The 56,056-nt window shown below is 69.1% G+C and carries 52 protein-coding genes and 3 pseudogenes (2 of these 55 running past the window's edge); 28 read left to right on the plus strand and 27 right to left on the minus strand.

Going from position 1 to position 56,056, the window contains the following annotated elements:
- Positions 1 to 462, plus strand: partial view of a hypothetical protein gene (locus tag M8C17_RS01865; protein WP_252414394.1) — the 3' portion only. 336 nt of this gene lie to the left of the window's left edge; 462 of the gene's 798 nt are visible here — the last part of the coding sequence; the start codon falls outside the window, past its left edge; it ends in the stop codon at positions 460 to 462.
- A 175-nt stretch (positions 463 to 637) separates the two neighbouring features.
- On the opposite strand, the gene M8C17_RS01870 is transcribed toward M8C17_RS01865, so the two are convergent.
- Positions 638 to 1,081: a PPC domain-containing DNA-binding protein gene (locus tag M8C17_RS01870; protein ID WP_252414396.1), complete on the minus strand. Its 444-nt coding sequence runs from the start codon at positions 1,079 to 1,081 to the stop codon at positions 638 to 640.
- A 15-nt stretch (positions 1,082 to 1,096) separates the two neighbouring features.
- A complete protein-coding gene (locus M8C17_RS32100; protein ID WP_308209338.1) occupies positions 1,097 to 1,741 on the minus strand; it encodes an antibiotic biosynthesis monooxygenase in 645 nt (214 codons plus the stop codon).
- A 465-nt stretch (positions 1,742 to 2,206) separates the two neighbouring features.
- Between M8C17_RS32100 and M8C17_RS01885 the strand changes: the two genes are divergently transcribed.
- On the plus strand, positions 2,207 to 4,006 hold the full coding sequence (locus M8C17_RS01885) for a glycoside hydrolase family 15 protein (protein ID WP_256482022.1): 1,800 nt from the start codon (positions 2,207 to 2,209) through the stop codon (positions 4,004 to 4,006).
- Between the two features lie 139 nt (positions 4,007 to 4,145).
- On the opposite strand, the gene M8C17_RS01890 is transcribed toward M8C17_RS01885, so the two are convergent.
- Positions 4,146 to 5,069 carry a LysR family transcriptional regulator gene (locus tag M8C17_RS01890; RefSeq protein ID WP_252414397.1) on the minus strand — a complete coding sequence of 308 codons (924 nt, stop codon included), beginning with the start codon at positions 5,067 to 5,069 and terminating at the stop codon, positions 4,146 to 4,148.
- A 124-nt stretch (positions 5,070 to 5,193) separates the two neighbouring features.
- On the opposite strand from M8C17_RS01890, the gene M8C17_RS01895 reads away from it, so the two are divergent.
- The 5 genes and pseudogenes from M8C17_RS01895 to M8C17_RS01915 all read left to right on the plus strand — a co-directional run bounded on the left by M8C17_RS01895 (position 5,194) and on the right by M8C17_RS01915 (position 9,284).
- Positions 5,194 to 6,066 carry an aldo/keto reductase gene (locus tag M8C17_RS01895; RefSeq protein WP_252414399.1) on the plus strand — a complete coding sequence of 291 codons (873 nt, stop codon included), beginning with the start codon at positions 5,194 to 5,196 and terminating at the stop codon, positions 6,064 to 6,066.
- A gap of 32 nt (positions 6,067 to 6,098) precedes the next feature.
- Positions 6,099 to 7,124 carry an L-glyceraldehyde 3-phosphate reductase gene (gene mgrA, locus M8C17_RS01900; RefSeq protein ID WP_252414400.1) on the plus strand — a complete coding sequence of 342 codons (1,026 nt, stop codon included), beginning with the start codon at positions 6,099 to 6,101 and terminating at the stop codon, positions 7,122 to 7,124.
- A gap of 192 nt (positions 7,125 to 7,316) precedes the next feature.
- Positions 7,317 to 8,348 carry an aldo/keto reductase gene (locus M8C17_RS01905; protein WP_252414401.1) on the plus strand — a complete coding sequence of 344 codons (1,032 nt, stop codon included), beginning with the start codon at positions 7,317 to 7,319 and terminating at the stop codon, positions 8,346 to 8,348.
- A gap of 128 nt (positions 8,349 to 8,476) precedes the next feature.
- Positions 8,477 to 9,007: pseudogene (locus tag M8C17_RS01910) on the plus strand (tripartite tricarboxylate transporter permease); the annotation flags it as partial.
- A 91-nt stretch (positions 9,008 to 9,098) separates the two neighbouring features.
- Positions 9,099 to 9,284 carry a tripartite tricarboxylate transporter permease gene (locus M8C17_RS01915; protein ID WP_252415056.1) on the plus strand — a complete coding sequence of 62 codons (186 nt, stop codon included), beginning with the start codon at positions 9,099 to 9,101 and terminating at the stop codon, positions 9,282 to 9,284.
- Here M8C17_RS01915 and M8C17_RS01920 read toward each other — a convergent pair.
- From M8C17_RS01920 to M8C17_RS01945, 6 genes and pseudogenes are all read right to left on the minus strand, one after another.
- Positions 9,253 to 9,453, minus strand: a pseudogene (locus M8C17_RS01920) (flavoprotein); the annotation flags it as partial. The gene M8C17_RS01915 and the pseudogene M8C17_RS01920 sit on opposite strands and share 32 nt — an antisense overlap.
- A gap of 140 nt (positions 9,454 to 9,593) precedes the next feature.
- Positions 9,594 to 10,682, minus strand: a complete 1,089-nt coding sequence (locus M8C17_RS01925; protein ID WP_252414402.1) for a LacI family DNA-binding transcriptional regulator — start codon at positions 10,680 to 10,682, stop codon at positions 9,594 to 9,596.
- A 109-nt stretch (positions 10,683 to 10,791) separates the two neighbouring features.
- Positions 10,792 to 12,150 carry a GH1 family beta-glucosidase gene (locus M8C17_RS01930; RefSeq protein WP_252414403.1) on the minus strand — a complete coding sequence of 453 codons (1,359 nt, stop codon included), beginning with the start codon at positions 12,148 to 12,150 and terminating at the stop codon, positions 10,792 to 10,794.
- Between the two features lie 44 nt (positions 12,151 to 12,194).
- The gene (locus M8C17_RS01935) at positions 12,195 to 13,106 is read right to left on the minus strand and encodes a carbohydrate ABC transporter permease (protein ID WP_252414404.1); all 912 of its coding nucleotides are present in this window, start codon (positions 13,104 to 13,106) and stop codon (positions 12,195 to 12,197) included.
- Positions 13,103 to 14,035 (minus strand): carbohydrate ABC transporter permease, encoded by a 933-nt coding sequence (locus M8C17_RS01940; RefSeq protein WP_252414406.1) that lies wholly within the window; start codon positions 14,033 to 14,035, stop codon positions 13,103 to 13,105. Before M8C17_RS01940 ends, M8C17_RS01935 begins: the two co-directional genes overlap by 4 nt.
- A gap of 27 nt (positions 14,036 to 14,062) precedes the next feature.
- Positions 14,063 to 15,442 carry an ABC transporter substrate-binding protein gene (locus M8C17_RS01945; RefSeq protein ID WP_252414407.1) on the minus strand — a complete coding sequence of 460 codons (1,380 nt, stop codon included), beginning with the start codon at positions 15,440 to 15,442 and terminating at the stop codon, positions 14,063 to 14,065.
- A 312-nt stretch (positions 15,443 to 15,754) separates the two neighbouring features.
- Between M8C17_RS01945 and M8C17_RS01950 the strand changes: the two genes are divergently transcribed.
- The 3 genes from M8C17_RS01950 to M8C17_RS01960 all read left to right on the plus strand — a co-directional run bounded on the left by M8C17_RS01950 (position 15,755) and on the right by M8C17_RS01960 (position 18,785).
- A complete protein-coding gene (locus tag M8C17_RS01950) occupies positions 15,755 to 16,609 on the plus strand; it encodes a VOC family protein (RefSeq protein ID WP_252415057.1) in 855 nt (284 codons plus the stop codon).
- On the plus strand, positions 16,606 to 17,379 hold the full coding sequence (locus M8C17_RS01955; protein WP_252414409.1) for an SDR family NAD(P)-dependent oxidoreductase: 774 nt from the start codon (positions 16,606 to 16,608) through the stop codon (positions 17,377 to 17,379). The genes M8C17_RS01950 and M8C17_RS01955 overlap by 4 nt, the downstream gene beginning before the upstream one ends.
- 173 nt (positions 17,380 to 17,552) lie before the next feature.
- Entirely contained in the window at positions 17,553 to 18,785 is a 1,233-nt protein-coding gene (locus tag M8C17_RS01960; RefSeq protein WP_252414410.1) for a glycosyl hydrolase 53 family protein, read from the plus strand.
- 58 nt (positions 18,786 to 18,843) lie between these two features.
- On the opposite strand, the gene M8C17_RS01965 is transcribed toward M8C17_RS01960, so the two are convergent.
- Complete coding sequence (locus M8C17_RS01965) at positions 18,844 to 21,741, minus strand: glycoside hydrolase family 2 TIM barrel-domain containing protein (protein WP_252414412.1); 2,898 nt, start codon at positions 21,739 to 21,741, stop codon at positions 18,844 to 18,846.
- A 340-nt stretch (positions 21,742 to 22,081) separates the two neighbouring features.
- On the opposite strand from M8C17_RS01965, the gene M8C17_RS01970 reads away from it, so the two are divergent.
- Positions 22,082 to 22,645, plus strand: a complete 564-nt coding sequence (locus M8C17_RS01970) for a DinB family protein (protein ID WP_252414413.1) — start codon at positions 22,082 to 22,084, stop codon at positions 22,643 to 22,645.
- On the opposite strand, the gene M8C17_RS01975 is transcribed toward M8C17_RS01970, so the two are convergent.
- From M8C17_RS01975 to M8C17_RS02005, 7 genes and pseudogenes are all read right to left on the minus strand, one after another.
- The gene (locus M8C17_RS01975) at positions 22,606 to 22,899 is read right to left on the minus strand and encodes a hypothetical protein (protein WP_252414415.1); all 294 of its coding nucleotides are present in this window, start codon (positions 22,897 to 22,899) and stop codon (positions 22,606 to 22,608) included. The genes M8C17_RS01970 and M8C17_RS01975 overlap by 40 nt on opposite strands.
- A gap of 124 nt (positions 22,900 to 23,023) precedes the next feature.
- Positions 23,024 to 23,238, minus strand: a pseudogene (locus M8C17_RS01980) (transposase); the annotation flags it as partial.
- Positions 23,239 to 23,429: 191 nt separating this feature from the next.
- Entirely contained in the window at positions 23,430 to 25,397 is a 1,968-nt protein-coding gene (locus M8C17_RS01985) for an amino acid transporter (protein ID WP_374556755.1), read from the minus strand.
- A 710-nt stretch (positions 25,398 to 26,107) separates the two neighbouring features.
- On the minus strand, positions 26,108 to 28,288 hold the full coding sequence (locus M8C17_RS01990) for an MMPL family transporter (protein ID WP_252414418.1): 2,181 nt from the start codon (positions 28,286 to 28,288) through the stop codon (positions 26,108 to 26,110).
- 477 nt (positions 28,289 to 28,765) lie between these two features.
- Entirely contained in the window at positions 28,766 to 29,545 is a 780-nt protein-coding gene (locus M8C17_RS01995; protein ID WP_252414420.1) for a MerR family transcriptional regulator, read from the minus strand.
- A 45-nt stretch (positions 29,546 to 29,590) separates the two neighbouring features.
- The gene (locus M8C17_RS02000; RefSeq protein ID WP_252414421.1) at positions 29,591 to 30,352 is read right to left on the minus strand and encodes an ABC transporter permease; all 762 of its coding nucleotides are present in this window, start codon (positions 30,350 to 30,352) and stop codon (positions 29,591 to 29,593) included.
- Complete coding sequence (locus M8C17_RS02005; RefSeq protein WP_252414423.1) at positions 30,349 to 31,146, minus strand: ABC transporter ATP-binding protein; 798 nt, start codon at positions 31,144 to 31,146, stop codon at positions 30,349 to 30,351. The genes M8C17_RS02000 and M8C17_RS02005 overlap by 4 nt, the downstream gene beginning before the upstream one ends.
- A 373-nt stretch (positions 31,147 to 31,519) precedes the next feature.
- Here M8C17_RS02005 and M8C17_RS02010 point away from each other — a divergent pair, with 373 nt between their 5' ends.
- Positions 31,520 to 31,717, plus strand: a complete 198-nt coding sequence (locus M8C17_RS02010; protein WP_252414424.1) for a hypothetical protein — start codon at positions 31,520 to 31,522, stop codon at positions 31,715 to 31,717.
- Positions 31,718 to 31,784: 67 nt separating this feature from the next.
- Here M8C17_RS02010 and M8C17_RS02015 read toward each other — a convergent pair whose 3' ends face one another.
- From M8C17_RS02015 to M8C17_RS02030, 4 genes are all read right to left on the minus strand, one after another.
- Positions 31,785 to 33,050, minus strand: a complete 1,266-nt coding sequence (locus M8C17_RS02015; protein WP_252414426.1) for an MFS transporter — start codon at positions 33,048 to 33,050, stop codon at positions 31,785 to 31,787.
- Positions 33,050 to 34,468, minus strand: coding sequence for an FAD-dependent oxidoreductase (locus tag M8C17_RS02020; protein WP_252414428.1), 1,419 nt, complete (start codon positions 34,466 to 34,468; stop codon positions 33,050 to 33,052). The genes M8C17_RS02015 and M8C17_RS02020 overlap by 1 nt, the downstream gene beginning before the upstream one ends.
- Before the next feature lie 76 nt (positions 34,469 to 34,544).
- Positions 34,545 to 35,042 carry a GNAT family N-acetyltransferase gene (locus M8C17_RS02025; RefSeq protein WP_252414429.1) on the minus strand — a complete coding sequence of 166 codons (498 nt, stop codon included), beginning with the start codon at positions 35,040 to 35,042 and terminating at the stop codon, positions 34,545 to 34,547.
- Positions 35,042 to 35,368 carry a metalloregulator ArsR/SmtB family transcription factor gene (locus tag M8C17_RS02030; protein WP_252414431.1) on the minus strand — a complete coding sequence of 109 codons (327 nt, stop codon included), beginning with the start codon at positions 35,366 to 35,368 and terminating at the stop codon, positions 35,042 to 35,044. The genes M8C17_RS02025 and M8C17_RS02030 overlap by 1 nt, the downstream gene beginning before the upstream one ends.
- A 262-nt stretch (positions 35,369 to 35,630) precedes the next feature.
- Here M8C17_RS02030 and M8C17_RS02035 point away from each other — a divergent pair, with 262 nt between their 5' ends.
- The 5 genes from M8C17_RS02035 (at position 35,631) to M8C17_RS02055 (ending at position 38,927) form a co-directional block, all read left to right on the plus strand.
- Entirely contained in the window at positions 35,631 to 36,008 is a 378-nt protein-coding gene (locus tag M8C17_RS02035; RefSeq protein WP_252414433.1) for a metalloregulator ArsR/SmtB family transcription factor, read from the plus strand.
- 181 nt (positions 36,009 to 36,189) lie between these two features.
- A complete protein-coding gene (locus M8C17_RS02040) occupies positions 36,190 to 36,891 on the plus strand; it encodes a helix-turn-helix domain-containing protein (RefSeq protein WP_252414435.1) in 702 nt (233 codons plus the stop codon).
- Positions 36,884 to 37,546 carry an arsenate reductase ArsC gene (locus M8C17_RS32105; protein WP_308209339.1) on the plus strand — a complete coding sequence of 221 codons (663 nt, stop codon included), beginning with the start codon at positions 36,884 to 36,886 and terminating at the stop codon, positions 37,544 to 37,546. Before M8C17_RS02040 ends, M8C17_RS32105 begins: the two co-directional genes overlap by 8 nt.
- Before the next feature lie 59 nt (positions 37,547 to 37,605).
- Positions 37,606 to 38,352, plus strand: coding sequence for an MIP/aquaporin family protein (locus tag M8C17_RS02050; protein WP_252414436.1), 747 nt, complete (start codon positions 37,606 to 37,608; stop codon positions 38,350 to 38,352).
- Positions 38,353 to 38,519: 167 nt separating this feature from the next.
- Positions 38,520 to 38,927 carry an arsenate reductase ArsC gene (locus M8C17_RS02055; RefSeq protein ID WP_252415059.1) on the plus strand — a complete coding sequence of 136 codons (408 nt, stop codon included), beginning with the start codon at positions 38,520 to 38,522 and terminating at the stop codon, positions 38,925 to 38,927.
- A 241-nt stretch (positions 38,928 to 39,168) separates the two neighbouring features.
- Here the strand turns inward: M8C17_RS02055 and M8C17_RS02060 are convergent, their stop codons facing one another.
- Positions 39,169 to 40,761, minus strand: coding sequence for an FAD-dependent monooxygenase (locus M8C17_RS02060; protein WP_308209340.1), 1,593 nt, complete (start codon positions 40,759 to 40,761; stop codon positions 39,169 to 39,171).
- Between the two features lie 446 nt (positions 40,762 to 41,207).
- Here M8C17_RS02060 and M8C17_RS02065 point away from each other — a divergent pair, with 446 nt between their 5' ends.
- Positions 41,208 to 42,389: an MFS transporter gene (locus tag M8C17_RS02065; protein ID WP_374557095.1), complete on the plus strand. Its 1,182-nt coding sequence runs from the start codon at positions 41,208 to 41,210 to the stop codon at positions 42,387 to 42,389.
- Positions 42,390 to 42,575: 186 nt separating this feature from the next.
- Here M8C17_RS02065 and M8C17_RS02070 read toward each other — a convergent pair whose 3' ends face one another.
- Entirely contained in the window at positions 42,576 to 43,682 is a 1,107-nt protein-coding gene (locus M8C17_RS02070) for a hypothetical protein (protein ID WP_252414439.1), read from the minus strand.
- A gap of 950 nt (positions 43,683 to 44,632) precedes the next feature.
- Positions 44,633 to 45,490, minus strand: coding sequence for an AraC family transcriptional regulator (locus tag M8C17_RS02075; protein WP_252414441.1), 858 nt, complete (start codon positions 45,488 to 45,490; stop codon positions 44,633 to 44,635).
- Positions 45,491 to 45,619: 129 nt separating this feature from the next.
- Between M8C17_RS02075 and M8C17_RS02080 the strand changes: the two genes are divergently transcribed.
- The 4 genes from M8C17_RS02080 (at position 45,620) to M8C17_RS02095 (ending at position 48,485) form a co-directional block, all read left to right on the plus strand.
- Positions 45,620 to 46,444, plus strand: a complete 825-nt coding sequence (locus M8C17_RS02080) for a phytanoyl-CoA dioxygenase family protein (protein ID WP_252414442.1) — start codon at positions 45,620 to 45,622, stop codon at positions 46,442 to 46,444.
- A gap of 239 nt (positions 46,445 to 46,683) precedes the next feature.
- On the plus strand, positions 46,684 to 47,367 hold the full coding sequence (locus tag M8C17_RS02085) for a hypothetical protein (protein ID WP_252414443.1): 684 nt from the start codon (positions 46,684 to 46,686) through the stop codon (positions 47,365 to 47,367).
- A gap of 9 nt (positions 47,368 to 47,376) precedes the next feature.
- Positions 47,377 to 47,694: a hypothetical protein gene (locus tag M8C17_RS02090; RefSeq protein WP_252414444.1), complete on the plus strand. Its 318-nt coding sequence runs from the start codon at positions 47,377 to 47,379 to the stop codon at positions 47,692 to 47,694.
- Between the two features lie 41 nt (positions 47,695 to 47,735).
- The gene (locus M8C17_RS02095; protein WP_252414446.1) at positions 47,736 to 48,485 is read left to right on the plus strand and encodes a hypothetical protein; all 750 of its coding nucleotides are present in this window, start codon (positions 47,736 to 47,738) and stop codon (positions 48,483 to 48,485) included.
- Positions 48,486 to 48,497: 12 nt separating this feature from the next.
- Here M8C17_RS02095 and M8C17_RS02100 read toward each other — a convergent pair whose 3' ends face one another.
- Positions 48,498 to 48,917, minus strand: a complete 420-nt coding sequence (locus tag M8C17_RS02100) for a hypothetical protein (RefSeq protein WP_252414448.1) — start codon at positions 48,915 to 48,917, stop codon at positions 48,498 to 48,500.
- 275 nt (positions 48,918 to 49,192) lie between these two features.
- Between M8C17_RS02100 and M8C17_RS02105 the strand changes: the two genes are divergently transcribed.
- From M8C17_RS02105 to M8C17_RS02125, 5 genes are all read left to right on the plus strand, one after another.
- Complete coding sequence (locus tag M8C17_RS02105) at positions 49,193 to 49,450, plus strand: transcriptional regulator (RefSeq protein WP_252414450.1); 258 nt, start codon at positions 49,193 to 49,195, stop codon at positions 49,448 to 49,450.
- Between the two features lie 458 nt (positions 49,451 to 49,908).
- On the plus strand, positions 49,909 to 51,174 hold the full coding sequence (locus tag M8C17_RS02110) for a prolyl oligopeptidase family serine peptidase (protein ID WP_252414451.1): 1,266 nt from the start codon (positions 49,909 to 49,911) through the stop codon (positions 51,172 to 51,174).
- Between the two features lie 38 nt (positions 51,175 to 51,212).
- A complete protein-coding gene (locus M8C17_RS02115) occupies positions 51,213 to 52,214 on the plus strand; it encodes a GlxA family transcriptional regulator (protein ID WP_252414453.1) in 1,002 nt (333 codons plus the stop codon).
- Positions 52,215 to 52,321: 107 nt separating this feature from the next.
- Positions 52,322 to 52,861, plus strand: a complete 540-nt coding sequence (locus tag M8C17_RS02120; RefSeq protein WP_252414455.1) for a hypothetical protein — start codon at positions 52,322 to 52,324, stop codon at positions 52,859 to 52,861.
- A 38-nt stretch (positions 52,862 to 52,899) separates the two neighbouring features.
- The gene (locus tag M8C17_RS02125) at positions 52,900 to 53,505 is read left to right on the plus strand and encodes a dihydrofolate reductase family protein (RefSeq protein ID WP_252414457.1); all 606 of its coding nucleotides are present in this window, start codon (positions 52,900 to 52,902) and stop codon (positions 53,503 to 53,505) included.
- 243 nt (positions 53,506 to 53,748) lie between these two features.
- On the opposite strand, the gene M8C17_RS02130 is transcribed toward M8C17_RS02125, so the two are convergent.
- A complete protein-coding gene (locus M8C17_RS02130) occupies positions 53,749 to 54,396 on the minus strand; it encodes a TetR/AcrR family transcriptional regulator (protein WP_252414459.1) in 648 nt (215 codons plus the stop codon).
- Positions 54,397 to 54,446: 50 nt separating this feature from the next.
- On the opposite strand from M8C17_RS02130, the gene M8C17_RS02135 reads away from it, so the two are divergent.
- Entirely contained in the window at positions 54,447 to 55,376 is a 930-nt protein-coding gene (locus M8C17_RS02135) for an NADP-dependent oxidoreductase (protein WP_252414460.1), read from the plus strand.
- 196 nt (positions 55,377 to 55,572) lie between these two features.
- Here the strand turns inward: M8C17_RS02135 and M8C17_RS02140 are convergent, their stop codons facing one another.
- Positions 55,573 to 56,056 carry the 3' portion of a DUF642 domain-containing protein gene (locus M8C17_RS02140; protein WP_252414462.1) on the minus strand. It continues 284 nt past the right edge of the window, so the window shows 484 of its 768 coding nt (coding positions 285-768); the start codon falls outside the window, past its right edge — the gene reads right to left on this strand; it ends in the stop codon at positions 55,573 to 55,575.

Below are 56,056 nucleotides of genomic sequence, written 5' to 3' on the forward strand. Positions count from 1 at the left end.
TCCGGACACAGCCAGGGCGCAGTGCTGGTCGCGGCGACGGTCCTGCACCTGCGTCGCCCCTACCTCGACCGCGTAGCGCTGCTGACCCACGCCAACCCTCTGCGTCGCCTCTACAGCAAGGTCTTTCCCGCATACCTGGGGCCTTCAGCGCTGCGTGATGTCGGTGAGCGGGTGGGTTGGCGATGGCTGAATCTGTGGCGGGACACCGACCCAATCGGCGCATGGATCTTCTCCTGCGGTCCGGACTCCCCGGCGGGCGGCAACGCCCGGCCAGAATCCCGGGATCCGGCGAACGGCGTCGACCGACGGCTTCGTGACCCCCACAGCCTGCTGCCCGAGCCAGGGGACGCCCCGCCGCCGCCGATCGAGGGGCACCGGTTCGACCCCGACAACGACTATCAGGCGGCCATCCGCGACCTCGTGGCCCGGCTACCGACTGCGGCTTCGAGGAGCCGCTGGTAGAGGTAGGTGCAGGTGAGCGCCGTCCGATGCCGTTGGAAGCAGTTCAAGGCGTCAAAGCGGGTCACGCCCACCGATGACGGCGTCACTGTCGTGCTCCGCGGTTTCGCGGCTGAGTGTCCTGGATGCACGCTACAAACAACGCCCCGAGCGACCTCCAACCGGGATCCCAACGCCACTAGCGCTGGATCTCGCCCGTCAACAGCGGTAGTCCGGTTTCCTGGTCGACCCGCTTGATGAGGCTCGCTCCGACCTCCGTGATGATGACCTCAAGAGTTGGCCACACCTTCCCGTACAGAAGGTGGCCCCCGACGGTCGTGCCGTCGCGGCGGCCGAGCACCGCGTGCACATGCAGCAACGCCTTGCCCTCATGGTCCGCGATATCTCCGACCAGGGACAGCACCTCGGCCTGTTCCCTAACCGGTATGCGCAGGTAGTCGCGCTTCTCGCGGTCGAAATAGCCCAGTTCGGCCGACTCAAAGACACCGACGGCGGTGACCCGGGCACCGCGAATGTCGTACCGCTCTGCCACCTCGTTGATGGCCGCCACGGCGTCCTCGCCCTTGTCGACCGCAACCACCACGACCCGCCGGTCGCCATCAGTCAGCGCGACATCCTTCATGATCTCCCTCGAGGTCTAGGCGGTGATGCGCTCGCGGTGGGGTTCACTGATCATCGCCATGAGGTGAGCGGTCCAGGGCGCGTTCAGACGTCTGTCGATCTCGCCGCGGACGATGCGGTAGAAGTGAGACGTGTTCATGTGCTTGTCCAAGGCGGCCTGGTCGGTCCAGTTTTCATATAGGAACATCAGTGCGGGGTCGTCGACCGACTGGTACAGGTCATAGCCGAGACATCCAGGCTCGGCGCGGGTCAGTCCGACCATCTCCAGATGACTGCGACCCACGGTGGTCTCCTCCCCCGGCCTGATGGCGAAGAACGGAACGAGGGTCACCTGTGCCGGTGAATCACCGACCGGCCGGGGGCGGTCTGGGTTTGTGTCGGGCTCGGAGAGCATCCGGGCGCGCCACAGCGTGTACGGCGCGACGATCTCATGCGCGACGTGCTCCGTCAGGCATGTCCTGACATGGGCACTCGCGAGGTGCGCATCGAGAGCAGGCTGATCCGTCCAGTTGCCGAGGACGTAGAAGGCCGCCGGATTGTTCTTCAGCTGGTGCACGTCGTAGCTAACGTTCCCGGGTTCCGCACGGGTCGGGGGCACCAACTGCAGGAGCGCGTCCCGGACGACGCCGGCCCGGTCCGGAGCGGCGATGAACTGCCCCAAAACGGTCACCTGTTCCGGTGACGTCCCCTGTAGCTCCGACCCTGACCGTCGTCGTCCGCTCTCTGCCATCGCCAGGCCTTCCGTTCTCAGCTATGCCATGCCGCTGAGGAGAAACCTTACGGACGGGGTTGCCGCATTGTTCCCAATTCAGCGATCGGCTGCGTCCGCGCGGTCAGCTGGTGGTGAGTAGGCGCCCGTACCTGCCGGGGTGTCATGCGCCCAGACGCGTTCGCGAGAAGGCCGTAGCGGCTGACGAAGACGCCGGGCCGGGCCCGGCGGAAACCACCAGATCGGGTAGCAGCCGAGTCGAACGGCGGTCGTGGGCGCGCCGGTCGATCCGGACCGCCCAATCTCGCCGGGCTTCTCAGCCGGGCATCCACGCCGTCGCCGACAGGCAAACGTGTGCCATCTGAGGAGCAGGCTGAGCGGCCACAGACAAGCGGCTTGACCAGCGAAGACCCGGGTATGCAGGACGGCGTGGGGGTGCCGTCGATCGCCGACTACGGCTTTCTGTCTGATTGTCGCTCGGCGGCGCTGGTCAGCCGGGACGGTTCGGTGGACTGGTGGTGCCCGGCGCGGTTCGACAGCCCTTCGGTCTTCGGCCGGATCCTCGACTTGGACGCTGGCCACTGGGTCCTGCGCCCGAGCAGCGAGCGGGACGGCTGCCGCACCGAGCGGGCGTACATCGGCGATAGCCTCGTGCTGCGCACCGTGCACAAGACCGACGGCGGCAGCGTTGCGGTCACCGAGGCGCTCGCCGCCGAGCCGGGTGCCCGCGGCCATGACCTGGGCTCCGCGTCACCCGCGGTGCTGGTGCGCACGGTCGAAGGGCTCAGCGGCCGGGTGCGCATGTCGACCGACTTCGTACCCCGCCCCGAATACGGCCTGCTCACGCCGTATCTGCACAGCCAGCCGGACCGGGTTGTGGCAGCCGCCGGACCGGTCAGCCTGACGTTACGGGCAGGCGTACCCCTGACCTGCGAGCGCGGGCGCGCCTACGCGGACTTCGACGTCTCTGCCGGCCAAGTAGTCGGGTTCGACTTGGCGTATGCCCCGTCGTTCGGTGGCCCGCCGACTGCAGAGTTGGATCCAGTCGCGGCGATCGCCGACACCATCGAAGCGTGGCAGGTCTTGCAGGACAGCCATCACTACGATGGCCGCTATCCCGATCTCGTCCGCCGCAGCTCCGTGATCCTGCAGGGCCTGACCTATCGGCCCAGCGGTGCGGTCGTGGCCGCCGCGACCACCTCGCTGCCCGAGCAGCTCGGCGGCGACCGCAATTACGACTACCGGTTCGCCTGGCTGCGAGACGTCTCGTACACCCTGCACGCGCTGTGGGTCGCCGCCTGCACCGAGGACACCTCGCGGCACTTCGGCTGGGCGGTCCGCTCGGCCGGCCGACTGGGCATAGAGCCCGCGCCGATCATGTACGGCGTGGGGAGTGAACGGGACCTGTCCGAACACGCCCTCGATCATCTACGCGGTTACGCGGGCAGCCGGCCGGTGCGCACCGGAAACGACGCCTGGCGGCAGCGACAATTGGATGTGCCCGGCGAGGTTCTCGAGGCCGCCTACCTGCTCCGGGACCGGTTGGGGCAGTTCGACGAGGAGCTGCGCCAGATGCTGGTGGACCTCGCTCATCAGACGGTGGACATCTGGCACAAGCCCGACGCCGGCATGTGGGAGATCCGAGGGGAGCAGCGGCACTACACGTCGTCGAAGGTGGGGTGTTGGGTGGCGCTGGACCGGGCGGTGCGGCTCGCGCCGCAACTCGGGGAGGGGGCGGACCCTCGGCGGTGGGCCGCAGCCCGTGACGAAATCCACCGGGCGGTGCTGGAGCAGGCCTGGAACGAGCGGGTTGGGGCCTTCACGGGTGCCTTCGGGTCGGACGAGTTGGACGCCTCGGTGCTGTTGATGCCACTGGTGAACTTCCTCCCGGCCACCGATGGGCGTATGCGGGCAACGATCGAGGCCATCGAGCGGGAACTCGCCGCGGACGGCGTCGTGCGACGCTCGACGAACGAATCCGCCGGCTTCGTATGGTGCTCGTTTTGGCTGGTGGGGTGCCTGGTGCTCGCCGGTGACAACCAACGAGCGACGGAGCTCTTCGAGCGCACCTGCACCAAAGCCAACGACCTCGGCATCTTCGCGGAGCAGATCGACCTGGTGACGGGTGAACACCTGGGCAATACGCCCCAGGCGTTGTCCCACATAGGCCAGATAATCGCCGCCGCCCGGCTTACTGACCCGACCATGCACTTTTAGTGGGTGGCCCGCGCAGAGCGCTCCTCAAGCTTCAAGATCGCCGTCTTGGGGGGCGGGTCAGGCCCGTCCGCCGGCCGGATGGTGGCGGCGAAGGGTGTGACCAGCCTCGATGACGGGACGGCACCGGACCAGGAGCGATTTAGGGTCCCGGAGTCGCGGTAACAGATGGTCGCGCCGGCTTGGGCGTCGGCAGCACCATTCTGAGGAGTGCGTCCCTGGCTGGGCTCGACGGAGCGGCCGTGGGGACGGCGACGGACACCTGCCACCTGGGGGCGGCCGGATCGCTGAGGGTGACGACATGGAGCCGCCTCGCGGATGGCTTGCGGGCGACGGGGGCTGGGACCACTGCGACGCCAAGTCCCTGGTCGACGCATTCGAGCAGGGTGTGTACGTCGTTCACCTCCAGGGGTACCCGCCGTTCGAGGCCGACGGCGGTGAAGGCCCGGTCGTTGAGCTGGCGGGCCCCCCAGTCGGAGGAGAAGTCGACGAACAACTCGTTACGCAGCGATTCCCAGTCGACGGTGTCACGGGCCGACAGCGGGTGCTCCGGGTGGCAGAGCAGCAGCATCGGCTCGGTCGCCAGCGGCATGAGCGTCACACCGTCTGGTGGTTGCCCGGGCAAGGCGACGAAGGCGACATCGAGGCGTCCGAGGCGAACCTGATCGGCCAGGTGTGTCGATCCGCCGTGCCGCAGCCGGATCTCTACTCCTGGATAGGTGCGCCGGAAGCGGGCTAACAACGGGGGGAGGTTGATCACACCGAGGCACTGCTCGGTGCCGACGGACACCGTGCCCCGCAGGAGCCCCTGCACAGCAGCGACGGCATCGCGCGCGGCGTCGACGCTGGCCAGGGTGCGGTGCGCCTCGATCAGTAGCGCCCGTCCCGCCTCGGTGAGCTCAACGCGGCGGGTGCTGCGGATGAACAGGTCGGCGCCGAGCTCCCGCTCCAGCGTGCGGATCGACGCGGACAGGCCCGACTGGGCGACGCGCATGCGTTCCGCGGCCCGCGTGAAGTGCCTCTCCTCGGCGACCGCGATGAAGTACTCAAGGTGTCGCAGCTCCATGATTGAGCATCATATCTGCTCAATCTCAGCGGTTTTTGCTGTTGGACGGCAGGATGTGGGTGGGTGACTCTGGTGACTGCCGCTCTGCCGAGGAGGCCAGCGGACTGTGAAATCGGAGGTTGTCATGCAGACCCGCCACATCGGCGAGGCGCAGGTAGGGCAGATCGGGTTGGGTGCCATGCCCATGTCGATCGAGGGCCGTCCCGACGAACGCCGCTCCATCACCACGATCCACGCCGCGTTGGACGCGGGTGTCACGCTCATCGACACCGCCGACGCCTACCACATCGGCGCCGACGAGGTCGGCCATAACGAGCTCCTCATCGCCAAGGCGCTCGCCACCTACCCCGGTGACACCAGCCCAACCCTGGTGGCGACCAAGGGCGGCCATCTGCGCCCCGGCGACGGATCATGGACGGTGGACGGATCTCCTACCCACATCAAGCGGGCCTGCGAGGCGTCACTGAAACGGCTCGGCGTGGAGGCGATCGGCCTCTACCAGTTCCACCGCTCAGATCCGACGGTGCCCTACGCCGAGTCCATCGGTGCGCTCAGTGATCTGCTGACGGAGGGGAAGATCCGCATGGCCGGCATCTCGAACGCGAACCCGCAGCAGATTCGCCAGGCACACGAACTGCTGGACGGACGGCTGGCGTCAGTGCAGAACCAGTTCTCGCCAGCGTTCCGGAGCAGCCAGCCCGAGTTGCGGCTGTGCACCGAGTTGGGTATCGCATTCCTGCCATGGAGCCCACTGGGCGGCATCGCCCGAGCCAACGAGCTTGGCACAACTCACACGGCGTTCCAGCGGGTCGCGCGGCAGCACGACGTGAGCGCGCAGCAGGTCTGCCTCGCCTGGATGCTCGCCAAGTCGCCGGTGGTCATCCCGATCCCTGGTGCCAGCCGACCCGAGACCATCCGCGACTCGACCGCTGCGGCGGACCTGGTCCTTACCCACGGCGAAATCGCTGATCTCGACGCCGCCGGCGAAGCGGCCTGACCCTTACCACACCTACCGGGGGGAATTTCCTGATGAGCTACACCGCCGAACCCACCCGCTTCGGCAGCATGAGCTACCGCCGCTGCGGACGCAGCGGGCTGCGCCTACCGGCCATGTCGCTCGGCTTGTGGCACAACTTTGGGGGCGATCGGCCGCTCGAGACCCAGCGCGCCATTCTGCGTCGCGCCTTCGACCTCGGGATCACGCATTTCGACCTTGCGAACAACTACGGCCCCCCGTACGGCTCCGCTGAGCAGAACCTCGGACGCCTGCTCGCCGAAGATTTCCGGCCGTACCGCGACGAGTTGGTCATCTCCACGAAGGCCGGCTATGACATGTGGCCCGGCCCGTACGGCGAAGGCGGCTCGCGAAAGTACCTGCTCGCCAGCCTCGATCAGAGCCTGCAGCGGATGGGGTTGGATTACGTCGACATCTTCTACTCGCACCGCTTCGACCCGCAGACCCCACTTGAAGAGACGATGGGAGCTCTGGACGCCGCCGTACGGCAAGGCAAGGCCCTGTACGTCGGGATCTCGTCCTACTCCCCTGGCAAGACCGCCGAGGCGGCCGCAATCTTGAAGGATCTCGGCACGCCGCTGCTCATCCACCAGCCCTCGTATTCCATGCTCAACCGCTGGATCGAGCAGGATCTCCTCAGTGTGCTTGAGCAGGAGGGTGTCGGCTGCATCGGATTCTCACCGCTGGCCCAGGGAATGCTTACCGACCGTTACCTTGGCGGCGTGCCCGAAGGTTCCCGCGCTAGCCGAGACAGCTCGCTGTCGCCGGAAGCGCTGAACGAGGAGAACCTCGCCAAGATCCGGGCATTGAACCAGATCGCCGTACGACGTGGACAAACGCTTGCTCAGATGGCGCTCGCCTGGTCGCTACGCGATCCGCGAATGACCTCGACCCTGGTCGGCGCCAGCAGCGTCGCGCAACTGGAGGCCAACGTGGCCGCCCTCGACAACCTGACGTTCACCGAGGGTGAACTGACCGAGATCGACAGATTCGCCACCGAGTCCGGCATCAATCTCTGGGCGCGTTCCAGCAGCGAGTAGTCCCCGCCCGAGGCGTCTTTCGAAGTCTCGGCCACTGGCCGGACGCTACGGCAGCACCGCCAGCGGGTCAGGTTCACAGGCGCCGCCAGGATTCATCGCTCTCAGCGATCGAATTGATCGGTTTCTCCTGTTGGACAGCTCAATCCGGGTCGATCAGACTCCGGGGTGGATCTCGTCGAGGGAGGCAGACTGATGGAATACCGCACCTTGGGCAACACCGGCACGGTGGTGTCCTCGCAGTGCCTGGGCACGATGACGTTTGGCAACGAAAGCAGCGAGGATGTGTCGCACGCCCAGCTCGACCGGTTCACCGAACGCGGCGGGAACTTCATCGACACCGCCAACGTGTACTCCCGAGGCTTGTCGGAGGAGATTGTCGGTCGCTGGCTGGCGGCCAGGCCCGGAGTACGGGATCAGCTGGTCATCGCGACAAAGGGTCGTTTTCCCATGGGGGACGGGCCCAATGATGCGGGCCTCACCCGCACCAACCTGTCCCGGGCGTTGGAAGCGAGCCTGCGCCGGCTCGGGGTCGAGACCATCGACCTCTACCAGGCGCACGCGTGGGACCCTCTGACCCCGATCGAGGAGACCCTCGGCTTCTTCGACGACGCGGTACGTGCCGGCAAGATCCGATACGCGGGGGTCAGCAACTTCCTCGGCTGGCAGTTGCAGAAAGCGGCGCTGCTGACGCAGTTCGGCGGGCTCGCGCCGATCGTGACGCTGCAGCCCCAGTACAACCTGCTGGTGCGTGACATCGAGTTTGAGCTGGTGGATGTGTGTTGCAACGAGAACATCGGGATTCTGCCGTGGTCGCCGCTGGCCGGTGGCTGGTTGACCGGAAAGTACACGCGTGACCAAGTGCCGACCGGCGCCACCCGGCTCGGCGAGGATCCGCAGCGTGGCATGGAGGCCTATGCGCCGCGCAACGAACAGGAGCGGACGTGGCGCGTCATCGACACGGTGCGGCAGGTCGCTGAGGGACGTGGTGTGTCCATGTCACAGGTGGCGCTGGCCTGGGTCGCAGACCGCCCCGCCGTCACGTCGGTGATCCTCGGCGCACGCACGCTCGAACAGCTCGACGACAACCTCGGCGCCGCCGATCTGCACCTGTCGGAGAAGGAGAGCGCTCTGCTCACCGAGGCCAGCTCGCCGATCGTGTCCGACTATCCGTACGGCGCACCGGGCGTCCAGCAACGCTCGCGTGCCCTGCCCCTCTCCAGTTGAGCGACTCCAGCGGCCTCGGGTCAACAGCGTCACCGTTGCTGACTTCTCGAACTAAACGCCGGTCTAAACCGAGCGGCGGCAGGTCGCAGCGAGCTGAGCCGTCGTGGCCTTGAGGCCACAGGCGCAGCATGCGCGTGGTGGCCGGCTTTGGGAAAGCGTGGTCTGCTTGGTCCCCTCGGCGTCGGTCAGGCGGATCTGCGCGGCGGCGAGGCGATCTCTCTGGTGGGGCGAGGGTTGGTCATACCTGGATCGGGGCATCGCCGAGATCGGTGCGGCAACAGGGAAAGCGCAATCTGCTGCGGTTTGGATTCGTACTGTTGGCAATCGGTACCAGGGTGCGGGCGATCTCCGGGGGCTTTTTCCCGCCGCCGTTGGGGAGGCTGACAGTTGACAGGGCGAGAACTTCGTTCTACCCGCAGTCACATCGGCGTCGCCCGGCTCGGCCCCCATGGCCCGGTTCTCGTCGTCGAGAACAACACCAGCCAGCCACGAAGGATTTGGCCATAGGGTACGGCAGGGACGGCGCGATCGAGGGCGTAGCCGGCCCGGAGGCGGCAGACAATGCCTCGGCCGCCGGCACGCTGGTGCCGATGCTGGCGATCGGCCTGCCAACGAACGCGACCGCCGCGGTAATGCTGGCCGCCTTCCAGCAGTACGGCATCCAACCCGGCCCTCTGCTCTTCGAACGGGAGTCCGCCCTGGTCTGGACGCTGATCGCCAGCCTTTCTCGTGGGCAACCTGCTGCTGCTGGTGCTGAACCTGCCGCTTGCGCCCGCGTGGGCCCGGCTGCTGCGGATCCCGCGTCGGTACCTTCTACGCCGGCATCCTCTTCTCGCTTCGATGGGCGCGTACGCGGTCAACGCCCAGCCATTCGACCTGTTCCTGCTGCTCACCCTCGGCCTGCGGTGCCGCAGGAGTGCTCGTTCGGGTCGATGAGCGGGGCGAGTGCGCGGGTGGCACCCATGATCGGGTCGAGGTCCAGGCACAGTTCGGAGGCGATCGAGTGGTCGGGGCGGAAGCCCGTGGCCGCGACGATCCGGTCCACGGTGACCGACTCCTCGCCGCCGTCGGCGTGCCGCACCACCACACTCACCCGCCCGTCGGTGGCACAACGTGCTTCGGGCCTTCCGCCCCGTCGTCGCCAAAGCGGGCTCGACCCGCGCGACTGGACACCACGCGTCTACCGGCACCAACTTCAACCAGTGCTCCAGAACGGCGCAGTCGCCATGGACCGGGTCTTCGGGCTCAGGCGGACTCGCGTACGACCAGCTCGGTCGGCAGCATCCGGGAGGACGCCGGCTCACGGCGGATCAGGCGCAGCAGGACGTCAACCATGTCCCGGGAGACCCGCTCCAGCGGCTGGCGGATGGTGGTCAGCGCCGGATCGGTCTCGCGGGCGATCCGAGAATCGTCGAATCCGCCGACGGCCACGTCGACCGGGACCCGCCGGCCGGCCCGGCGCAGCTCAGCGATAGCACCGGCGGCGAGCATGTCCGAGGCGGCGAACACCGCGTCGACGTCGGGGCTTGCTGCGAGCAACTCGCGCATCGCGGCCGCGCCCGCCGCGTGGCTGTAATTGACCGCGTTGACCACCAGCCGCTTGAACGCCTTGCGGCCCAGCACCTCACGGTAGCCCTCGAGGCGTTCCGGGCCGCCGACGATCTCCGGGCACGCGATCATCCCGATCCGCTTGCGGCCCTGGTCCACCAGGTACCGCGTCATCTGGCGGGCGCCCTCGCGGTCCTCGGCAGCGACGTACGGAATGTTCGCCCCGATGCCGACGGGCTTGCCGCAGGCGACGGCGGGTACGACGCCCCGGGCGAGGTCGGCGACGAGGGGGTCGCCGGCGTGCGTCGAGATGAGCAGTACACCGTCGACGTGGCCGCCGCGCACGTACCTCAGCACCCTGTCCCGCTCGTCCTCACTCGATTCGAGCATCAGGATCAGGCTGAAGTCGTGCTCGGCCAGCGCCTGGGTGCAGGCGCGGAGCAGTACGCTGAAGTTTGGGTCCTCGAAGAGGCGTTCCTGCGGTTCGGACAGGACGAAGGCGACCGCGTTGGACTGCTTGGTGACCAGGCTGCGGGCGCTCTGGTTGACCGTGTAGCCGGTCGCCCGCATGGCCCGCTCGACCGCTTTGAGAGAGGTGGGGCTGACATAGCGGGCACCGTTGAGCACCCGGGACACCGTGCCCCTGGAGACACCTGCCAGCTCGGCCACGTCGTCGATGGTCGGGCCGCGGCGCATCGCCCGGCGGGCCGCGCCGCGGGATTTCGGGTGGGGCGTGGCGCCGGCGGTGTCCCCGTTCGGGCCACCCGTGTTCGTAGCGTCGGACACAACGACCTCTCATGCTGTGCTCGGTGGGACGAGGCGCGCCCGTCCGGTCCGGCGGTCGTCGTGGCGCCCAGTCTTCCATGTGTCGCCGGGCGGCTCCCGGATGCCGTGCTCAGCGCGGCGGCAGCGCGTTGCCCCGGGCCACCCGGCCGTACCAGCGGGCACTGGTCTTCGGCACCCGACGCTGGTCGGCGTAGTCGACGTACACGACGCCAAAGCGTTTGGCGTACCCCTCTGCCCATTCGAAGTTGTCCATCAGTGTCCAGACGAAGTAGCCGTGGACGTCGACGCCGGCCCGGATCGCGGCGTGCAGGGCGAGCAGGTGCCGGTGCAGGTAGTCGACCCGCTCCGGATCGTGCACCGTGCCGTCGATGGCGACCGTGTCCGGGTAGGCGGCGCCGTTTTCGGTCAGGTAGACCGGCGGCAACTCGGGGTAGCCGGCCCTCAGCCCGACCAGCAGTTCGGTGAGCCCGTCGGGTTCCACCGGCCAGCCGACGTCGGTGACCGGGACCCCGTCCGGGACGACCACCTCGGCTCGCAGATGGCCGGTCGGCGTGGCCTGGACGAGCATCCGGCGGTAGTAGTTGATGCCGAGGAAGTCGACCGGTGCGCCGATCAGTTCGAGGTCGCCCGGCCGTACCAGTTCGGCCGCCGTCCCGCCGACGAAGGGGGCCCCGACCTCGGACGGGTAGGCGCCGCGCAGCACCGGTTCCAGGAAGAGCCGGTGACTGTCCGTGTCGACCCGACGACTGGCGGCGAGGTCGTCCGGTGAGTCGCCGGCCGGCGCGACCGGGCTGAGGTCGAGCGTGATCCCGACCTGGTGCCCGGCGCCGTTCGCGCGCAATGCCTGGAGCCCGAGACCGTGCGCGAGCAGCAGGTGGTGCACGGCTCGGTCGCGTTGGTCGAGGTCACGCACGCCCGGGGCGTGGATGCCGCTGCCGTAGCCGGCGTGGCTGGAGACCTTCGGCTCGTTGAGCGTGATCCAGTGCCGTACGGTGTCGCCGAGCGCGGCGTGCACGACGCCCGCGTACTCGGCGAAGCGGTAGGCGGTGTCCCGGGCGGGCCAACCGCCCCGGTCCTGTAGCGCCTGCGGCAGGTCCCAGTGGTAGAGCGTGACGTACGGGACGATGCCGCGCTCCAGCAGCCGGTCGACGACCCGCCGGTAGTGGTCGAGCCCCTTCTGGTTCGCGCTCCCCCGACCCTCCGGCTGGATGCGCGGCCAGGCGACGGAGAACCGGTACGCGCCCAGCCCGAGGTCGGCCATCAGCGCGATGTCCTCGGGGTAGCGGTGGTAGTGCTCGCAGGCGACGGCACCGGTGTCGCCACCCGCGATCGCGCCGGGCACCCCGCAGAACGTGTCCCAGATGGAGCGGCCCCGGCCGTCCGCGTCGACCGCGCCCTCGACCTGGTACGACGCGGTGGCCGCGCCCCAGACGAAGCCGTCGGGGAAGCGCGGGGACGGGTCACTCATGGCGGGTCCTTCCGAATGGGGTCGACATCGACAGGGGAAAGCTGCTAGCCCTTCACGCCGCCGCTGACCAGGTCCAGCCGCCAGTAGCGCTGCAGGAAGAGGAAAAGTGCGATGAGCGGCAGGATGGAGAGGAATACTCCCATGATCACCAATGAGTAGAGCGCGGGTTGGCTGGCGCCCTGGTTGAGCATGGTGAACAGCCCGACGGTCATCGGGAAGCGCTGGCTGTCGGAGATCATGATGTACGGCAGCAGGAAGTTGTTCCAGATGGCGATGAACTGCAACAGCAGCACGGTCACCATGCCGGGCACCATCGGCGGCAGCCCGACCGACCAGGCGAGCCGGTATTCACCGGCGCCGTCGATCCGGCCCGCCTCGAGCATCTCGTCGGCGACCACGGCGGACGCGTAGATCCGCGACAGGTAGATCCCGTACGGACTGATGATGCTGGGCAGGAGCACCGCCCAGTAGGAGTTGACCAGTCCCAGTTTCGAGATCAGCAGGTACTGCGGGACGGCGAGGGTGATCTGTGGGACGAGTACGCCGGCCAGGATCGTCCCGAACAGCACCTCCCGCCCGGCGAAGCGGTACTTGGCGAGGGCGTACCCGGCGAGGGTGGAGACGATGACGGAGAGCACCGCGCCGACCCCGGCGTAGAGCAGGCTGTTGAGCGCCCAGCGCAGGAACACCCCGTCGCCGAAGTCGAGCAGGTGTTTGATGTTGTACGTGAACCCGCCGTTGAGGCTGGGCCAGAACGAGAAGGTGGTGAACAGCTCGCCCGGCCCCTTGGTGGCGGCGATCGCGACCCAGAGCACCGGGGCGACGCAGTAGGCGGCACCGAGCAGGAGCAGCGCGGTGGGGATGATGCTGGTCCGCGTCGGCTTCGGCCTACGGCCGGGACGTGCGCGTACGCCGGCCGGTGGTGGTGTGGCGGGCCGCTGGTCCGTCAGGCTCACTGGCCCCTCCCGAAGGCTCGTTTCTGCAGGAAGCTGAGCACCCCGAGGGAGACCACGAGGGTGCCGAGTGCCAGCACGACTGAGGCCGCGGCGGCGGTGTGGATGTCGTTGTTGACGAACGCGTCGCGGTAGATCGTCATCAGCGGCACCCAGGAGGAGGGGATGGCGTCGGTGAGCGGCTGGAGCGTCGCCGGCTCGCTGAAGACCTGGAGGGTGGCGATGATGCTGAAGACGCCGGTCATCACGAGCGCCGGTGCGATCAGCGGGATCTTCACCCGGAGCGCGATCTGGACCTCCGAGGCGCCGTCGATGCGTGCGGCGTCGTACATCTCACGGGGTATGCCGCGCAGCGCGGTGTACAGGACGATCATGTTGAAGCCCACGCCGCCCCAGACGCCGATGTTGGCGACCGAGAAGAGCACCGACCCGGGTGCGAGGAAGTCGGGTGCGGGCAGCCCGACCGCCGTGACGGCGTCCCGGATCGGGCTGACGTTCGGCAGGTAGAGAAAACCCCAGAGCAGGGAGGCGATGACCCCCGGTACGGCGTACGGCAGGAAGATGCCGATTCGCGAGGCGGCCCCGAACCGGATCCGGGGTGTGTCGAGCAGCAGCGCGAACAACAGGGCGAGCCCGAGCATGGTCGGTACGACGATGGCGCCGTACCCGAGCATCCGCAGGACGCCCTGGAGGTAGCCGTCGTCGGTGAGGACACCGACGTAGTTCTCCAGTCCGACGAACTGCTCGACCCGCAGGCCGAGCCCGCCCCCGGTGACCCGGGAGGCGCGCAGGCTCAGCCAGACGGTGTATCCGATGGGGACGAGCAGGAACAGCACGAGCAACACGACGGCCGGGGCCACCAGCACGTACGGCGTGGGGCCCCCGCCGCGTCGGGGTCGGCGCGGGGCGACGGTGGAACTGGCACCGGGCATCTGCTCTCCTCCTTTCCGCGACACGTGCTACTTGACCTGGAAGCCCTGCTTCTTCAGGTCGGCGACGGACGCGTCCTGGAGGCGGTCGATGGCAGCGGCGAAGTCAGACTTGTCCTGGATCGCCTTGGCCAGGATGTCGCTGTACGCGCTGTAGGTGACGTTGACGTTCGGCGCCCAGGAGAATCCGCGCGCGGTCTTCGCGATGGCTGCGGCGTCGGCGAAGAACGTCGGCTGGTTCGGCAGCATCAGTGGGGCCTTGCTCAGCGCGGGTGTCGACTGGCCGGTGGTGGCGGCCGGATAGATCCCACCCTGGGCGACCAGCGCGTCGATGGCTTCGGGGTCGGTGTTGAGCCACCTGACGAACTTCTCCGCCTGCGCCCGCTGGGTGGACTTGGTGGAGATCGCAGTCGCCGAGCCGCCCCAGTAGCCGGTGGCCGGGCTGGCCGCGTTCCACTGCGGCAGCGGCGCCATCCGCCACTTGCCCTTGGTGGTCAGCGCCACGCCCTCGAGCACCCCGGCGCCCCAGACCGCGCTCGGCCAGGCGAGCAGGGTGCCGTCGCTCATCGCCTTGTTCCACTCCGGGGTGTACATCGGCTTGCCGGAGAGGGTGCCGTCGTTGACCAGACCGCCCCAGAACGCGGCCATCCGCTTGGTCGGTTCGTCGTTGATGCTGACGGTCCAGGTGCCGTTGTCGTTGACCCACCAGTTCGCGCCGGCCTGTTCGGCCAGGCCGGCGAACCAGCCGGGGTCGCCGGAGGAGAAGGTGGCGAGGTAGCGGTTGGCGTCCTTCTGCCGGACCTGTCGCGCGACGGTCGCGAACTCGTCCCAGCTCTTCGGCACGGTCAGCCCGAACTGCTGGAAGAGATCCTCACGGTAGTACAGCATCATCGGGGCGACGTCCTGCGGGATGGCGTACGTCTTGCCACCGAACGAGGTCAGGTTCCAGGTGCCCTCGGTGAACTCCGACCTCACCTCACCGGCGAGGGACGTGAGGTCGGCGACCGCCCCGTTCGTGATCAGTACGGGCAGGGCCTGGTACTCGGCGTGGAGGAGGTCGGGTGCGTTACCGGCCCGGTGCGCCGTGATGATCTTGGTGAGCAACTCCTCGCCCTGCGCCTGCCGACTCACCGTCACCTTCTGGTGCGGGTTCCTGGCGTTCCAGATGTCGACGACCTTCTCCACGTTCGTGGTCCAGGTCCAGAACGTCAGGTTCGCCGGGTCGTCGGGGTTGCCCTTGGGCGGCGCGACGTTCTCGTCGCTCCCGCTGTCGCAGGCGCCGAGCAGGGCGGGCAGGGTCGCGGCGGCGCCGATGCCGGCAATGCCCTTAAGGAGGCCGCGCCTGCCGAAGGTGGCGGCCGGCAGGGAGTTCGTCGGGAAGCGACCGGGGCCGGTCGTGAGGCGGGACATGCGCCCTCCTGAAGTGTCCGCTGAAAGGAAAGGGGCGGTGCCTGTGAGCGATCACAGAGTCTTCGCCCAACCGATCGACTGTCAAGGCTCTGTTGCAAATTTGTTTCTGGGCGGTACACCAGCCTGTCGCGGCTTCGCACGCCGATGGGTCTCGACCCTGGCCAATCTGTGAGCGGTCACGTAACGTCCCGCCTACGGCAGGTCGGGCCGGACGGCGACCCGGCACCCGCGATGCCCACCACCGCCGCTGGCCGGTCCCCCTGCCGCCGACCTGGCCGTCGGTGCCCGTCACCAGGAGGAACAGCCGTGACTATGAGTGCTGGCGCGGACCGCTCGACCGCGCAGCCGGACAACCACCGGCCAGCGGACCACTCCTTCGGCGCGGCCCGCGCCGGACTGCACCGGGTCGTGCTCGGCGCCCGGGACCTCGACCGCTCGGGGGACTTCTACCGGGACGTCCTCGACCTCACCGAGGTGCCGGCGCCGTCCGGCGGCCCTCGACCGGTGAGACGTTTCGCCAGTGGCTCGGTGCTCGTCGAGGTCACCCAGGTGGGGGCCGGCACGGGCACCGGTGACTGGGTCAACGACGATCTACAGGGCGGCATCCGACACTTCGGACTGAAGGTCGGCGACGTCGACGAACGGGTCCGTCGGCTGGAGGCGGCCGGGGTCACCGTACTGTCGCCGCCCCGGGACGTGCTCGGCGACGTACGCATCGCCTTCTTCCTCGACCCGGACGGCACCCGCTGGGAGTTCATCCAGGGCAACCTCGCCTACCAGCACGTCCACTCCCCCGGACTCGCCGCCGCCGAGGCGGCGACCCGGCTCGCCCCGCAGGACGGGCCACGTTTCGACCACGTCGCGATCACCGTCGCCGACCTGCCGGCCGCACTGCGGTTCTGGCGTGACCGGTTCGACTTCGAGGTAATCGGCGAGATTCGCCACCACGACGACCCGCGAGGCTTCCTCATGACATATCTCCAGGCCGGACCGGCCGTGCTCGAGGTGTTCAGCTTCGACACCCCCGTCACACCCCACCCGGTGCCGACCGAGCCGGGAACGCTGCTGGGCCTGCACGCCATCGGGCTGGTTACGGACGAGTCGTCGCCACCGGTCACCATCCGCGACCCCGAGGGCGTCCCGGTGCTGGTCGGGGGTCCGCGATGAGCGCGGTCCTGGTCACCGGGTCGACCGCCGGAATCGGCGCCGAGATCGCGGCCGAACTGGCCCGGCAGGGGCACCACGTCGTACGGCACGCCCGCGAGGAGAGCCGCGCGACGCAGGCCCGCGACGCGTACGGCGGTGCGGTCGTCACCGGCGACCTGGCCTCCCTGAACTCCACCCGGCGGATGGCCGCCGCCCTGCGCGACCTCGGCCCGTTCGACGTGGTCGTGCACAATGCCGGCTGGGCCAGCCGGGGCAGCACCCGCCCGGTCACCGTCGACGGGCTCGAGCGGACCTTCCAGGTCAACGCCCTCGCCCCCTACCTGCTGACCGCGCTCATGCCGTTGCCGCCACGGCTGGTCTACGTCAGTTCGGACTCCATCACCCGGGCCACGCTCCACCTCGACGACCTCCAGCACGAGACGGCCTGGACCGCCGACGCGGCGTACGCGGACAGCAAGCTCGCCCTCACCGCCATCGCGTTCGCCATCGCCCGCCGCTTTCCCAAGGTGATCTGCAACGCCGTGCACCCCGGCTGGGTGCGCACCAACATGAGCGGCAACGAGGCCCCGCTCGACGTCGCCGAGGGCGCTGCCACCCCGGTCTGGCTCGCCACCTCGACCGACCCGGAGGCGACGGTCACCGGCGCCTTCTTCCACAACCGCCGGCAGGTGCGACTCAACCCGCAGGCGTACGACCACCAACTCCAGGACGCGCTGGTGGAGCATTGTGCCGCGCTGTGCGGCGCACCGCTGCCACCGGCCGGCTGCTGACCTAGGCACAACCCGGTGCACGCGTCGCGCCTCGGCCCCGAGCATTCCGGCCGGGGTCGGAGCACGGCCCCCGCACCAACTGTCGACCGACGCGGCAACCCGTCCCGTCGGCCGCTACCGCACACCACCACTCCCGGGGCGGTAGCGAACCGGCCAACGCGAAAGGAACCGCCATGGCACCCGACGACCCGTCCCGACTGGACCTCACCGCAGATCCGAACCACCCGCGCCGACTGTCCCGACGTACGCTGCTCGCCGCCACCGGCGCCGGCGCCGGCATCGTCCCGCTGCTCGCCGTCGGCAACCCCGCGTCGGCGGTGGCAGCCGACCGGGCGCCGGCCACCCCCGCGCCCGAGATCCGGGGCGCGGACATCTCGTTCACCCTTCAGACCGAAGCCGCCGGCGTCCGTTACCAGCGCAACGGCCGGACGGCACCGCTCGAACAGGTGCTCCGGTCGGCCGGGGCGAACTGGGTTCGCCTACGCGTCTGGGTCGACCCGCCGGCCGGATACAGCGACCTGACCTCGGCGCTCCGCCTCGCCGGCCGGGCCCGGCGCGCCGGGCTGAAGGTGCTGCTCGACCTGCACTACTCCGACTTCTGGGCCGACCCCGGCCACCAGGACATCCCGGCGGCGTGGCTGGGCCAGGACCTGGCCACGTTGGCCCGTACGGTGCGGGCGTACACGGCCGACGCGATCACCGCCTTCGCCCGGCAGGGCAGTCCGGTCGACATGGTCCAGGTCGGCAACGAGGTGACCGCCGGGATGCTCTGGCCGGTCGGCAAGATCTACACCGACGTCGGGGAGCGGTGGCCGGAGTTCACCACCCTGGTCAAGGCCGGGCTGGCCGGGGCGCGTGCGGCCAACCCGCGCGGTCACCGGTTGCGCACCATGCTGCACATCGACCGGGGCGGCGACAACGCCGGCTCCCGGTGGTTCTACGACCACGTCCTCGCCCAGGGCGTCGAGTTCGACGTGATTGGGCAGTCGTACTACCCGTTTTGGCACGGCTCGGTGGCCGACCTGACCGTGAACCTGAATGATCTCGCCGCACGGTACGGCAAGCCGCTTGTGGTCACCGAAACCTCCTACCCGTGGACCATGGCGAACGGTGACAGCCTGGAGAATCTGCTCACCGACCCGACCATGCTGCCCAACGGCACCGCCTACCCGCCGACGCCGGCCGGGCAGGCGGCGTACTTCGCGGCGCTGCGGCGGGTGCTGGCCGGCGTACCGGGTGGACTCGGCGCCGGGTTCTTCGCCTGGGAACCGGGTTGGCTGCCGGGTGTGGGCTGGGAGCCGGGTGCGGGCAATCCGAACGACAACCTCACCCTGTTCGACTGGAACGGGCGGTCGCTGCCCGCGCTCGACGTCGCGTACTCGTCTGCCGCGACCCGGTTGCTCTGACCCCGACACGTCGCCGAGTGCCGGGCCGGGGTGTCAGCCACCCCGGCCCGGCGATTCGTCACAGCACCCGCAGTTCGAGGCCCAGTCGCACCGACGCCGCCGGCAGCAGGTAGGCGGGCAGGACACCGGGGCCGCAGGAGGCCGAGCCGATGCCGTGGTGACCGGCGTCGAGCGTCACCCAGGTCCGGCCGTCCGGCACCAGGTCGATGGGGTGTGCCGCCCGCTCCAGCGCCTCGGTGGTCCAGGGGCGCACGGTCAGGCCGAACGGGCTGCGTCCGCGAACCTGCAGTCCCCGACCCTGGCCGTCGACGACCGTTGCCCACCGCACGTCCGCTCGCCGCCCGTTCTCCTGGGGGAAGACGTACGGCGTCTGCATCTCGGACACGGTCCGGTAGAACCGTCCCACCCGGTTGGCGAGACCGGTGTCGGGATACGTCTCACCCGGTCCACGCCCGAACCACTCGACGGCGTCTAGTTCGCCGGGCAGTGCCAGCACCAGACCGAGCATCGGCAGCGGACCCGGCCACGGTCCGTCCGGGTCGATCTCCGCGACCAGCCCCAGGCGGTCCTGGTCAACACCGGTCCAGGTGTACGTCACCCGGAGCCCGAGGTCGGTCGCCGCGGCGGCCACCCTTGTCCGCACGACGAGCCGGTCGGCCTCGGTCCGTACCTCGTCGACCCGGTGACGCATCCGGTCCAGTCCCAGCGCCCGCCAGACCGGTTCCATCGCCTCGCCGTGCGGTGCCCGGTCGTTGTCCGTCGGCGCTCGCCAGACCTGGAGCGCCGGCCCGGTGACCGCCAGTTCGCCGAGCCGGACCAGCCGCCCGTCCCGCTCGTCGAAGACACCCGGTCCGAGGCGTAGGTGTCCCTGTTCCCCTCTGGGCGCCAACGGCGTCCGGGCCGCCGGCTCGGCGGTCCAGGTCGCCGCCGTGACCGGCGTCGGCTCGACCGGTAGCTGCGCCCAGGCGACCTCGTGTCCGGCCTTGGCCCAGGGTGTGTCCGTGGCCAGCACCGCCCGCACGGTCAGGTACGCCGGGCCGCTGGTCGCCGGCAGGTCGGGCAGGCTCACCGTCACCTGCCCACCGGGCGCCACCGCCGCGACGTCGAGACTCCCCCGCGCCACCTCCTCGCCCTCCTGGTCGAGGGACCAGTGGAAGTCGAGGTGCGACAGGTCGGCGAAGTCGTGGCGGTTGGCGATCAGCAGTCCCGCGCCGTCGCGGGAGATCCGGACCGGTTCGACCACCTTCTTGAGGTCGAGCAGCCCCGGTGACGGCGTACGGTCGGGAAAGAGCAGACCGTCGGCGACGAAATTGCCGTCGTGCAGCACCTCGCCGTAGTCCCCCCCGTAGGCGAAGAACTCCCGCCCCTGCTCGGTCCGGGCGCGCAGGCCGTGGTCGATCCACTCCCAGACGAAGCCTCCCTGGCAGCGGGGGTACTTCTCGTACAGCTCCTGGTACTCGGCGAGCCCACCGGGGCCGTTGCCCATCGCATGGGCGTACTCGACGTGGATGAACGGCATCGCCCGACGCCGGGCGTCCAGCGCCAGGTCGTCCAGCGGCGGTTCCGCCCCGCGCCCGATCGCCTCCACCTCGTCGACGGTCAGGTACATCCGGCTGTACACGTCGACGTCCCGGCAGGACCAGTCCCGCTCGTAGAGCAGCGGCCGGCTCGGATCGCGCTGGCGGGTCCAGCGGGCCATCGCGGCCAGGTTGCGCCCGCTGTCGCTCTCGTTGCCCAGCGACCAGAGCACGATGCTCGGGTGGTTCTTGTCCCGTTCGACCATCCGGCGCATCCGGTCGACCAGCATGTCGGAGAAGCGCTGGTCGTCGGCCGGGTTGCCGCGCCAATCGACCTGCCAGTAGCCGTGGGTCTCCAGGTCGCACTCGTCGACCACCCAGAGGCCGTACTCGTCACAGAGTTCAAGGAAGCGCGGGTGCGGCGGATAGTGGCTGGTGCGTACGGCGTTGACGTTGTGCTGCTTCATCAGCAGCACGTCGGCAAGCATGTCCTCCTCGGTGACCGCCCTCCCCCGGTCCGGGTGGAACTCGTGCCGGTTCACGCCCCGGAACAGCACTCGCTGCCCATTGACGGTGAGGACCCCGTCGACGATGGCGATGCTGCGGAAGCCGACCCGCAGGGTGACCGTCTCGGCGTCGGTGCTCAGCGTGAGGTCGTAGAGACGGGGCTGGTCCGCCGACCACGGTTCGACGTGCGGCAGCCGTACGGTGTCGCCGGTCCGGGCCTCGACGCCGAGTTCCGGCAGGCTGACCCGCGCCGGCACGTCGGCGCTGACGTGCAGCGTTCCGGCACCGGTACGGTGGTCGTAGTCGGCCCGTACGGTCACGTCGTCGATGGCGCCAGCGGTGGGGCGGGACAGCAGTTCGACGCTCCGGAAGATGCCGGAGAGCCACCACATGTCCTGGTCCTCGACGTAGCTGCCGGTACTCCACTGGACCACCCGTACGGCGAGCACGTTGTCGGCGTCCGGGCGGACCGTGTCGGTGATGTCGAACTCGGTGGGCAGCCGACTGCCAGTGGTGTAGCCGATCTCGACCCCGTTGAGCCAGATCCGGGCGCTGGAGTCCACCCCGCCGAACCGGAGCACCGTACGGCCGCCCGGCCAGTCGGCGGGCAGCCGGAACGTACGCCGGTAGTCGCCGGTGGGGTTCTCGTCCGGCACCTTCGGAGGATCAAGCGGAAACGGATAGCTGGTGTTGGTGTACGCGGGCGCCCCGTAGCCGTGCAGCTGCCAGTGCGACGGGACTGGCAGCTCGGCCCAGCCGGTGTCGTCGAAGGCCTGGGTAGTGAACTGCAGCGGCCCGTCCGCCCGCTCCGCGTAGTGGAACCGCCACAGTCCATCGAGGGACAACCGGCGGGCGTCACTCGCGTGCCAGGCGCGGGCGGGGCGGGCGGACGGCGGAGGGGTGAAGGATTCGTACCAGGCGCGCACCATCATGCCAGCACCCTACTGTGAGCGCTCACAGGTGCCAAGCCTCCCCCAAGCAGCTGCCGTACGCCTTCAGCGTTCCGGCGTGACTGCGGCGGCAAACCTGGTTGCCGACCCAGCGCGCATCGACGGCATCCCTTTCGGGCTTCGAGGGCCGGCTCAGGTCACGACGCGGATGCAGGTCAGCGTTCGGGATCAGTCCCGCGCGACGTTCAGCGCCCGGATCAGCCACGGGCTGCGCTGGACCCGCTCCCGCAACTCGTCGTCCCATGCGATGCCCCTGGGTCGGCGACCTGCCTGCGTCCGCGAGGGTCACAGCCAGGGTCTCCGTTGTATGTAAGGTGCGGAAATGACAAGAAGCGAGCGGCTCGCGGAGCAGCTGGACTGGTACTGGCACAGAAACCTGCGGCCGCGGCTGGACGGTCTTACCGATGAGGAGTACTTCTGGGAGCCGGTGCGCGGCTGCTGGAGCATCCGCCCACGCGGCACGTCGGCCGCACTGATGTCGGCAGGTTCGGGAGAATGGACGGTGGACTCCGCGTCCCCTGACCCGGTGCCGGCGCCAGTGACCACGATTGCCTGGCGGCTGGCGCACATCATCGTCTCGTGCCTGGGCTATCGGGTCGGATGGCACTTCGGCGGCCAGGACGTCGACTCCCAGACATTCGCCTACGCGGGGACCGCTGACGAGGCGCTAAAACAGCTCGATGAGATGTATGGGAGATGGAACGCGGGGGTCCGCGAACTCTCGGACGCTGACCTGGAGAATCCGCCCACGGTGGGTCCCGAGCGCCGTCCCATGGAGGGCATCGTCCTGCACGTCAACAGGGAGCTGATCCATCACGGCGCCGAGATTTCCCTGCTGCGCGACCTCTATCGCTGGCAGGACGGAGCCGTACCGCGCCGAACATGACTCTTCGGTAATCCGTCGTCGTCCAGCTCGACGACCACGTCGACTTCGCCGGATTCACGAATATTTCTCAGCCTACGTTGCGGCCACCAGGGGCAGCCAAGATTCTCCTCCAGCGGAACCTTGGTCACGGCGGAGGAGACGTCGGTGAGGGGCGTCGCGTTGCCGATCAGCACCGCCTTCGCCGCAGGCACATCCTGCTCATCCACGGAGGCGAGCAGGGCTTCCAACTCCTGCGGGCGAGTGCCCATGGTCACGATGGCAACCCCGATACGCGGCAACGACATGACAGTGGATTCCAGTGATCGACAGAGTGCTGCCGATGCATCACTGCAGGCCCGTCGTCGCTCGCTCACGTCGCGGAGTCGTTCGCGACGCATTACCGACTTGGCAGTTCTCGAGCCTGCCGGCGGTTCCGGAGTACGGCCGGGCCACCCCCGCCGAGCGGCACCCTTCTTCAGGAAGCCGGTGTCGTCGACGACCAGCACCCCTTGCGGGTCACCGAGGTGCTCAACCAGGTAGTCCCGCACGTCATCGCGGACCGCCTCGACATCCCAGTCCGCCCAGCGCAGCAACCGCTGCATGCCATCCGGTGCGGACGCGACTGACCGGCAACCTCGGCCTCGATCCGGGACCAGAAATGGTGCGGCTCGAGCCCGCGGTCCTGCGCGCGGACCCGGCTCCGGGTCCAGCCGCCAGAACCAAGGAGGCATCACCACCGAAGTCGGTACGACCAGCGCAGTTACCACACGACGCCCACGGGTTCGCCGGACGTATGATCGGTGTTTCACCCGCCAACGTGGATGCCCGGTCTGCGCGCCGGGTCGGGTTCGACCTTACGGATGATCTCGCGGACGACCGGTGGGGTGTCGCCGCGGCCGAGCAGAAGGTAGCGCAGCAGGTGCGCGACGGGACTGCCTTCGGACCATTCGAAGTGGGCGTGGGGTCGTACGCCGGTGGCGTCGCGCAGGGCTAGGAGTATCGCGGCGATGGCGTTCGGGGCGGCCGGGGCGGTGGTGCGCAGGACCCGATAGCCGCCAACGTCGACGCCAGTGACATGCAGGACACCGGCGAACTCCGACGGGTCGACCACGTCGATTTCGAGGAAGATCACATCGGCGGCACCGGGGACCGGGTTGAGGCCTCGTTGGGCGCGTTCCTTGAGGCGGTACTCCTTGACCGAGCCGCTTTGGCGGCGATTGGCGATCAGGTGCAGCCGCCCGTCGTGGGCGATCGAGTCGACAATGAACCGGCAGGCGGTGGCGTCGAACTCGATGTGCTCGGCGCGCAGTTCCGTGGTGCGCGAGATCCGGGAAATCAGGGAGACGGTGATGATGCCGGCGATGAACAGCCCGGAGATCGCGATGCCGTCGGGCTTCTCGATGACGTTCTCGACCAGCGCGTAACCCAGCACGGCGGTCAGCGCGGTGAACCCGGCGGTGGCGGCGCGTTGCCGACGGCGCAGCGCGGAGATAGTGACCGCGACGGCACCGGAGACCATCATCGCCAGAATCCCGGTGGCGTAGGCGCCGGCCTGGGCGTCGACGTCGGCGGCGAACGCGACGGTGATCGCGATGCTGATCAGCGTGTAGACGATGACCACCGGGCGCACGGCGCGTCCCCACTCCGGGGCCATGCCATAGGAGGGCAGGTAGCGGGGCACGATGTTGATCAGACCGGCCATCGCCGACGCGCCGGCAAACCACAGGATCAGCACGCTGCTGACGTCATAGACCGTGCCGAACGCCTCGCCGAGACGCTCATGGGCCAGGTAGGCCAACGCGCGGCCGTTGGCTCCCCCGCCGGGCTGGAACTCCTCGGCGGGGATCAGCACGGTGGTGACCAGCGTGGTCGTGATCAGGTAGCCGGACATGACCAGCGCCGCGGTGGTGAGCAGCTTGCGGGTGTTGCGGATCCGCGCGGCCAGTCGCTGCTCGGCGTCGAGACCATCACCGCGCACGAGCGGCATCATGCTGACCCCGGTCTCGAAGCCGGACAACCCGAGCACGAGCAGCGGGAAGGCCAACACCGCGGGGCCGATGACGTCACCGACGCCGCTGGTGCCGGCGGTCAGCGCGTCCGTCCACCCAGACAACAGCGCCGGATCCTGCACGATCGCCATCAGGCCGGCCACGACAACCGCCGCGTTCAACCCGAGGAACACCGCGACCAAAGGGATGGCCACACCCACGGCCTCGTTGAAGCCGAGCAGGAACACCCCGCCCAGGACCAGCAGCAACACCACCGTCACGACCACCGCCGCGGTGGTGCCATGCGGGAACCCGTCGGGCAGCACGGGGTTCTCCAGCAGGTGCACCGTGGCGTCCGCCGATGACAGGGTGATCGTGATGATCCACGACGTGGCCACGAACCCCAGCAGGACCAGGACGAACAGCTTGCCCTTCCAGAAGGGCAAAAGGCGTTCCAGCATCGCCACCGACCCCTGCCCGTGCGGGCTCTCCCCGGCCACCCGCCGGTACATCGGAAGCACTCCGAACAGCGTCAACGCCACGATCAGCAGCGTCGCCAGCGGCGAGAGCGCCCCCGCAGCCAAAGCCGCGATGCCGGGCAGGTACGACAGGGTGGAGAAATAGTCCACCCCGGTCAGACACATCACCTTCCACCAGGCGTGCGGTTCGGCGTGCGACTCGCCGCTCTCCGGACCGGGCGGCTGCACGCGATGCTTGAGCAGCCATCGCGTCGCGGTCTTCGAAGGCGGGCGCAGCGAGCTGGGCACCTCCACGCGAGCGGGCATCACCGTCTGGCCGCCTGAGCGAGAATCGGCGCCTCGGTCGGTAGCAGCGCTGCGGGCCGTGTTCTGCCTGCGGCGCGACCGCGGGTGTTCGTCCGGCCTATTGCCCATGTCGCCTCCGTCCCCTGCGTCGGTCGCCTCGCCTCACGACCATCCCAAGATCACGAGTGCGGCAAACAGCGGACACACTACCCACACCATTGGACGGCAACTCATCCCACTTCCGGGCCACGGGCGATGCGCTGAAGTGCACCTCCGGGACCTCGCAGTCACGGCACGCGAGGACGAGCGCCCTAGGGGCCTCACCGCCTGACCGAGCCGCCCTCGCGGTCACCTTGGCGTTGTCCATCAACACGCGCCGCCAACCGCCGGCCCGCTGGCTTGATCGGTGCGCCCCGGCGCCGCTCAGCCACGCTTCACCGCATCGTGTCGCCACGGTGGGCGGGACTCGGTCCTGTCGTGGATGCGCGCGAGGAACGGGACGGCCGAGCACGCTTGGTTGGGGCCAGGGTCCTTTTGCCGCAGCGTAGGGCCAGTCGTGCCGTTTCGGGCATCGTTGAGGTGCCCTGATTGCTCGCCAATTCTTGGTCCGCCTGGCCCTTGTCGGCGATCGGCGCGGTCGAGGCGGCGGCCTCGCATACGGCTTGGGGAACGTTGTCGGGGAACGCGGTGGGCGGGACGCTCGGCCCGCGCCCACCGCGTGCCGCGATCGTTCAGCGCACCGGTGCGCCCTGCGACCTCGGTTCGTCGGCCGAGGTCGGCCCCGCCGCCGGAACTGACCGGTCGGCGTCGCCATGCCCCGGCCACCAGGCGTTGTGGCCAAGGAGCGCGGTGACCCCGGGGACGAGGAACAGGGACATGATGAACGCGGACAGGACGATTCCCACCGAGACCGCGAAGCCCATCTCGGTCAGGAACGACACCCCGGCGAAGAGCATCGACGTGAACGTGCCGGCGAGGATCAGACCCGCGGCGGCCACTGACGGTCCAGCGTGTTGGATCGCCAGCGAGGCGGCGGTGCGCGGGTCGTTGCCGGCTCGTGCCTCTTCGCGGAGCCGGGCGATCATGAGGATGTTGTAGTCGGTGCCGATCGCAACCACGAACAGGTACAGGATGATCGGCAGCGAGAATGACAGGCCCGATCGGCCACCGATGCCCTGGAAGGCCAGGACGGTCGCGCCGAGCGTCGCCATGAAGCCGAGGCCGACTGCGATCATGAGGTACACCGGGGCGACGAGGCTGCGCAGGAGCAGCCCCAGGATCACGGCGATCAGCACCCCGGCCACCGGGAAGATCACCCACAGGTCGCGGTTGTTCGCGTCGCGGATGTCGGCGAAGACCGAGCTGACGCCGCCAACCAGCGCGGTCGTCCCGGCCGGGGCCTGGTCGTGGGCCACCTGCCGGAGGTCGTCACCGGCCAGGTCGAGCGCTGCTGTCGAGTACGGGCTGGTGTTCAGCAGCAGGTTGATCTGGGCGATCGTGCCGTCCGAGCTGACGGTGACAGGACTTCCGTCAGGGGCGGGCATCAGGCTACCGACCCCGGCTACCTGGGCCAATGATTGCGCGTAGCCGCTGAGTGTTGCCGGGTCGAGGCGTTGGCCGTTGTCGGCACGGACGTAGACGGTGGTCGGATTGAGGGCTCCAGCGGGGAACCCGGTCTTCAGGTCATCCAGGGCGCGCGCCGACTCGGTGTTGGCGGGCAGCTGCGCGACCTGGTCGTAGTCGACCTTCAGGCCGAACACACCCAGCGCCAACGCGACCATGACGCCGCCCGAGGCGAGGGCGACCACCGCCGGCCGACGTCCGGTGAACCGGCCCAGGCGTTGGAAGACGCTGCCCCGAGGAGTGCGCTGCCAGGACTTCGACGGCCAGAACACCTTGGGGCCGATGAGCGAGACGATGGCCGGCACCAGCGTGACCGCGGCGATCGCCATGACGACCACCCCGATGGCAAGGCCCGGGCCGAGACTCCGGAAGCCGCCGAACACCGCGAGCAGGAGTGCGCCGAACGCGATCACGATCGCCGCGGCAGCCGACGCGATCACCTCACCAACCCGGCTGACTGCCGTGGCGAGCGCGTTCTTTGGGGCGTCACCGGCGCGTAGCCGCTCGCGGTAGCGGAACAGCAGAAAGACGATGTAGTCGGTGCCGACGCCGTAGAGCACCACGGTGAGGATGGTCAGCAGTGACTGGTCCACCTGCATGCCGAACGCCTTGACGAACAGGGTGATGACCGCACTTGACACCGCTGAGACCACGCCGACGACCACGACCGGCAGGAGGGCCGCGACCGGGCTGCGGTAGATGACGAGCAGGAGGCCGACGACCAGGGCCAGGGTCACGATGCTGACGACCAGCAATGCGGTGTCGAAGGCGTCCTGGTTGTCGACGAGGAGGGCGACATCTCCGGTCACCGCATACGACAGGCCAGATCCTTGCAGCGTGGATTTCGCCTGGTCGCGGATAGACACGACCGCGTCACCGAGCACCGGGTCGGCGGGCGGGCCGGTGAGCGAGACGTTGACGAGCTGCACCAGCTTGTTCGGCGAAACGGCCTGCGGCCCGGTAACCGCAGTGCCGACCCGGTCGATGCCGGCGCTCTGGAGTGTCTGGGCGAGTTGGCCGACCCGGTCGGTGTCGGCGGCGCCGAGGGGCTGGCCGTCGACGCGCTTGACGACGATGGTGGCGCTCGCCCCGTCGCCCTGGCCGAACGCGCGTTCTGCCACCTGCTGCGCCTGCACCGACTCGTAGCGGGATGGCAGGAAGCTGGCCTGATCGGTGCTGACCTGATCAGCGAGGGACGGCGCGAAGAACGAGCCGACGAGCAGCACGAGCCATACCGCGATCACTTTCCATGGATTGAGGACGATGGCGCGTCCGAATCTGGCGAACATGCAGGAGAACCCCTGTCATCGATAATGAGTTGCCGCGACGTCCACCCGTCACGGACTGCCAACCAGGCGGCAGAGAACAGCCGACTGGGTTGCCACTTACGGAGGCACTGCCCGTTCAACGACGTCGCCGCCTGCGGCCGTGATGGGAGACCTCCGCCGCGTCGTCTGATCGAAGCCTTCGATGTGCCGCTCTCGCCGCGCATCGCAACCCTCATGGTGCCATTCTGGCACCGGGTGGCTCAAACTGCAACCAGCGTGGCTCAGGTTGGTGCCACCCATCGCGCGGTCAACGCCCTCGGAACCGCCCCGTGTTCTCGCGGCACCGACGGGCCGGATCAGCGCAAGCGACGTCGGAGCGACCAACGCGGCGGGCGTCGAGGCTTCGCACGCCCCCGGCCAGGACCAGCCGTGCCAGATCTCAAGCCTCCTGCCGACGCGAGGAGTCGAGATCAAGGCGCGTGAAGCGGCCTCCGCAGGTCAGTCGGGCGGCTCGACCAGCCGCTCCATCCGGTTCCAGCCGGACCAGCCACGCTCGCGCATCAACTCCAGCAGCCGCTCCACCCGCGGGTCGGACTCGACCGCGAGCGCGTCTATCAGGTCATGCGGGAGATCATCGTGAGCCTCCTCGCCGAGGTTCATCTCGCCGGCGGCGTGTGCCTGCTCGGCCAGGGCGGCCATGATGTCGGCGGCTTCCGCCATCCGCGGATCGTCATCCGCGTCACCGTCGAAGATCTCCGACAGGATCCGATAGAGCCGCACGACCTGCGGGTTGTCGAGTTCCGCGACCTTCGCGGGCATCCACTCGATGACGCGTTCCGGCCAGCGGGCCGCGACCAGGATCCACCCGTCCCGTTCAGCCTCCACCATCCGCTTCGACGCCCCGATGTCCCGAAGCCGATCGAGATAAGCGGCCACCTCCAGCGGGAGTGCCAGACTGTCCCCGGCGGTGAGCTCTGCGATCTGCTTGCGGCTGGTCTCCAGCCGTTCGATCTCGTCGCGCAGGTGGCTGTCGATCCTCTGTACCGCCTCGGCGAAGTCTGATGCGTCGGCTTCGAGCAGGTCACCGATCTGGGACAGCGGCACGCCCGCGTTGGCGAGGGTGCGGATCCTGATGAGGGACACCACGGCCGTGGCGCCGTACCGCCGGTAGCCTGAGGCGTCCCGCTCGGGCTCCGGCAGCAGGCCGACCTGGTGATAGTGCCGTACCGCCCGCACCGTGACGCCGGCATACGCCGCCAGTTGACCGATCGTCAGCATCCCCTGATCCTGCCTCCCGAGTCGCCCGGCCCACCCGAATCCCGCTCAGGAAATCTTGCGGCGGTAGGTCAGGTTGGCGAACAGATAGGCCACCATGAGGATCCCGACGCACCAGGCAAGGGCGGTCCAGATGCCCGCACCGACCGGTTTCTGCGCGAAGAGGTCTCGGATCGCGTTGACGATGGCAGTCACCGGCTGGTGTTCGGCGAAGGCGCGAACCGGGCCGGGCATGGACTCGGTGGGCACGAAGGCCGAGCTGACGAACGGCAGGAAGATGAGCGGGTAGGAGAACGCGCTCGCGCCGTCCAGAGTCTTCGCGGTGAGGCCAGGGATCACGGCAATCCACGTGAGCGCCAGCGTGAACAGGACCAGGATGCCGGCGACGGCGAGCCAACCCAGCACGCCCGCGGCCGAACGGAAGCCCATGATCAGGGCGACGAGCACGACCACCACGAGCGAAATCAGGTTGGCGACCAGCGAGGTCAGAACGTGCGCCCACAGCACGGAGGATCGGGCGATCGGCATGGACTGGAACCGTTCGAAGATGCCGCCCTTCATGTCCAGGAAGAGCCGGAAGGCGGTGTAGGAGATACCCGAGGCGATCGTGATGATCAGAATGCCGGGAAGCAGGTATTCAACGTACGAGTCGGACCCGGTCTCGATCGCGCCGCCGAAGACGTAGACGAACAGCAGCATGAAGGCGATCGGCATGATCGCGGTGGTGATGATGGTGTCCGGGCTGCGGGCGATGTGGCGCAGTGAGCGTCCCAAGAGGACGGCGGTGTCGCCGAGGAAGTGCCTGTTCATTGTTGTTCCTTCTCCGTTTTAGCGCCGACGAGGGTGAGGAAGACGTCCTCGAGGGTGGGCTGCTTCTCGACGTACTCGACCTCGGCGGGTGGCAGGAGCTGCTTGAGTTCGTTGAGGGTGCCGTTCACGAGGATCCGGCCCTCATGAAGGATTGCGATCCGGTCAGCGAGCTGCTCGGCCTCGTCGAGGTACTGGGTGGTGAGCAGCACGGTTGTGCCGCCCTCGGCGAGCTTCTTGACGGCCTGCCACACCTCGATGCGTGCCTCCGGGTCCAGCCCGGTCGTCGGTTCGTCGAGGAAGATGACCGGCGGATTCCCGATGAGGCTCATCGCGATGTCCAGACGACGGCGCATGCCACCGGAGTACGTCGCCACCCTCCGGCTGCCCGCCTCGGTCAGCGAGAAACGCCGCAGTAGCTCGTCCGCGATGGCGCCCGGCCCGCTGAGGTGCCTGAGCTTGGCAACCAGGACGAGGTTCTCGCGCCCGGTCAGGATCTCGTCGACCGCCGCGAACTGCCCGGTGAGACTGACCGACTCGCGTACCTTGGCGGCCTGCGCCGCGACGTCGAAGCCGTTGACTTCTGCGGTCCCTGAGTCGGGCTTGAGAAGCGTGGACAGGATCTTGACTATCGTGGTCTTGCCCGCCCCGTTGGAGCCGAGCAGAGCGAGGATGCTGCCCCGAGCCACGTCGAGGTCCACGCCACGTAGCACCTTCACCTGCTTGAACGACTTCTCCAGGCCCTGCACGCGTATCGCGGCCTGCTCGACCTGATCACTTGTTGGCGGGATGCTCATGGCAGCCAGCATGAAGGGTTGACGCAGCGTCAGGGTCAAGCCCGCGCGGCAGGATCTACGGATTAGCGGTCGGGGCGGCCATCTGCCGTGAGCCGTGAACGCCGCCGCTCATGATCGCTCCTGCCGGCAGGTTCCCGGCCCCCTGCCAGCGGCGGGCGGCCTCGGCGAAGTGGGTAGCGCTTGTTACGCACGTACGGAGCGGACGACGACACAAGGATCATGCCGGAGCGAAGGATCCCTCGGTCAGCGCCGACGACCTCTCGAGGATGCGTACCGCACGAATCGAATACCGACGCTTCACCAGCAGCCCTTACCTGCGGCAGGCTGACCGCTCGTGCCACCAGTTGCCTGGTGACCAACTACCGTCGCTTGAGTGGACGTGTTGCTGCGCGGCGGGCCGGGTGACGGCCAAGTGGTTCGCGGCGGCGGGGAGAACGTCCTGTGGCAGGCGTGCCTGTACGAAATCACGTCCGAGGTAGCACCCCGTCACGGACGTGATCTGCGGGTGTACCGACACCGCCCGGACTGCTGCGAGCCGCAGGGGCGAGGCTCCGAGGACACATGTGAGTGACGTTGCCGGACCCGACGCCCGTGTGGCCGTGTAGCGGCTCGGTCCGGGCGGGGATGGGTTGATCGTCTCAGGCCTGGGCGGTGAAGGGTTGCGGCGCAGGGGTTTTCGCTCGGGTGGTCATGCCGATGGCGGCGAGTGCGCAGCAGGTGGCGACGGCGGCGAGCAGCGGTGTGTATCCAGCGGTGTGCAGGAGAGCGGCGGCTGCCAGCGGTGCGGTGGCTTTGGCGATGGTAACGGGGGCGGCGAGGCGTCCGGCGATGGTGGCGTAGGCGGTGGTGCCGTAGCGGTCGGCGAGAAGGGCTGGGGTGGCGAGGCTGGTGATGCCGAAGCCGAGTCCGAAGCCGACGATGGTGATGACAGCGCCGGTGCGGGTGTCGGCGAGCAGGGGCATCGTGAGGACGGCGGCGGCCTGGGTGGCGAAGACGGCGGCCACGATCGTGGTGACGCGTAGGTGTCGGCGGGCGGCGGTGAGGACGAGCCGGCCGGTGACCGACAGGACGCCGAGCAGGCCGGTGGCGGTGGCGGCGAAGGTGGCGGGGTGGCCGCGGCTGGTCAGGTAGCCGACGAGGTGGACGGTCATGGTGCTGGTGGCGGCACCTTGGGCGATGAAGGTTGCGGCCAGGACCCAGAACCGGGCGTCGCGCATCGCGGCCTTGACGAGCGTGCGCCGCTGGGCGTGGGCCGGCGGCGTGGGGTCGGCAGGTCCGCTCGCCGCGGGCGACCGAGGTCGGCGGATGGTGAGGGCGTGCAGGGGCACGGTGACCAGGCCGTGGATGACGGCGAGGACGAGGAGCGCGCCGCGCCAGCCAAGGTGTGCGGCCAGGAGGCCGGTCAGGGGCATGAAGATGGTGCTGGCGAAGCCGGCGACGATGGTGACGGCTAGCAGGGCTGTGGCGCGTCGGTCTGGGGTGAACCAGGCGATGATGACGGCGAAGGCTGGCTCGTAGAGCACCATGGCGCCGGTGATGCCGATGCCGATCATGACGGCGTAGAGCTGGCCGATGGTCTGCACCTGGGACCAGGCCACGAGCAGGGCGGTGGCGGCGATCGACCCGGTGGTCATCAGCGCGCGCCCGCCGTGGTGGTCGAGCCACCTGCCGACTGGGATGGCCATGAGGGCGCCCGCGAGGACGGAGACGGTGAGCGCTGCGGTGACGGCGGTGGTGGAGGCGCCGAGGGTGGCTGCCATGGGGCGGAGCAGGACTGGGTAGGTGTAATAGAGGGTGCCGTAGCCGACGGTGGAGGTGATGGCGAGGGCTGTGACGATTCGCCAGCCGTGGGGGTGGTGCCCGCCGACTGTGGGGTCGGCGGGCGCCGTCGTGGTGGTGGGCATCAGCTGCCGCAGCAGCCGCCGGCCTGACCGCCGGCGGGGGCGGCGTCGAGGGTGACGAGGTTCAACGGTGCGGACAGCAACCCGCCGGAGATGCCGGTGGCGAGTCCTCGTGCTGCTGGCTCGGCGGTGGGTGTCGGCCCGCAGCAGTTGTCGCCGGTGGCGGAGTCGGCGGGGTTGCTGTTGCAGACGCCGGTTTCGGGCAGGTCGAGTTGGACGTCGCGGGCGGCGGCCCAGTCTCCGGCGAGGGCGGCGACGACGGAGCGGACCTGCTCGTAGCCGGTGGCCATGAGGAACGTCGGCGCGCGGCCGTAGGACTTCATACCGACGGCGTAGTAGCCGGTTTCCGGGTGGGCGAGCTGGTCGACGCCGTGTGGGGGCACGGTGCCGCAGGAGTGCTCGTTCGGGTCGATGAGCGGGGCGAGTGCGCGGGTGGCGCCCATGATCGGGTCGAGGTCCAGGCGCAGTTCGGAGGCGATCGTGTGGTCGGGGCGGAAGCCGGTGGCCGCGACGATCCGGTCCACGGTGACCGACTCCTCGCCGCCGTTGGCGTGCCGCACCACCACACTTACCCGGCGGTCTGCCGGGGTGAGGGCGTGCACGGAGAAGCCGGTGAGCAGCCGGATCCGGCCGGCATCGACGTGCGCGCGCAGCCGCGAGCCGAGGGCGCCGCGGGCGGGCAGCGCGTCGGCGGCCCCGCCGCCGTAGGTACGCGCCGGCGAGGCGGTCCGGATCGCCCAGGTCACCTCGGTGCCCGGCGTGGATTCGGCCAGCTCGGCCAGGGACAGTAGCGTGTTCGCCGCGGAGTGGCCGGCCCCGACGACGAGAGTGTGCCGGCCGGCGAACCGGGCCCGGTCGGCGCCGAGAACGTCGGGCAGCGCGTGCTCCAGGAACGCGGCGACAGTGGTCTCGCCGCGGGCGGGCAGGCCGGACGCGCCGAGGACGTTCGGGGTGCCCCAGGTGCCGGACGCGTCGATCACGGCGCGGGCGAGGAGTTCGTCGCCGTCGGCGAGGCGGATCAGGAACGGGGTGGACTCCCGGCCGGCGGTGCGCAGCCGGTCGAGACCCAGGCGGCTGATCGCCTCGACCCGCGCGCCGTAGCGCAGGTGCGGCTTGAGCTGCGGCAGCTCCGCGAGGGGCTGGAGGTAGTCGCCGGCCAGCTCCGCGCCGGTGGGCAGGGCCTCCAGGTCGGGGGCGACCCAGCCCGCCTCGTCGAGAATCCGGCGGGCGGCCGGGTCGATGTTGTAGCGCCACGGGGAGAAGACCCGCACGTGGCCCCACTGCCGCACGGCGGCACCGGGGGTGTCGCCGGCTTCGAGGACGGTGAAGGCGATGCCCCGCTCGTGCAGGTGCGCGGCGGCGGCCAGGCCTACTGGGCCGGCGCCGATGACCACGACGGGCAGCTCGTTCAGGGTGCTCATCAGTCAAACTCCTCTGTGTCGATAACCATCGAATCAAGTTGGTAGACGGGGCCCGCTTATGCGGGGCCATAATTGGTCAGGTGACGACGGGACTGCGCCGCTCGAGCAGCACGACGTCGCGCCAGCGGCCGTGGTGGCGACCGACCCGCTCGCGCACGCCGATGACCCGGAAGCCGGCCCGCTCGTGCAGGGTGAGGCTGGCGGCGTTTTCGGGGAAGACTCCGGACTGGATGGTCCAGATGCCGGCGGCTTCGGTGGAGGCGATCAGCGTGTCCAGCAGCAGCCGGGCGACGCCGCGGCCCTGCGCGGCGGGGTCGACGTAGACGGAGTGCTCGACCACACCGGCGTAGACCGTACGGCCCGAGGTGGGTGCGACCGCGATCCAACCGACCACCGTGCCGTTTCCGTCGACCGCCACGAAGCGGTGTTCGGGGAGCTTTGCCGCGTCGAACGCCCTCCAGGTGGGTGCGGTCGTCTCGAAGCTGGCGTTGCCGGCATCGAGTCCGGCCTGATAGATCGCCAGAACCCGCTCGGCGTCGTCGTCCCGCAGGGGGCGCACCGTGATGTCGGCCATCAGCAGGCTCCGTTCGGGTGGGGGGCGGGTCGGCCCATGACGACGTCCGCGGCGGAGGGGAAGCAGTCGACGCAGGCGTCGTTGATGCGGTAGTGGCGGGCGGTTCCGACCGGCTCGACGAGGACGAACCGCACCTCGGTGAGGATCTTCAGGTGCTGCGAGACGGTGGACTGCGCCAGGCCGATCGCGGCGACGATCTCCCCGACGCTCATCGGCTGGGCATGCCGGGCGAGGTACTCCACGATCTGCACCCGCGTCGGGTCGGCCAGTGCACGGAACCACGAGGCGTACGTCTGCGCCGTCGCCCGATCGAGGAGCTCGTCCATCCACCACACCTTCATCGTTTATCGCCGATTGACGATGAACTTACCAGCCGCGAGTGACGATGATCGGCCGAAGGTCGAAGCGGCGCTGGGCGCGCTGCTCTGCGGTGGTGACCTGGGCACAGGAGTCGCAGAATCGGACACTGGCCGTGGATGCCCTCGGTCGGCGCGTGAGCCTGAACATGATTTCTCCTTCCGGGCGCTGTCTTGACGTCCGTCGAAGCAGACAGTTGCACGTTGATTAGAAGGATGTCAACCTAGAGGCATGTCGAAGCAAGCCACGCCTCTCGCCCTGATCGACTTGACCGCTGATGCGCCCTGCTGCCAGCCGCTGGCGCAGCACCGCGTGCCGGCCGGGACCGCCGCGGTGCTCGCGCCGGCTTTCAAGGCCCTCGGCGACCCGGTCCGGCTGCAGCTGATGTCGATGATCGCCTCCGCGGAGGGCGGAGAGGCCTGCGTTTGCGACCTCACCCCCGCCTTCAACCTCACCGGCCCGACCATCTCGCATCACCTCAAGACACTGCGCGAGGCCGGCCTCGTCGATGCCGAGCGGCGCGGCACCTGGGTGCACTACCGGGCCCGACCGGCCGTCCTGCGCCAACTCGCGGCGCTGCTCACCGTCGAACCGGCAACCGCCTCATAGTCAACCCTGCCCCCAGCCGGTCGCTCCTCGGCGCGGATCGCCTGGAAGAACGGCCGCTTCAGGCCCAGGAAATCAGGCCCTCGGCGGAACCCTCCAGCAGCCGGGTGCGGCCAGTACGCCCACCGACCACTGACTCACCATGACTTGACAACGTCACGATTGCTCAGTGATAGTTGAGTCAATGACTATTGAGCTTGCCTCCTTGCAGGGACGCGCCCGGATCCACGCCGCGCTCGGCGACCCGGCGCGCCTGGCGGTCGTTGACGCGCTCACCCTGGGCGACGCCTCCCCCGGCGAGATCGCCCACGACCTCGAAATGCCGACGAACCTGGTCGCCCACCACGTCAAGGTCCTCAGCGAAGCCGGTCTCGTCGTCCGCGGCCGGTCCGAAGGAGACCGCCGTCGCACCTATCTGCGCCTGCGACCCGAGGCCCTGGCCACGCTGACGCCAGCGCCGCTGACCCGGGTGGGTCGGGTGGTCTTCGTCTGCACCCACAACTCCGCCCGCTCGCAACTCGCGGCCGCCCTCTGGTCCGACCGCACCCACACCTCGGCCGCGTCCGCCGGAACGAAGCCCGCGGAGCGCGTCCATCCACGCGCCGTCGCCGTGGCCCGCCGCCACGGGCTGCGGCTCGACGCGACCGGCACCGCGCACGTCGCCGACATCGTGCGCGACGACGACCTGCTCATCGCCGTCTGCGACAACGCCCATGAGGAACTCAGCGGCCCGGTCCGGCCCCGGCTGCACTGGTCAGTGCCCGACCCGGTCCGCGTCGACACCGACGCCGCGTTCGAGGCCGCGTTCGCCGACCTCGCCGCCCGCATCGACCGCGTCGCCCCCGTCATCACCCCCGCCATGAGTCCGGGAGACCGCCATGACTGACACCAGCGCGTACCTGCGCGAAGACCTCTCCATCGACCAGCAACTCGCTCTGCGCACCGCCGCCGCCCGCCTCGCCGCCGAGTTCGACGGCACCTACGGCACTGAGACCGTGGAGCGGTTTCTGCACGCCAGCTACGACCAGTTCGCCACCGTCGGCAGCGTCCCCAACTACCTGCCCCTGCTGGCCGAACGCTTCGCCCGCCAGCGCCTGCAGGCCCTGGCCCGCGTCGAGGGGCACCACCGCGACGGCCTCCCGGTGGCGCTGTTCCTGTGCACCCACAACGCCGGTCGCTCTCAGATGGCGCTCGGATTCTTCACCCACCTCGCCGGTGCCAACGCCGTCGCCTGGTCCGGTGGTAGCGAACCAGGGATCGAGGTCAACCCGGCGGCGATCGCCGCGATGGCCGAGCGAGGCATCGACATCTCCGACGAGTTTCCCAAGCCCTGGACCGACGAGGTCATCCGCGCCGCCGACGTGGTGGTCACCATGGGCTGCGGCGACGCCTGCCCCGTCTTCCCCGGCACCCGCTACGAGAACTGGGACCTCGACGATCCAGCCGGCCTCGACCTGTCCGACGTCCGGCCCATCCGTGACGAGATAGAACGCCGCGTCCGCCGCCTGCTCGACGACCTGAACGTCGCCGCGAACCGGTAATCACCGCACCCGGCCCACACCCGGCTCCGGGACGTCACTGCACAGGAGAGATCAGACTGATGACCATCGCACTTCGGCGGCGCCTGCTGGCCGAGTTCACCGGCACCGCTCTGCTGGTCACCGCCGTGGTCGGCTCCGGCATCATGGCCACCACCCTCTCCCCCGACGACGTAGGGCTCCAACTGCTCGAGACCTCGATCGCCACCGCGTTCGCCCTCGGTGCCCTCATCCTGATCTTCGGGCCGGTGTCCGGGGCGCACTTCAACCCGGTCGTCTCCGCCGCGGACTGGTTCCTCGGCCGCCGCGCCGGCACCGGCCTCACCGGCCGTGACCTCGCCGGTTACGTCGCAGCCCAAACCGTCGGGGCGATCGGCGGGTCGATCCTCGCGAACCTCATGTTCGACCTGGCCGCCGTCGACCTCTCCGGCAAGGACCGCGCGGCGGCACACCTGTGGCTCGGCGAGGTCGTCGCCACCACCGGGCTGATCCTGCTCATCTTCGCGCTCGCCCGCTCCGGTCGCGCGCCGGTCGCGCCCGCCGCCGTCGGCGCCTACATCGGCGCCGCGTACTGGTTCACCTCGTCCACCTCGTTCGCGAACCCGGCGGTCACGATCGGGCGGGCGTTCACCGACACCTTCGCCGGCATCGCCCCCGCCTCCGTTCCCGGCTTCGTCATCGCTCAGCTCATCGGCCTCGCCGTCGGCATCGGGCTCTTGGCCGCCCTCTACCCCGACGCCGGGAAGGCCGCTGACCAGGTTGTCGTCCCAACGGGCGAACGCGATCCGGCGCTCGACCCCCGGGCATGAGCACCAGGCGGCTCAACGACCAGGCGCACCGGGGCCTGGTCAATCCACCGCGCCCCGCCGGCCGCTACCAGCTGCTCGACCGCAACAGCGACCCCGCCCGCACCCTGCCGGCGGTGCCTGACCAGGCGCCGGTCAAGCCGGCCCTACGACCGCAAGAGAGGCTCCTGATGACCGACAAGCCCAGCGTCCTGTTCGTCTGCGTGCACAACGCCGGCCGCTCCCAGATGGCCGCCGGCTGGCTGCGCCACCTCGCCGGCGAGACCGTCGAGGTCCGCTCCGCCGGCTCCGCCCCCGCCGAGACCATCAACCCCGCTGCCGTCGAGGCCATGCGCGAGGTCGGCATCGACATCACCGACCAGAGGCCAAAGCTCCTCGAGTACACCACTGCCGAGTCTTCCGACGTCATCGTGACCATGGGTTGCGGCGACGCCTGCCCGGTCTTCCCCGGGAAGCGCTACGAGGACTGGAAGCTCGACGACCCCGCCGGCAAGGGCGTCGAGTCCGTCCGCCCCATCCGCGACGACATCCGTAACCGGGTGGAGAAGCTCCTCGCCGAACTCATCCCTGCTGCCTGAATCATCGGATCGCTGCCCGCCGTCCGCGCCTCGGCGGCGAGCAGCACAGCACCCCAGAAGCAAGAGCGTCGACGCCCCGTACACCGCCGTCGCCCACGTCGCGCTTCCGGCAGTCCCGCCATGACGGAGGAGATCGCACCGACCGACAGGCGCGCCGCTCGCCGACTGGCTGACCTTTGGCGGCACCTGCCGCCCTGTCGCTGTTTCAGCGCAGTGCGGCCGGTGACAGCAGCGAGCAGGGTTACGGGCCGAGCCAGCGCTCCAGGTAGGCGATCAGCCCGGTCAGGTCGGCGCCGCCAGCCCGGTAGCCGATGTGTCCATCGGGACGGACCAGTACCAGGCCACCAGCGCCGGGGTCGAGACCCAGCCGTCGCAACGCCTGAGCAGCGGACGTGGAGGCCGCTTCGGTGGCGTCGGGCGCGACCAAACGGTGCACGGTGAGCTGATCCCGGGCCAGCCTCGCAGTGTCCCCGGCATGCCAAGCAGCGGCTGGTCCACACAGCAGCAGGTGCCATCCGGGCGTGGAGGTGAGCCGGTGCAGTGTGCTGGCGTGTCCGGTGCCGGGCAGCGGGACGTCGGGCAGCCGGTCGCCGGATCGTGGACCGGTCCGCGACCGGCGCGGTCCTTCCACCGAAAGCGGACTGTTCCGGTAGGTGATGCCCAGCTGCGAAACCCTCCGGAAGGCGGAGGCCCGCACGAACCGGGACGCGAGCACGACCGGGATGAGAGCGGGGGCGATCCGGGTACGAGCGAACCGGACGGCCGGGTTGGTGGACGTCGCGACGGTGAACGCCCGGTCGCTGAAGCGCAGCACCATCCGGCCGACTGGCGCCCGTTCCGTCCCGTAGGTATCCAGCAGCGCCGAGCTGGCGCCGCCCCGCAGGGCCTGGGCGAGTTTCCAGCCGAGGTTGGCGGCGTCCTGGATACCGGTGTTCATGCCCTGCGCGCCAGCGGGACTGTGGATGTGCGCGGCGTCGCCAGCCAGGAACACCGACTCCGCGCGATAACGGGAGGCGGCGCGGTGGTGCAGCCGGAAGTTGGTCATCCAGACAGGATCACGCAGGCGCACAGTCGCATCGGTATATGTGTCAGCGAGTGCCTGCACCTCGTCGACGGTGACCGGGGCATCTGGTGCGACCACCTCAGCGGGTGGCCGCATAACCAGCAGTCGCCAGGTGGCCGGGTGTCCGAGGGGGAAGAAGAACAGCATCCCCCGCTCGGACAAGAAGACGTGCGCCATCCCAGTGTCGAGGCCGTCAGCCTCCAGGTCAGCCAGGACGAACGTCTGCGGATACGCAGCGCCCTCGAATCCGATTCCGGCGAGGTGCCGCACGGCGCTGTGCGCGCCGTCGCAACCCACCACGTACCGGGTCGCCACCCGCTCGACCCGGCCGTCCCCGTGCCGCAGCGTCGCCACCGCACCGTCGACGGCACCGTCCAGACCCACCAGCTCGACACCCCGTTCGACATCGAGCCCCACCGCCGCGAGGTGCTCACCCAGGACGCGCTCGGTCTCCGCCTGCGACAGGAACAACAGGTACGGATACGCGGTGCCGGACAAACCCAAGTCGAACAGCGGCACGGTACGCGCCCGCCCCCGCGCGTGCAGACACATCCTCACCGTGCGGTTCCCGACGGCCACCATCTCGTCAGTCACGCCGAGACTGGCGAGGACCTCCAGAGTGCGGGGCTGAATCGCCAGGGCACGCGACTCCTGAACCCGGTCGAGAGATCGATCTACCACCCGGACCCGCACACCCAAGGCGGCTAACTGCCCGGCCATGGCAAGTCCGGTTGGCCCCGCCCCGACCACCAGAACCTCGACGGCGCTCACCGGACACCGATCCGTCGAGGGCCGACGACCGCGACCGACGCCTCCAGCGGACCGACCGTGGCCCCGAAGGCGATCACATACTCAATGCCGACCATCCAGATCCCCTGGCGCGACGCGTGACTCACGTGTCTCGACCTCACGGTAAACCCGTATCGCCAACCGCATGAGCCGGCCACCCGATGCGATGCGGCGACCGGGGTTAGCGGCTCAGTCGCTGCCGCCTCTTCTACCGGTCGCTGCTCCACATCTGTCGGCAGCGAGGGGCGCGGGCGCCGATGCCGTTCCGTTGCGGCGGGGTGCTCGGAGACCTCGAGTTGACTGTGCGGCACCGGCTCCTGTCAGGTAAGGCTGTGCTAACTAGTGATGCAGCGTCGGGGGCGGTCGGCTCCGCGGATTCCGGTGATCGAAGGTCGTCGGATGTGCCGCGGTTGTCGCCGTGGCGGGTGGTGATCGGCTTCGGTGTGGTGAGCCTGGCCGCGGACATGGTGTACGAGGGCGCCCGGTCGGTGTACGGACCATTGCTTGCCTCGCTCGGCGCGTCCGCTGTGGTCGTCGGCCTGATCACCGGTGCTGGTGAGGCGGCCGCGCTGGTGCTGCGGCTGGTGTCTGGGCCGCTCGCCGACCGGACCCGCCGGTATTGGACGTTGACGATCGCCGGATACGCGCTGACGGCGGTGTGTGTGCCGCTGCTGGCGGTGACCCCGGCGTTGGGTGCCGCTGGGCTGGCGGTGGCTGCGGTTCTGATCGTGGCCGAGCGGCTGGGCAAAGCAGTGCGCTCACCGGCGAAGTCGGCGTTGCTGGCCGACGCGGCAGGCGCGGTCGGGATGGGCCGCGGGATCGGGGTGCACAAGGCGCTCGACCAGGTCGGGGCGTTCGCCGGCCCGCTGCTGCTGGCCGGGCTCATCGCCGCGGCAGGTGGGCTGCTGTGGCCGGGCCTGGCTGTGTTGGCCATGCCGGGAGTGCTGGCGATGATCATGCTCGTGGTCATCCAGCGCCGCACCGCGACCGTACGTCCGCGCCGAGCGGGCACCGCCGCGAGACACGAGCCGGCCGAGGAGGTGGCACGCACTCCTCTGCCGCGTTTGTTCTGGTGGTTCGCGGTCGCGTGCGCGTTGTGCACAGGCGGGTTGATGACATTCGGGTTGATCGGATTCCACCTCGCGCGGGCCGGCCTGGTACCGGTTGCCGGAGTGCCGCTGCTGTACGCCGCAGCGATGGCAGCGGCCGGCATCGCGGCGCTAGCGACCGGTGCCGCCTACGACCGTGTCGGCCCGCGCATCCTGCTGCTCCTGCCGGTCCTGGTGGCCGTGGTGCCGGCCCTGGCGTTCACCACCAGCCTGGCTATCGCCGCCGGTGGTGTGCTGTTGTGGGGCGCCGCGATGGGGGTGCAGGACTCCACCGTCAAGGCGTTCGTGGCCGACCTCGTACCGCGGCAACGCCGGGCCACCGCGTACGGAATCTTCGCCGCAGTGCAAGGAGCCGGCGCGCTCATCGGGGGCGCCACAGCGGGCACCCTGTACGAGGTTTCCCTGACCCGGCTGGTCACGGCGGTCGCGGCCGCGCAGGCCGCCGCCTTGTTGATCCTCCTGTCCGTCCTGGCACGCAAACGCGTGCCGGACAACCTCTAATCCGCCTACCAAGACCAACCAAACGGTCATCCGGGCGTTCCCGTACGCCGGTCGATGCCTCTGGCCTCGGCCGTCGGCACCTCGACGAGGGCACCTTCCAGCACCTGATCGGCCCATCTGGCGGCACCAGCCCACGCCACTCGAATGCGTGGCTGGCCATCGAGGCTCGTAGCGCATCGAAAGGGATTACGAGAGGTCATGCAGAACGCGACCGAGTGCGGCGTCTACCTGCCGCCGGCCGTAGGTATTGACCAAGGTCAGGTAGTACAAGGCGGGCCCGGCCGGCGTCCAATTGTTCCGTCGGTCAGATCGCAGGAGGTAGCGAAGTACCGAGTCGGGCTTCAACGGTACATAGTCGATCGCCCGGTGTTCCCAGCCGTCCTCGATGCCTCTCGACAGGTGTGCCTCAAATTCGGCTCGAGACATCGCGCCGAGGCGGGTGAGGAACATGACGCCCCATTGCGACAGTGACGTTGCGAGGTGGAAGGCCAGCAGGCGAAGGTCGTACTGGTCATCCTCGAGGTGAAGTTCTTCCCGCATGCCGCGGCGAGCAGCGCGGAAAAGGTCCGGAGGCGCTCCGTCCACGGAGTCCTTGTCCGGGGACAGCGACTCGTTGACCGACGGCGCCCACATGTCCTGGCCGGTCGCCGTTCGTGGGCTGCGGCGGGACACGACGAGCCAGTTGTCTGCGGTGACGACTGCCATGTTGATTCCGAAGCTTGAGCGCATGAAGTCCGGGATCTGTCTCGGCTCCCGCCCGTCGAGATAAAGGCTTCTCGGTGTTGCGCCACCTGGGAATCTGCGGTCGAGGCGCTGAGTTGCAAGGAAGGTGTAGTAGTCGGAGTGTTTCAAAATCAGAGTTACATCTGGTTCCTCGTTAGGCCCGCTACGAGAAATGACCAAGTCCTCAACGGCGTACATGGCCCCGTTCCAGGCTGACTCCTCACCCGTGCTTCTGCGGCGCTCTTGCTCGGCAGCTATCTCCGCTCTCCATCGCGCCATTTCCTCAGGCAGCTGGACGCCGACCGAGTTGACCAACACGTTGATGCGCTCCGGCTTGAGGACGTGCGTCCCGTCGCCCTCAAGGATGAGGCAGGGCGCATGCAACGGACCGAGGCGGAACTCGCGTCCAAGGGCCAAAGGCACTGCGGACCTGGTGATCATCCGGCGGAGCCGTCGGACGCCCGCCCGAAGCAGTTTCTTGAGCGGGTCCTCGAAGAGGACGCCGAAGATCAGGCCGACGATGGCGCCCGAGACCAGCCCGCCGGGGACGGAGGACAGCCAACTCCCCAACAACTTCCTCCAACCTTCGAGGAAACTACTGAACTCACGTTACGGGCGAGAGGCAACCGGTAAGCCATCCGCTCACAGCCAAGAGGGCGAGCACCCGATGTCTACGCTAGAGCAGGAACGATCACCAACTCGTTGAGGCTGTCGATCCATTGCCAACCTGGCCGGCCCTTGGCGACGACGGCACGCTGGCCACGGCCATCCGTCCGACGCTGCGTCAACTCTTCGCACCGGCACCGGCACCGACACCGGCGCCAGCGCCGAAGACCACGCGCTAGCCGTCAATCATCCGGTCGGCGAACTCTCGCGGACGCAGGTCGCCTACCCGCCATCAGGTGCGCGCGACGAAGCGTTCCGCCCGCTCGACGGCAGATCAGCGCCTTCACAAGTGTTCCGGCCGACCGACAGTGCGGGCCGACCAGCGGGTCAGGCGCTCAGCGCGGTGGCGAGCCGGTGGGCCTCGGTCACCAGCCGGCTCGCGCCGCCGCCACCACCTCGGCCGGCCCGGCACCTCGTTGCGCACGCCGGTCGCGCCGGCCGTCTCCGCCGCCAGCGAACCGTGCTGCCCGCCGACACCCGGGGCGTCCAGCTCCCCGGCGGAACGCTCCCCTCCCCCAACGGATACCCCCGCCAATCCGATCCAGACCCGAGATCCGCCTCATCGGTGGCGTCGTACACCGGCGGGCGGGCAGTAGGCCCGCATGGAACCAGTTAGAAGTCACGCCACTCGTCGGACCATTTGCTCGGCCCGATGCGCTGGCATTTCAGCTCGGGTCGGCGAGTAATCACGCTTGACGCACCCGGGTCTTTGACCCGTCGCCGAGCCAGCGCTCCGGCACGCCCGGGGAGGACTCTGCTGGTGTACGGCGGTCGGGTGGCGCAGACAGGAATCCGCGTGGTGTCGTGGGATCCTCGCGAGACGGGGCGGCCAACCGGGGCTGACGTATACCGGTTCATCGCCGCGGTGAGTGCCCCCTACCCGCTCCTTGACCCTGCCGGCTGTCCCGGAACTGCCGGGGGGTCATGCCGGTGCGGGCGCGGAAGCGACGGATGAGGTGTCGCTCGTCGCTGAATCCCAGGACGGCGGCAATGTCTCTCGTGCTCATTGACGTGTGCTCCAGCAGTTCCGCTGCGGTGTCCAGCCGGTGCCGGTTCCGGTACTGCTGCGGGCCAGTACCGGCACGAGCGCGGAAGGCTCTACGCCAGGTCTCGTACGGCATTCCGACCGCTCGGGCCACCTCGGGCATGCCGATGTGCGTTTCCAACTCACCCTCGAGCAGTTCCACCGAACGGGCGAACCAGCCGGCCTGCACGCCTTCCCTCGTCCTGCCGGCGGCGCTGGTTGCGTCCACGATGAGCCCCAACAGTTCCAACCCCTCGCTGTCGCCGCTCCCCGGTGACGAGGCACGGGGGCGGCGGCGGAAGGCGTCGAAGCGTGCCTGCCACAGGGCCACCGGCAACGCCGTGTGCACCGGTTGGCCGGGATCGACGACGCCTGACCGGTGGGCGAGCTCGAACAATGGCCCGTCGAAGACGAGGAACGTCTCGTCCCAGGTGGCGTCGCCTGCCGTGCCGTACCAGTGCGGCAGTCCGGGGAAGATGAGGATCAGCGTGCCGGGTGCCACGGGGATGTCATGCGTCGCGTCCCGGTACCGGCCCGCCCCGGCGGTGACGTAGGTCAGGGCGTAGGACGGATAGCTGCGCGGTGCACGGCTTGGGATCCCGGTCCCACCCTCGATCCGCCCCGCGAGTCGTATATGCCCGAGACGCGCGACGCCGCGTCGGGACACCACCTCCGTAACGGGTGCCATCCCGGGACGGTAGACCACAACGTACCCCTCCTGCCAGGTCATTCCGGGAGTGGCCATCAGCCGTCTGGTGGGGTGTCGGTACAACACGGCGCGACGAAACAGCATCACCGAGCGAAGGGAAATCCCGCCATGACCATCACCCACCTGCCGCCGTTGACCAGCCCGTACCCGGTGTCCGCCGCGGACCTGGCGTCGTACCGGCGCGACGGTCACGTCCGGCTGCGCGGCGTCGCGAACGCCGGCGAGGTCTCCGCCTTCCGTGACGTGATCGCGGCCGGCGTACGGCAGCTGAGCACCGAGGACACGCCAATGGACGAGCGCGACACCTACCGTCGCGCGTTCCTGCAGGTCGGAAATCTATGGCGGCACGACCCGGCGGCGGCCCAGTTCAGTCTGGCCAACCGATTCGCGGGCGTGGCCGCCGCGCTACTGGGCGTCGAGCGGGTTCGGCTCTACCACGACCAGGCGCTGTTCAAGGAGCCGCAGGGCGGTCACACGCCCTGGCACCAGGACGCCATGTACTGGCCGCTGGACGGGCATCGGTGCATCACCATGTGGATGCCGCTGGTCGACGTCAGTCCCGAGGCGGGCGGCATGTGCTTCGCCAGTGGCAGTCACACCGCCGGTCCGCTCAGTGACGTCGTCATCTCCGACGCCTCCGAGGACCACTTCGAACGGCTCGTCTCCGACCGGCGGTTCCCGATCGCGGCGCCGATCGCGATGGCGGCCGGAGACGCGACCTTCCACTCGGGCTGGACCGTGCACAAGGCGTTGCCCAACGCGTCGACGAGCATGCGGGAGGTAATGACCGTGATCTGGTTCGCCGACGGCCTGACCGTCTCCCCGCCGGCCAACCCGGCGCAGATCAACGACCTGGCCACCTGGCTGCCCGGCGCGAGGCCCGGTGAAGTGGCCGCCACCGAACTGAACCCCCTCCTGCCGACGGCCGGCTGAGCCGGGCCAGCCGCGGATCGCCGGTCATCGGCTGCGCCGGCTCAGCGCTCACCACCAGGTGCCACTTCAAGCCGGACGGGACACCGCCGCGGAGATCGACGCGGCCCTCCGGGGCATCTCTGCCGCGACAATGTCCTCGCCGTGGCGAGACGTCCAGCCCAGCGCCCGGGGTCCCCCGGATCTTGGTCATTCACGTACCGTGGTCCCACCTCGCCGTGGCGAGCGCATCACGGAAAGCGTTGACCGAGCAGGAAGCCGGGGGGCGAATGCAGCAGGGCAGCAGGCATGAACGCCTCAAACTGGCGAGTCTGGACTTCCTGGGCGACGATTCCGCCTTGCGTGAGCAAGCCGATCGTGCGCTGCGCGAGACGGGACGTGAACCGCGACCCGAGGAGCGCTCCGGGGCGGACCAAACCGGCTCCGTCCGCGTGGTGGTCGACACCCAGCGAAAGGTCTCAGCCGTCACGATCGCTCGCGACTGGCGCAGCCAGCTCGGCCCCGGCGGGTTCGCCGATGCGCTCTTCGAGGCGTACGCCGCCGCCGTGCAGACTGCCCTCGAATTGGCGGCGCTCCTTCATCTGCAGGCGGAGGAGAGAGGTCCTGCATCGCCGGATCAGGAGCGGCCCGACAGGAGCCCCGATCGGGACGTCGACGAGCACACGTGGCTGCGCGACACCTGGCGAACACTGTCCGACCTTGAGGCAGAGCTGGACGCTGCGGCTCGCCTGTCCAGGGTGAAAGGCGAGTCGAGCATGTCGAGCCCCAACGGCTGTCTGACGTTGCACATCCGCGGAGGCGGCATCACCGGCATCACCGGCGACGTCAGGCGGATCGCACGGGCAGACGCGGGTCAGCTGCAGTTCGAAGCCCTTTCCGTCTTCCGCGCGTTCGAGCTGGCCAACGCCGGACGGACTAATTCGTGAGGTCGTGAGATGGATGCACTGAATGTCATCACCGACTCGCTACGTGATGAGGGAGGTAAGTGGCTGACGCTGTCGGACCGGGTCGCCGCCATCAAGGTCGCTGCGGAGCAGCTGCATCTCGACCCATCGGCCTTCTTCATCGGTGACGCGAATGTCCTCATCCACTCGCTGGCGTACAACGACTTCCACACCTTCATGGTCGCCGTCCTGAATGGAGCGGTGACCGAATTCGACCAGGTTGGCAAGGCCTTGCGTCGCATCGCCGATGAGTACGACCGGGCCGACGAGGTCGTCTCACTGGACCTCAACGAGATTTACAAGGCTTAGCGGCCCACCGCGCGACGTTCGGAGAGGGCACGGAGCATCCGATGCAGCCAGGTACCACTGATCTTGAGTACGGGGAACCGTTCAACAAGGCGTTCGACCACATTCGCTCCGGCATCGACGCGGCGATCGCCAAGTTCAACGAGATCGTCGAGCAGGTACAGGAGTGGAAGTGGCTCCTCGGACCGGCAGCATTGTTGTGGATCAAGCACAGCCTGGATACCACCCGAGCCGGACTGGACGCCGTCCTCGACCGCGTCGAGCAGGCCTTGGAGCATCAACTGCCGGTGCTCTCGCTGATCGAGGTCAGCTTTCGCTGGGTCAACGACGTGAAGACTCCGGTCTCCGAGCTTTCTTCCGCCACCACCGATCCAGCGAACGAGAACCTGCCCAAGTGGACCGGCGACGCGGCGAGTGCGTACAACGCGAAGGCACTCAAGCAGAAAGCCGCGGTCGACGAGTCCGTCGTCAAGTCGGAGTTCATCAGCCAGTGGCTGTTCACGATCGCGAAGGCGAACGTCGACTACGCTGTCGAACTCGCGAAGATCGTCACGGGGCTGGTCGGCAAACTGACGCAGGCAGCGTCGGAAGGGGCAACCGTCATCGACCTACCCTGGGCCATCTCCACCCTCGCCAAGTCGATCGGAGACCTGGTCACCGCCGGCCTGGACATTCTGCTCACCATCGGCCAGCGCTTCGTCGACGCGCTGGGCAACATCCGAGACATCGCGACGCAGGTCGGCGACCACTCGAAGCTACCTGGTGGGCGGTGGCCGGAGGCCGTCCGAGGATGACCGACGGGCGCATCACACCGTGGGTACGGCCGCCTGGGTCGCCCTGAGGAACGTCAGCGCCTTCGATGCGAGCGTTTCGGTGGCGGCGTACGAGGCACCGCCGACGGCCAGCCAGACCTTCACCACCAGGTTGCCCGTGCGCGCGTGGACCATGTACTCGGCGTACTTGAAGCCGGGCTCGGAGCGCTTGGTGAAGGCCTCGCCCTCGTCGCCCACACCGGAGATGCCGCCGGCCGGAGTCATCACCGTCACCTGCGCCGTAGCCCTGTAGAGCAGCCGAGCCTCCTCCGCGCTGGCCGGCGTGGACGCCTCCACCCGCAGGTTCGCCTGATGCCCGTCCTTCGTCCGCATCTCGAACAGACACGCCGCACCCGGCTGCCCTAGAGGTGGCTTCGGATCGGTACGGGCCACCGTCAGGGACAGCTCCGCCAACGGCCGAAGATCAGTACGCTTACACAGCTCCAGATCTTGAGCGCGGTAGACGGGGCCGACCGAGCCGGTGGGCGCCGTGGAGGCGGCGCTGCTCGTGGCCGCCCCTGTGGTCGGCGCACCCGCCGGAGCCGAGGCACCGTCACAGGCGGCAGTGACGAGCACCGCAACGAGCGCCACGACAAGACGAGAAACACCGGCCAACGCAGACACGTCTCGAACATACCGGCTGCGACACTGGCAGACTGCCCGAGCGACGAGCCGCTATGGTGCCGGGCATGCCCGCCGCAGAGACCCCGGAGCAGATCACCCGGACCCGCACAGTCACCGCCCGGGCGGTTCTGCAGGGCAAGGCTGACCTTAGTACGTACCCCTATCGCCTGCTGGCCGTGGTGTCTCATCACGGCCTAGGCGGCGACCAGGTCAGCGAAGCGGTCGCTGCCGCCGAAGTCCTTGGGCATTTTGGTTGGGACCTCGTCAACGTTTCGGAATTCGCCTCCAACAGGATCGTCTACGCCTTCCTGCGGAAACGGTGACGTGACCGCCATCGGACCGTAGCGTTCCGTGAATCTGCTGACTGCACCAATGGCGTGTCGTCCCGCCCAGCGGGCCGCAGGACGTTAACGCTCACCCGAAGCGATGCCCGGAGGCGTGGGTGCGGTGGAACAGGATTCGACGGGCCGAAACCGGTAGCCGTCCATGCCCGCATCAGCCCACGCTCCGGCGGGCGGCACTACGACAGCGCCAGGTTCATGAAGGACCGCCGTCGGGGCGTCAGCGTACGGGTACGCCTGATGCTGGCGACTTCGCCGTTGATCGGTGCCGTAGAACGGAATGATCGCGGCGACTGCGATCAGGCAGGGCTTCCTCTCGGTAGCTCCAACGACCTCAGGCGCAGTGATCACCCCTGGCGGCACCGGTTGCCGGCGGATCTCTGCGACGCTAGGTTGGAATTTATCGATGAACATCGACGTCGCAAGGTACGGGGGCCCGCATGTCCACGTCTGTCACTCGCCGCACCGTCCTGGCCGGTGGCGCCGGTGCCGCCATCGGCCTAGCGCTGCCCGGCCCCGCCGCTCACGCCGGTGGCCACCACCCCACCAGCGTGAGCTTCACCCTCGACGCGAGAACGCTCGACGGCGGTGAACAGGTCACCTCGGTCACCCTCGACACCAGCCGGCTCGGGCCGATCGACCCCGCCGGGCTGGCCCCCGGCACATTCACCGTGCATGCCAAGGCCACCAGCCCGATCCCGATCGCTCCCGGCGATCTGATCTTCAGCGAGTACGACCTGGACCGCACGGTGACGGCGGCTCGGCTCGACCGGCACGGAAACATCGTCCTGGAGCTGAGCCACGCCGAAGGTCAACTCGGCGGCGGCACCCTCGGCTACATCGTGAGCAGGGGCCGCAACGTCCGGCTGAACCTCGTCTACACCATCAGGCAGAACACCCCGCTCGCCCGGCGCCACGGCCCGCCGGTCACCATCACGCGCTTCGTGCAGGGGCGGCTGTCGAACCCCGAGGTGGACGCCTTCAGCCACCACGTCTCGGGCTCGGGCCTGAAGTACCGGTTGTATTCCCCGGAGCGGTCGCCCCGCCACGGTCGGCTGCCGCTGATCCTCTGGTTGCACGGTGGCGGCGAGGGTGCCTCACTGCCCGACGACTACTACGACAACGAGACCACGCTGCGCGCCAACCGCGGCGCGCTCGGCTTCGCCACCCCGGAGGCTCAACGGATCTTCTCCGGCGCGTACGTCGTCGCTCCGCAGAGCACCTCCTACTGGATGGAGGACGGCCCCCGATTCGCCCCGCTGATCCGCGAGATCGTTCAGGACCTCGTACGCCGCAAGCGTGTCGACCCCGAACGGATCTACGTGGCCGGTTGCAGCAACGGCGGCTACATGTCCCTGGAGATGACCGTTGCCTATCCCGACCTGTTCGCCGCGTCGGTACCGATCTGCGGCGTCGTCGAGCCGCTCGGCGGGGAAGGCCCACCGTTGATCACCGACGCGGAGCTGGCGAGGATCCACACCCCGACCTGGCTGGTCACCTCGCGCGACGACGACACCGTGCCACCGGAGACCAACACGATCCACGCGCACGACCTCATCCCGGGATCACTGATCACCCTGTACGACCACGTCGTCTGGAACGGCTACCAGTTCCCCGGTCACTGGTCCTGGATCTACGTGGCCCGCAACGACCCGAGCCGCAACGGCACCCACATCTGGCAGTGGATGGCCCGCCGTCGTCGGTGATCCACCGACCGATGTACCGGCCTGGCAGGATCTCGGGTATGGCGGAAACATCGAGCGACGGCTCTGCGCGGCGGGTGGTGGTGGTCGGGTACGAAGGCTCCGAGCTGCTCGACATCGCCTGTGTGACCTCCACACTCGACCTGGCTGTCCGCATCGCGGGGCGGACGGTGTACCGGACGGAACTGATCTCACCGAACGGGCAGGCGATCCGCTGCGACTCTGGCCTAGAACTGCACAGCAACGGGTCGCTGCAGCGCGCCACCGGGCCGATCGACACGCTGGTCGTATCCGGGGGGCGGGGGCACGAGGCCGCCGCCGCCGACACGACCGTCGTCGCGCACGTGCGGCGGCTTGCCACGCTGGCCCGGCGCATCGCGTCGGTGTGTACCGGCGCCACCGTGCTCGCGGCGGCAGGGTTGCTCGACGGGCGGCGGGTGACGACGCATTGGCACTACGCCGACGTGCTGGCGCGGCGGTACCCTGCCGTCCGCGTCGATCCACGGCCGATCTTCATCCGCGACGGGCGGGTCGCCACGTCCGCCGGGGTCACGAGTGCGCTGGACCTGACACTGGCGCTGGTGACCGAGGACTGCGGGCCCGACCTGGCCCGGGTGGTGGCGCAGGCGATGGTCACCTATCTGCAGCGGCCGGGCAACCAGGCGCAGATGAGCGTGTTCACCGCACCGAACCCGGACCATGTCCTGGTCCGCCGGGCGGTCGCGTATGTGACGACGCACCTGGCGTCGACGCTGGACACGGCGACGCTCGCCGCGCAGTGCGGGGTGAGCGCGCGGCAGCTGCACCGGTTGTTCGTCGAGCACCTGGGCATGCCGCCCGGGCAGTTCGTGCGCCGCACTCGGCTGGACACGGCAGCGCGGCTGCTGGCGACCACCGGCCACCCGATCGGCATGGTCGCACGGTGGTGCGGCTTCACGTCGATGGAGACGCTGCGGCAGGCGTTCGTGGCGCAGTACGGGGTGCCGCCGTCGCAGTACCGGACCGTGTCGTCGACGACCGTAGGCGCCGGTTCGGAACGGTGACGCAGGTTCGGAACGGTGACGCAGGTTCCGTGCCGGGAGTGCCAGGATTTCTGACGCGCAGCCGCGTGCGGCTCGGCACCGGCGTACAGCGCGGCCAGAGTGAGGGCATGAATCCCGCATCCTCGTGGCTGTCGCGCCGCTGGCCGACCGCAGCCGGTCTCGCCGCAGCCATCGCCGCGCTGGTCACCGTCGCCGACCGGGAGACGGCCGTCACCTGCGTGTGGGTGGCCGTGCTCTGCTATCTCGCCGCGGCCGCGCTGGACCGGCCGTGGATGGCGTGGGTGGCCGTGCCGGCAGGCAGCGCCGTCATCGCCGTCGGGGAGATCACCGGCGTGGGCCGATGGGTGCCGCTGGGCGCCGCCGCGGTGGTGCTCGCCGTCGTGGCAGTGCTCGTCGGTGCCCCGCGCCGGCAGGTGGCCGCGCAGTTCGTCGGCGGCATCGTGTACGCCGGTCTCGCGCTCGCCGCGTTGGCGCTGGACCCGGACGTCGGCCTGGTCGTGGCCGGGCTGGTGCTGGCCTCCCACGCGGCGTGGGACGCTGTGCACCACCACCGCCGGGCGGTCGTGTCGCGTTCGCTGGCCGAGGCCTGCATTGCGCTGGACCTGCCCCTTGGGCTCGGCCTGGTCGTGCTCGGACTGGCCACGTGACGCGCTGAACAACAAGCCTCTCGCAGGAAGGAACACTGATGGGCAGAGTGATCTGCGACCTCACGATCTCGGTCGACGGCTACGCGGCCGGGCTCAACCAGAGCGAGGAACGCCCGTTCGGTGACGACGGCGGCGACGGTTGGGGTGACAGGCTGCACGCCTGGCACGCCGACGCCGACGCGAACCGCGTCGAGATCGAGCGGATCACCGCCGCCGACGCGTTCATCATGGGGCGCAACATGTTCGGCCCCGTACGAGGCGGGTGGGGTCGGCAATGGAACGGCTGGTGGGGCGACAACCCGCCCTATCACGCCCCGGTGTTCGTGCTCACCCATCACGCCCGAGCGCCGCAGCCGATGACCGGCGGCACCACGTTCCACTTTGTCACCGACGGGATCGAGTCGGCGCTGGCGCAGGCGCGCACGGCGGCCGGCGCCGGCGATGTCGCGGTCATGGGCGGCGCGACCACCGTCAACCAGTACCTCGCCGCCGGCCTCGTCGACGAGCTACGGCTGCACATCGCGCCGCTCACCCTGGGCTCCGGCACGCGACTGTTCGATGGCGTCCCGCCGCTGGACCTGCAGCAGATCAGCGCACGCGCCACGACGTCGGTCACGCACGTGACCTACCGCGTCCAGTCCTGAGCGCCCTGACCCGGACGCTCGAAAGCCACCTTCACGAAGATGACCGGGCTCACCGCCGACGGCGAAGATCTGATCGACCAGTGCTTCGCGGGCCCGGGCAGGGACACCGCTGTTGCGAATCGCCGGGTTCGGCGGCGGTTGGCGATCCTGCGCCATGCGGAAGAGGTCAGCGGGAACGTGGCGCAGACGTGCCGCTACTACGGCATCGGCCACGTCTGGCAGCGCCGCTACGAGGAAGAAGGACTAGCCCACTTGGCCGCGTCTGGATGCCGATGCCGGGGGCGCCAGCCGCGCCATGGGCGGGAGCGGCGAGACATCCGGGGAGGCTTGGAATGCCGAGATGGCGAGCGCGGCGAAGCGCCGGGAGGCGGTGACCTGGGTAGTCGGCGAGGTCGCGTGGATACCGCTGTTGGCCATGAGCACGAGGATCACGTCGTCCAGGACGAAGTCGGGGCGCAGGCGGCCCGCTTCCTTGGCGCGGCGGGCCAGTTCGTCGATCGCTCTGAGCGCGTATTCGCGGCGTGCGTCGAAATCCACCGCATTGGGAAAGGTCGAAATGAGAGCTGCGGTAAAGCCTCGATCTCGTGCGTGCAGTTCACACATTTTCTCGATCACGAGACAGAAACCGTGCCACGGATCCAGATCGGCAAGGCCCTCGTCGACAACGGCGCGACACGCGTACATCTGTTCTGCGAATGCCTCGGTGACCAGCATCTCCTTGGTCGGAAACCGGCGGTACAGGGTGGCGGGTGCAACCCCGGCGCGCCGGGCAACCTCCCGCATCGGCACGTCCAGGCCGTCAACGGCGAAGACCGCGCGGGCGGCCTCGAGGATGCGCTCGCGGTTGTCCAGGGCGTCGGAGCGTAGAGCGTGAGGCAAACGATCGGTCACGGCTCTCACTTTAGCGAGGCGGACAGCGGCCTGCGTTAGCGTCCGTGTGCATGAGGGCTTTGCAATTTTCGAAGTACGGTCCCGCGAGTGTCCTTGAGGTCTCGCAGGCGCCAGAACCGCACGCCGGGCCGGGCCAGATACGGGTGGCGGTTCGGGCCTCCGGTGTCAATCCGGCCGACACGTACGTCCGCGCCGGCCGATTCCAGGACTGGATTCCGCTGCGCCTGCCGCACGTGCCCGGTGTCGACGCTGCCGGCGTGGTGGATGAGGTCGGTGACGGGGTGACCACGGCTCGGTTAGGCGACGAGGTATTCGGGATCACGGACTACGCCCAGATGGGCGGAGCGAACGCCGAATACGCCGTCTTGGCCGCGTGGGCACCGAAGCCGGCTGCTCTGAGCTGGGAGCAGGCCGGCGGCGCGGCGGGCAACATCGAGACGGCCACCCGAGTGCTCGACCGGCTGGGCGTCAAGGACGGCACTACGTTGTTGATCGAGGGCGCGGCCGGCGGGGTCGGTACGACCGCGATCCAGCTCGCCGTCGCTCGCGGTGCGGCCGTCATCGGCACTGCCAGTGACCGCAACCATGAGTTCGTCGCCTCGCTCGGGGCGATTCCGACCACCTACGGCCCCAGGCTGGCCGAGCGGGTCCACACTCTGGTGCCCGGCGGGGTGGATGTCGTACTCGACTGTGCCGGCTCTGGTTCTCTACCCGACCTGGTCGACCTGGTCGCGAGCCCGGAAAGGGTGGTGAGCATCGCCGACATCGACGCCGCGGCCTACGGCGTGCACCTGTCGCGCGGTTCTGGCCCCGGCGCGGACACACCGGCTCTCGAAGGAATCGCCGCCGCCGGCGAACTCGCCGAGCAGAGTCGTTTCACAGTGCCGGTCGCTGCCGTGTTCTCGCTGGAAGAGGCGGCCGCCGCCCACGAGTTGAGTGAGTCCCGCCACGCGCGAGGCAAAATCGTGCTGAAGCCGTAGGGTGCCCCCACCGAGCATCGGGGGCAGCTGAGGGCGTGTACGGCGCCCTGTCGATCTTGTCGTGGCTGATCATCGACGACGTGCCGGTGATGCGTCGAGGTGAGCTGCGTTCCTGAACAGCTGGCGGTCAGCCGGGCTGCCGGAGGGCGTGGGCCTACCAACAGCCCGGCAAACCGCTAGCTGAACGGCGTCGGTACTAGTCGACTCGGACGGCCGTGGCCGTGACGGCGGGGCAGATGACGAGCAGGCAGCTCTCGACCCGTACGTCGTCGATGACCGGGCCGAAGGCACCCACCGTAGTGCTGGCGAACTGCAGAACCGTGGCGGCGGACAGGATGTTGGTGAAGTAGAACCTCCTGTACACGTACCCCATGGCAGATGGCGTGTGGCCGGCAGTGTCAAAGGAGAAACTGTCGACGGTCTGGCCGTTGGCCGTGACCTTGCCCGTCGCGATGAGGGGACCGTTGTCGGGGTTGCCGGCGAGGGCGTAGCTCACGCGATATGTGGTGAGCAGCTTCGTGGGCAGCGTACGGGCGACCGCACCCGGGCTGAACCCGTTGAGATCGAGTGACTGGTTGCCTTCCGCGGCCTGCCAGTCGCGGGTCAGGCCGACGGTGCCGGTGGTGACGGTCCACGGGCCGATCTGCTGGCCGGCGGCAAACTCCGTGAAGTCGCTGGTG

The sequence above is a fragment of the Micromonospora sp. RHAY321 genome, from assembly GCF_023896955.1.
Taxonomy (GTDB): Bacteria; Actinomycetota; Actinomycetes; order Mycobacteriales; family Micromonosporaceae; genus Micromonospora.

What these genes read in the sequence shown, in the direction of transcription:
- M8C17_RS01870 (WP_252414396.1), bottom strand. Translation starts at nt 1,081, where the DNA reads ATGAAGGATGTCGCGCTGACTGATGGCGACCGGCGGGTCGTGGTGGTT.
- M8C17_RS01885 (WP_256482022.1), top strand. Translation starts at nt 2,207, where the DNA reads ATGCAGGACGGCGTGGGGGTGCCGTCGATCGCCGACTACGGCTTTCTG.
- M8C17_RS01890 (WP_252414397.1), bottom strand. Translation starts at nt 5,069, where the DNA reads ATGGAGCTGCGACACCTTGAGTACTTCATCGCGGTCGCCGAGGAGAGG.
- M8C17_RS01895 (WP_252414399.1), top strand. Translation starts at nt 5,194, where the DNA reads ATGCAGACCCGCCACATCGGCGAGGCGCAGGTAGGGCAGATCGGGTTG.
- mgrA (WP_252414400.1), top strand. Translation starts at nt 6,099, where the DNA reads ATGAGCTACACCGCCGAACCCACCCGCTTCGGCAGCATGAGCTACCGC.
- M8C17_RS01905 (WP_252414401.1), top strand. Translation starts at nt 7,317, where the DNA reads ATGGAATACCGCACCTTGGGCAACACCGGCACGGTGGTGTCCTCGCAG.
- M8C17_RS01930 (WP_252414403.1), bottom strand. Translation starts at nt 12,150, where the DNA reads ATGAGTGACCCGTCCCCGCGCTTCCCCGACGGCTTCGTCTGGGGCGCG.
- M8C17_RS01940 (WP_252414406.1), bottom strand. Translation starts at nt 14,035, where the DNA reads ATGCCCGGTGCCAGTTCCACCGTCGCCCCGCGCCGACCCCGACGCGGC.
- M8C17_RS01945 (WP_252414407.1), bottom strand. Translation starts at nt 15,442, where the DNA reads ATGTCCCGCCTCACGACCGGCCCCGGTCGCTTCCCGACGAACTCCCTG.
- M8C17_RS01950 (WP_252415057.1), top strand. Translation starts at nt 15,755, where the DNA reads ATGAGTGCTGGCGCGGACCGCTCGACCGCGCAGCCGGACAACCACCGG.
- M8C17_RS01955 (WP_252414409.1), top strand. Translation starts at nt 16,606, where the DNA reads ATGAGCGCGGTCCTGGTCACCGGGTCGACCGCCGGAATCGGCGCCGAG.
- M8C17_RS01960 (WP_252414410.1), top strand. Translation starts at nt 17,553, where the DNA reads ATGGCACCCGACGACCCGTCCCGACTGGACCTCACCGCAGATCCGAAC.
- M8C17_RS01965 (WP_252414412.1), bottom strand. Translation starts at nt 21,741, where the DNA reads ATGATGGTGCGCGCCTGGTACGAATCCTTCACCCCTCCGCCGTCCGCC.
- M8C17_RS01970 (WP_252414413.1), top strand. Translation starts at nt 22,082, where the DNA reads ATGACAAGAAGCGAGCGGCTCGCGGAGCAGCTGGACTGGTACTGGCAC.
- M8C17_RS01985 (WP_374556755.1), bottom strand. Translation starts at nt 25,397, where the DNA reads ATGCCCGCTCGCGTGGAGGTGCCCAGCTCGCTGCGCCCGCCTTCGAAG.
- M8C17_RS01990 (WP_252414418.1), bottom strand. Translation starts at nt 28,288, where the DNA reads ATGTTCGCCAGATTCGGACGCGCCATCGTCCTCAATCCATGGAAAGTG.
- M8C17_RS01995 (WP_252414420.1), bottom strand. Translation starts at nt 29,545, where the DNA reads ATGCTGACGATCGGTCAACTGGCGGCGTATGCCGGCGTCACGGTGCGG.
- M8C17_RS02000 (WP_252414421.1), bottom strand. Translation starts at nt 30,352, where the DNA reads ATGAACAGGCACTTCCTCGGCGACACCGCCGTCCTCTTGGGACGCTCA.
- M8C17_RS02005 (WP_252414423.1), bottom strand. Translation starts at nt 31,146, where the DNA reads ATGAGCATCCCGCCAACAAGTGATCAGGTCGAGCAGGCCGCGATACGC.
- M8C17_RS02015 (WP_252414426.1), bottom strand. Translation starts at nt 33,050, where the DNA reads ATGCCCACCACCACGACGGCGCCCGCCGACCCCACAGTCGGCGGGCAC.
- M8C17_RS02020 (WP_252414428.1), bottom strand. Translation starts at nt 34,468, where the DNA reads ATGAGCACCCTGAACGAGCTGCCCGTCGTGGTCATCGGCGCCGGCCCA.
- M8C17_RS02025 (WP_252414429.1), bottom strand. Translation starts at nt 35,042, where the DNA reads ATGGCCGACATCACGGTGCGCCCCCTGCGGGACGACGACGCCGAGCGG.
- M8C17_RS02030 (WP_252414431.1), bottom strand. Translation starts at nt 35,368, where the DNA reads ATGGACGAGCTCCTCGATCGGGCGACGGCGCAGACGTACGCCTCGTGG.
- M8C17_RS02035 (WP_252414433.1), top strand. Translation starts at nt 35,631, where the DNA reads ATGTCGAAGCAAGCCACGCCTCTCGCCCTGATCGACTTGACCGCTGAT.
- M8C17_RS02040 (WP_252414435.1), top strand. Translation starts at nt 36,190, where the DNA reads ATGACTATTGAGCTTGCCTCCTTGCAGGGACGCGCCCGGATCCACGCC.
- M8C17_RS32105 (WP_308209339.1), top strand. Translation starts at nt 36,884, where the DNA reads ATGACTGACACCAGCGCGTACCTGCGCGAAGACCTCTCCATCGACCAG.
- M8C17_RS02050 (WP_252414436.1), top strand. Translation starts at nt 37,606, where the DNA reads ATGACCATCGCACTTCGGCGGCGCCTGCTGGCCGAGTTCACCGGCACC.
- M8C17_RS02055 (WP_252415059.1), top strand. Translation starts at nt 38,520, where the DNA reads ATGACCGACAAGCCCAGCGTCCTGTTCGTCTGCGTGCACAACGCCGGC.
- M8C17_RS02075 (WP_252414441.1), bottom strand. Translation starts at nt 45,490, where the DNA reads ATGGCACCCGTTACGGAGGTGGTGTCCCGACGCGGCGTCGCGCGTCTC.
- M8C17_RS02080 (WP_252414442.1), top strand. Translation starts at nt 45,620, where the DNA reads ATGACCATCACCCACCTGCCGCCGTTGACCAGCCCGTACCCGGTGTCC.
- M8C17_RS02090 (WP_252414444.1), top strand. Translation starts at nt 47,377, where the DNA reads ATGGATGCACTGAATGTCATCACCGACTCGCTACGTGATGAGGGAGGT.
- M8C17_RS02095 (WP_252414446.1), top strand. Translation starts at nt 47,736, where the DNA reads ATGCAGCCAGGTACCACTGATCTTGAGTACGGGGAACCGTTCAACAAG.
- M8C17_RS02105 (WP_252414450.1), top strand. Translation starts at nt 49,193, where the DNA reads ATGCCCGCCGCAGAGACCCCGGAGCAGATCACCCGGACCCGCACAGTC.
- M8C17_RS02110 (WP_252414451.1), top strand. Translation starts at nt 49,909, where the DNA reads ATGTCCACGTCTGTCACTCGCCGCACCGTCCTGGCCGGTGGCGCCGGT.
- M8C17_RS02115 (WP_252414453.1), top strand. Translation starts at nt 51,213, where the DNA reads ATGGCGGAAACATCGAGCGACGGCTCTGCGCGGCGGGTGGTGGTGGTC.
- M8C17_RS02120 (WP_252414455.1), top strand. Translation starts at nt 52,322, where the DNA reads ATGAATCCCGCATCCTCGTGGCTGTCGCGCCGCTGGCCGACCGCAGCC.
- M8C17_RS02125 (WP_252414457.1), top strand. Translation starts at nt 52,900, where the DNA reads ATGGGCAGAGTGATCTGCGACCTCACGATCTCGGTCGACGGCTACGCG.
- M8C17_RS02135 (WP_252414460.1), top strand. Translation starts at nt 54,447, where the DNA reads ATGAGGGCTTTGCAATTTTCGAAGTACGGTCCCGCGAGTGTCCTTGAG.